39 protein-coding genes and 1 pseudogene (1 of these 40 cut by a window edge) are annotated in these 57,671 nt (G+C 41.3%); 21 read left to right on the top strand and 19 right to left on the bottom strand.

What is annotated here, in order from left to right; all coding sequences use genetic code 11:
• Positions 1 to 159: 159 nt before the first annotated feature.
• Positions 160 to 1,410 (bottom strand): FGGY-family carbohydrate kinase, encoded by a 1,251-nt coding sequence (locus tag WKK05_RS35460; protein ID WP_341527634.1) that lies wholly within the window; start codon positions 1,408 to 1,410, stop codon positions 160 to 162.
• A gap of 156 nt (positions 1,411 to 1,566) precedes the next feature.
• On the opposite strand from WKK05_RS35460, the gene psaM reads away from it, so the two are divergent.
• Both psaM and WKK05_RS35450 read left to right on the top strand, forming a co-directional pair.
• Positions 1,567 to 1,698 carry a photosystem I reaction center subunit XII gene (psaM, locus tag WKK05_RS35455; RefSeq protein WP_341527633.1) on the top strand — a complete coding sequence of 44 codons (132 nt, stop codon included), beginning with the start codon at positions 1,567 to 1,569 and terminating at the stop codon, positions 1,696 to 1,698.
• 255 nt (positions 1,699 to 1,953) lie between these two features.
• The gene (locus WKK05_RS35450; protein WP_341527632.1) at positions 1,954 to 2,364 is read left to right on the top strand and encodes a hypothetical protein; all 411 of its coding nucleotides are present in this window, start codon (positions 1,954 to 1,956) and stop codon (positions 2,362 to 2,364) included.
• Positions 2,365 to 2,585: 221 nt separating this feature from the next.
• On the opposite strand, the gene WKK05_RS35445 is transcribed toward WKK05_RS35450, so the two are convergent.
• The gene (locus WKK05_RS35445; protein WP_341527631.1) at positions 2,586 to 3,311 is read right to left on the bottom strand and encodes a tetratricopeptide repeat protein; all 726 of its coding nucleotides are present in this window, start codon (positions 3,309 to 3,311) and stop codon (positions 2,586 to 2,588) included.
• A 514-nt stretch (positions 3,312 to 3,825) separates the two neighbouring features.
• Here WKK05_RS35445 and WKK05_RS35440 point away from each other — a divergent pair.
• A complete protein-coding gene (locus tag WKK05_RS35440; RefSeq protein ID WP_341527630.1) occupies positions 3,826 to 4,290 on the top strand; it encodes a hypothetical protein in 465 nt (154 codons plus the stop codon).
• A gap of 12 nt (positions 4,291 to 4,302) precedes the next feature.
• Complete coding sequence (locus tag WKK05_RS35435) at positions 4,303 to 4,860, top strand: glutathione S-transferase family protein (protein ID WP_341527629.1); 558 nt, start codon at positions 4,303 to 4,305, stop codon at positions 4,858 to 4,860.
• 219 nt (positions 4,861 to 5,079) lie between these two features.
• On the opposite strand, the gene WKK05_RS35430 is transcribed toward WKK05_RS35435, so the two are convergent.
• The 3 genes from WKK05_RS35430 to WKK05_RS35420 all read right to left on the bottom strand — a co-directional run bounded on the left by WKK05_RS35430 (position 5,080) and on the right by WKK05_RS35420 (position 6,615).
• Complete coding sequence (locus WKK05_RS35430) at positions 5,080 to 5,571, bottom strand: YajQ family cyclic di-GMP-binding protein (RefSeq protein WP_341527628.1); 492 nt, start codon at positions 5,569 to 5,571, stop codon at positions 5,080 to 5,082.
• Positions 5,572 to 5,621: 50 nt separating this feature from the next.
• Complete coding sequence (locus WKK05_RS35425; protein ID WP_341527627.1) at positions 5,622 to 6,017, bottom strand: MAPEG family protein; 396 nt, start codon at positions 6,015 to 6,017, stop codon at positions 5,622 to 5,624.
• Positions 6,018 to 6,111: 94 nt separating this feature from the next.
• Positions 6,112 to 6,615, bottom strand: a complete 504-nt coding sequence (locus WKK05_RS35420) for a DNA recombination-mediator protein A (protein ID WP_341527626.1) — start codon at positions 6,613 to 6,615, stop codon at positions 6,112 to 6,114.
• Between the two features lie 76 nt (positions 6,616 to 6,691).
• Here WKK05_RS35420 and WKK05_RS35415 point away from each other — a divergent pair, with 76 nt between their 5' ends.
• Positions 6,692 to 6,835: a hypothetical protein gene (locus tag WKK05_RS35415; RefSeq protein ID WP_341527625.1), complete on the top strand. Its 144-nt coding sequence runs from the start codon at positions 6,692 to 6,694 to the stop codon at positions 6,833 to 6,835.
• A 217-nt stretch (positions 6,836 to 7,052) separates the two neighbouring features.
• On the opposite strand, the gene WKK05_RS35410 is transcribed toward WKK05_RS35415, so the two are convergent.
• The 3 genes from WKK05_RS35410 to ebsA all read right to left on the bottom strand — a co-directional run bounded on the left by WKK05_RS35410 (position 7,053) and on the right by ebsA (position 8,873).
• Positions 7,053 to 8,147 (bottom strand): phosphotransacetylase family protein, encoded by a 1,095-nt coding sequence (locus tag WKK05_RS35410; protein WP_341527624.1) that lies wholly within the window; start codon positions 8,145 to 8,147, stop codon positions 7,053 to 7,055.
• 23 nt (positions 8,148 to 8,170) lie between these two features.
• The gene (locus WKK05_RS35405; protein WP_341527623.1) at positions 8,171 to 8,389 is read right to left on the bottom strand and encodes a hypothetical protein; all 219 of its coding nucleotides are present in this window, start codon (positions 8,387 to 8,389) and stop codon (positions 8,171 to 8,173) included.
• Between the two features lie 109 nt (positions 8,390 to 8,498).
• Complete coding sequence (gene ebsA / locus WKK05_RS35400) at positions 8,499 to 8,873, bottom strand: type IV pilus biogenesis protein EbsA (protein WP_341527622.1); 375 nt, start codon at positions 8,871 to 8,873, stop codon at positions 8,499 to 8,501.
• 562 nt (positions 8,874 to 9,435) lie between these two features.
• Between ebsA and WKK05_RS35395 the strand changes: the two genes are divergently transcribed.
• The gene (locus WKK05_RS35395) at positions 9,436 to 10,842 is read left to right on the top strand and encodes a glycosyltransferase family 2 protein (RefSeq protein ID WP_341527621.1); all 1,407 of its coding nucleotides are present in this window, start codon (positions 9,436 to 9,438) and stop codon (positions 10,840 to 10,842) included.
• Between the two features lie 83 nt (positions 10,843 to 10,925).
• Here WKK05_RS35395 and WKK05_RS35390 read toward each other — a convergent pair whose 3' ends face one another.
• Entirely contained in the window at positions 10,926 to 12,965 is a 2,040-nt protein-coding gene (locus tag WKK05_RS35390) for a DNA polymerase III subunit gamma/tau (protein WP_341527620.1), read from the bottom strand.
• 382 nt (positions 12,966 to 13,347) lie between these two features.
• Here WKK05_RS35390 and WKK05_RS35385 point away from each other — a divergent pair, with 382 nt between their 5' ends.
• The 3 genes from WKK05_RS35385 (at position 13,348) to WKK05_RS35375 (ending at position 20,500) form a co-directional block, all read left to right on the top strand.
• Positions 13,348 to 14,043 carry a hypothetical protein gene (locus tag WKK05_RS35385; RefSeq protein WP_341527619.1) on the top strand — a complete coding sequence of 232 codons (696 nt, stop codon included), beginning with the start codon at positions 13,348 to 13,350 and terminating at the stop codon, positions 14,041 to 14,043.
• A 311-nt stretch (positions 14,044 to 14,354) separates the two neighbouring features.
• Positions 14,355 to 18,332, top strand: coding sequence for a tetratricopeptide repeat protein (locus tag WKK05_RS35380; RefSeq protein ID WP_341527618.1), 3,978 nt, complete (start codon positions 14,355 to 14,357; stop codon positions 18,330 to 18,332).
• Positions 18,333 to 19,445: 1,113 nt separating this feature from the next.
• A protein-coding gene (locus WKK05_RS35375) for an IS630 family transposase (protein WP_341525019.1) occupies positions 19,446 to 20,500 on the top strand; the annotation gives its coding sequence in 2 pieces (ribosomal slippage) (positions 19,446 to 19,838 and positions 19,841 to 20,500; 1,053 coding nt in all).
• Between the two features lie 31 nt (positions 20,501 to 20,531).
• Here the strand turns inward: WKK05_RS35375 and WKK05_RS35370 are convergent.
• Positions 20,532 to 20,792 (bottom strand): hypothetical protein, encoded by a 261-nt coding sequence (locus WKK05_RS35370; RefSeq protein WP_341531296.1) that lies wholly within the window; start codon positions 20,790 to 20,792, stop codon positions 20,532 to 20,534.
• On the opposite strand from WKK05_RS35370, the gene WKK05_RS35365 reads away from it, so the two are divergent.
• Both WKK05_RS35365 and WKK05_RS35360 read left to right on the top strand, forming a co-directional pair.
• The gene (locus WKK05_RS35365; RefSeq protein ID WP_341531279.1) at positions 20,734 to 22,641 is read left to right on the top strand and encodes an alkaline phosphatase family protein; all 1,908 of its coding nucleotides are present in this window, start codon (positions 20,734 to 20,736) and stop codon (positions 22,639 to 22,641) included. The genes WKK05_RS35370 and WKK05_RS35365 overlap by 59 nt on opposite strands.
• A gap of 125 nt (positions 22,642 to 22,766) precedes the next feature.
• Positions 22,767 to 23,744 (top strand): hypothetical protein, encoded by a 978-nt coding sequence (locus tag WKK05_RS35360; protein WP_341527617.1) that lies wholly within the window; start codon positions 22,767 to 22,769, stop codon positions 23,742 to 23,744.
• A 166-nt stretch (positions 23,745 to 23,910) separates the two neighbouring features.
• On the opposite strand, the gene WKK05_RS35355 is transcribed toward WKK05_RS35360, so the two are convergent.
• Complete coding sequence (locus tag WKK05_RS35355; protein ID WP_341527616.1) at positions 23,911 to 24,087, bottom strand: hypothetical protein; 177 nt, start codon at positions 24,085 to 24,087, stop codon at positions 23,911 to 23,913.
• Between the two features lie 141 nt (positions 24,088 to 24,228).
• Here WKK05_RS35355 and WKK05_RS35350 point away from each other — a divergent pair, with 141 nt between their 5' ends.
• Positions 24,229 to 24,918 carry a hypothetical protein gene (locus tag WKK05_RS35350; RefSeq protein ID WP_341527615.1) on the top strand — a complete coding sequence of 230 codons (690 nt, stop codon included), beginning with the start codon at positions 24,229 to 24,231 and terminating at the stop codon, positions 24,916 to 24,918.
• A 169-nt stretch (positions 24,919 to 25,087) separates the two neighbouring features.
• Entirely contained in the window at positions 25,088 to 26,563 is a 1,476-nt protein-coding gene (gene gatB / locus WKK05_RS35345; protein ID WP_341527614.1) for an Asp-tRNA(Asn)/Glu-tRNA(Gln) amidotransferase subunit GatB, read from the top strand.
• Between the two features lie 775 nt (positions 26,564 to 27,338).
• Here the strand turns inward: gatB and WKK05_RS35340 are convergent.
• Entirely contained in the window at positions 27,339 to 27,938 is a 600-nt protein-coding gene (locus WKK05_RS35340; protein WP_341527613.1) for a chromophore lyase CpcT/CpeT, read from the bottom strand.
• Between the two features lie 271 nt (positions 27,939 to 28,209).
• Between WKK05_RS35340 and WKK05_RS35335 the strand changes: the two genes are divergently transcribed.
• The 3 genes from WKK05_RS35335 (at position 28,210) to WKK05_RS35325 (ending at position 32,791) form a co-directional block, all read left to right on the top strand.
• The gene (locus tag WKK05_RS35335; protein ID WP_341527612.1) at positions 28,210 to 29,445 is read left to right on the top strand and encodes a tetratricopeptide repeat protein; all 1,236 of its coding nucleotides are present in this window, start codon (positions 28,210 to 28,212) and stop codon (positions 29,443 to 29,445) included.
• Between the two features lie 268 nt (positions 29,446 to 29,713).
• Positions 29,714 to 30,706, top strand: a complete 993-nt coding sequence (locus WKK05_RS35330; protein ID WP_341527611.1) for an NAD-dependent epimerase/dehydratase family protein — start codon at positions 29,714 to 29,716, stop codon at positions 30,704 to 30,706.
• Positions 30,707 to 31,891: 1,185 nt separating this feature from the next.
• Positions 31,892 to 32,791, top strand: coding sequence for a pyridoxamine 5'-phosphate oxidase family protein (locus WKK05_RS35325; protein ID WP_341527610.1), 900 nt, complete (start codon positions 31,892 to 31,894; stop codon positions 32,789 to 32,791).
• Between the two features lie 827 nt (positions 32,792 to 33,618).
• Here the strand turns inward: WKK05_RS35325 and WKK05_RS35320 are convergent.
• From WKK05_RS35320 to WKK05_RS35290, 7 genes are all read right to left on the bottom strand, one after another.
• Positions 33,619 to 34,869, bottom strand: a complete 1,251-nt coding sequence (locus tag WKK05_RS35320) for a glycosyltransferase (protein WP_341527609.1) — start codon at positions 34,867 to 34,869, stop codon at positions 33,619 to 33,621.
• Positions 34,870 to 35,357: 488 nt separating this feature from the next.
• Complete coding sequence (locus WKK05_RS35315) at positions 35,358 to 36,617, bottom strand: glycosyltransferase family 2 protein (protein ID WP_341527608.1); 1,260 nt, start codon at positions 36,615 to 36,617, stop codon at positions 35,358 to 35,360.
• A 359-nt stretch (positions 36,618 to 36,976) separates the two neighbouring features.
• Positions 36,977 to 37,444, bottom strand: coding sequence for a DUF2141 domain-containing protein (locus WKK05_RS35310; protein ID WP_341527607.1), 468 nt, complete (start codon positions 37,442 to 37,444; stop codon positions 36,977 to 36,979).
• A 90-nt stretch (positions 37,445 to 37,534) separates the two neighbouring features.
• The gene (locus WKK05_RS35305; protein ID WP_341527606.1) at positions 37,535 to 38,518 is read right to left on the bottom strand and encodes a glycosyltransferase family 2 protein; all 984 of its coding nucleotides are present in this window, start codon (positions 38,516 to 38,518) and stop codon (positions 37,535 to 37,537) included.
• A 491-nt stretch (positions 38,519 to 39,009) separates the two neighbouring features.
• Complete coding sequence (locus WKK05_RS35300) at positions 39,010 to 40,014, bottom strand: NAD-dependent epimerase/dehydratase family protein (RefSeq protein WP_341527605.1); 1,005 nt, start codon at positions 40,012 to 40,014, stop codon at positions 39,010 to 39,012.
• Positions 40,015 to 40,292: 278 nt separating this feature from the next.
• Entirely contained in the window at positions 40,293 to 41,471 is a 1,179-nt protein-coding gene (gene devC / locus WKK05_RS35295) for an ABC transporter permease DevC (RefSeq protein ID WP_341527604.1), read from the bottom strand.
• Positions 41,472 to 41,555: 84 nt separating this feature from the next.
• On the bottom strand, positions 41,556 to 42,761 hold the full coding sequence (locus WKK05_RS35290) for an ABC exporter membrane fusion protein (RefSeq protein ID WP_341527603.1): 1,206 nt from the start codon (positions 42,759 to 42,761) through the stop codon (positions 41,556 to 41,558).
• A 1,447-nt stretch (positions 42,762 to 44,208) separates the two neighbouring features.
• Here WKK05_RS35290 and WKK05_RS35285 point away from each other — a divergent pair.
• The 5 genes and pseudogenes from WKK05_RS35285 to WKK05_RS35265 form a co-directional block, all read left to right on the top strand.
• Positions 44,209 to 44,475 (top strand): annotated as a pseudogene (locus WKK05_RS35285) (hypothetical protein); the annotation flags it as partial.
• 296 nt (positions 44,476 to 44,771) lie between these two features.
• Positions 44,772 to 50,255, top strand: coding sequence for a beta-ketoacyl synthase N-terminal-like domain-containing protein (locus WKK05_RS35280; RefSeq protein WP_341527602.1), 5,484 nt, complete (start codon positions 44,772 to 44,774; stop codon positions 50,253 to 50,255).
• Positions 50,256 to 50,395: 140 nt separating this feature from the next.
• A complete protein-coding gene (locus WKK05_RS35275; protein ID WP_341527601.1) occupies positions 50,396 to 52,126 on the top strand; it encodes an SDR family NAD(P)-dependent oxidoreductase in 1,731 nt (576 codons plus the stop codon).
• A gap of 240 nt (positions 52,127 to 52,366) precedes the next feature.
• Entirely contained in the window at positions 52,367 to 57,121 is a 4,755-nt protein-coding gene (locus WKK05_RS35270) for a PfaB family protein (RefSeq protein WP_341531278.1), read from the top strand.
• A gap of 144 nt (positions 57,122 to 57,265) precedes the next feature.
• On the top strand, positions 57,266 to 57,671 hold the beginning of the coding sequence (locus WKK05_RS35265) for a PfaD family polyunsaturated fatty acid/polyketide biosynthesis protein (protein WP_341527600.1). 1,268 nt of this gene lie beyond the right edge of the window; 406 of the gene's 1,674 nt are visible here — the first part of the coding sequence; the start codon lies at positions 57,266 to 57,268; the stop codon falls past the right edge of the window.

The raw sequence follows: 57,671 nt of genomic DNA, 5'->3' as shown, positions 1-57,671 counted from the left end.
GCTTGTCGCGAAGCACCCACCCCCGAATAGCTGCCCAGATGATGAACCTGGAACCCTATAGTCCGGTATCTAATTTACCTAGTATCGGCCGAGATATTATTGATTGTCACTGGGAGAGATACGGATTTAGAAGATAGAATTTTGAATTGCTTCTCCTTCTTAAATTGCCTGCATTGCTAAAAGTGCTGTACCATAAGCAGCCTCTGTATATACCGATGCGACTACATCAACCTGCAAATGACGCGCCCTAATTGCAGCCCAAGTATGATTTGCCGCGCCACCCCCAGCAGTATAAACACGCGTCAACTTGTCCGCCCCCATTTTTTGTAGTAATTCATACCCTTGTGCTTCTATACGGGCAATACTTTCTAACAACCCATGTAGAAATTCCACAGAATTATCTGGGCGTGGTTCTAGTCTTGGGGGGAGATTTGGATCATTAATCGGAAAGCGATCGCCTGCTTTCAACAAGGGATAATAATCTAACTCACTGGCTTTCGATGGATGAATCTCACGGCTAAGGCTTTCTAACTCATCATTAGTGAAAAATTGCTTTAGCACTGCACCCCCAGTATTAGAAGCACCTCCAGTTAGCCACAAATCACCCAAGCGATGGCTGTAAATTCCATATCGCGCATCCTCTACACGGGTACGACTCAAAAGTTTTAGTACTAGTGTCGAACCCAGAGAAGTCACTGCTTCCCCAGGCGATTTTGCCCCACTCGCCAGAAAAGCCGCAATACTATCAGTTGTCCCAGCACATACCACGCAATCACGCCGTAAATGAAATTTATCAGCAACTTCTGGGCGTAATTCCGCAATTGGAGTCCCAGGAGATAAAACTTTGGGTAGCTGAATTGGTATTTGCATCTTTTCCAGCCATTCTGGGTATTTTAACTGCTCCACGTCATAACCCAGCTTTAAAGCATTGTGATAGTCGCTAATACCTAAATTTCCATGCAGGAGAAATGCCAGCCAGTCGGCTTGATGCAGAAAATATCTGGCTTTGCTAAACGAGGGTAATTGCCTCATCCACAGCAGTTTGGCAAGGCTGGAGGTTGAACTCAAAACTGTGTGATTAGGCGGTGCTACACTCCTCAACTGCTCTAAAACAACTGATCCCCGCGCATCATTGTACAGTAGTGGTGTATCTACAGGTTCGCCAGTGGCATCGACTAGCAGGACGGTGGAAGAAGTACCATTAATTGCGATCGCTTTAATTTCTCGCCGCAATCCTTCAGGTATCTGTTCCACAAGCATAAACAAAGCCTGCTGCCAAATAGACGGCATAACAGCAGCAGATGAATCCTCAAAAGAATATCGTGCCTCAGCCTGGATACAACCATCATCGTCAATCACCATAGCGCGTGCGCCAGACGTGCCGAAGTCGATACCCAGATACAAATCCATAGTTTTATGAATTTTTATAATAAATAATCGCTAACTACACTGACTAATAACTGCTTTTGTTGCATCTTGTAACAAGATATTCCACAATTTTGGCAAAACAAGGAAAAGTAGTAAACGAACTGTTCAAAATCTATTCAGGTTAGGAGGTTTCAACTCATGGCTATATTAGATACTCTGTACCTTGCTCAAGTAACTTCCATCTCGGATACTCAAGTCTATATCGCTCTGGTTGTAGCGTTGATCCCAGGAGTTCTGGCTTGGCGCTTAGCCACCGAACTTTATAAATAACGCTACCATTTGACACTGTTAGCAAACTAGTCATCCTGGCTATACAAAGTGCAGTATTCAGGCTTTTGTGGCATCAAGCCCCAAACTGTAGCTGTAAAATCTGCACTTACGTAAGCCAGGTTCTTTTTAAACTCATACAACACGTGTAGCAATTTGCAAAAAATGAAGTAATATGGCTGCTAACATCAAGCAGTAAATAGTGCTAGCGCACTTTTACGGTGCTTCTCTTCACTCAGCAAGGTTCTTCTTAGCATCATGAACGCGATTCAACCGTCTAGACCACCGCTACAACCTACACAAAAACCGCGGGTTGTTCCTCGACCAAAACGACATCTTCGTCAACGTTCTTACCAGATGATGGCTCTGGAAGGCACAGCAAAGATAGCGGTTAATCTTGTCATTACAGCAGTAGCAGCATCTGCGCTAATCAAACTTCTGCCTGAACAGTCGTTACAGCAAGAAAAGTTACGAGAAATCAGCACTGAAGTCAAGCTGATGGAAGGGCGTGTAAATACTTTGCGGGCAGAATTTAGCCGTAACTTTGATCCGCATCAAGCTAAAAGTATTAGGCAAGAACAAGGATATCGATTTGATCCTAACCAGCGACAGATTGTGCTGATAAATCAAGATGGACAAGAAGTTGAATCCATAGAGTCATCACCATAAGAAAAATCTTCAACCAGAGATTTGATATTATTCAACTTCCTCGTAATTCTGGTTACATATAAACTGGGTGTTAATTTATATAATTGCTAATAAGTAATAGTTAATAGCTAGTTTTTGAATAGCTATATAGTTATCATCTATTAGCCTAACAGGGTCGCTAGACTTAAATTCAAAATCAAGAATCTACTTTTTGAATGTTGAATTTAGTGAAATAAAGGAATCTACCCAATCGGACGCTGAGGAGATAGCAGCTCGTTTAGCCAATTTTCGAGTTGTAAACGCAAGCGATAACCAGGAATATCGTTGCTGCTATCAATGGAAGGCAGTTGAATGAGGGCGCGACGGTAATCAGCGATCGCACAATTCCAGTCACCCCAAAGATGATAAGTTCTGCCGCGTTCAGCCCAAATGTGACCCTCTAGTTGACCAAAAAGCAGTGCTATCTCAAAATTCTCAACTGCCTCCTGATACTGCCCCAAGTCACGCAAAGTAATGCCTCGGTTAATCCAGGCCCGAATATGGCTAGGATGTAAATCAATCGCTTGATCATAGTCGGCGAGTGCTGCTGCTAGTTCTCCACAAGCAGCATAGTAATTTGCCCGATTGTTATAAGCGCTAGCTAACTTCGGGTTAAGTTGGATTGCAGTGTTATAGTCACAAAAAGCTTTTTGGGTTTCACCACTTTGAAAATAAATCAACCCCCGGTTGTTGTAGTCGAGCGCACTGTAGGGATGGCGGTGAATAAGTTGGGTTAAAAGTGCGATCGCTCCAGTATAATTTCCTTCTTGAGCCGATTTCAAAGCACAAGAGCGTAAGTAGCTGTCTCCCAAAGCTCTTTCGCTGCTATGGTTTACCCCTTGTTGTTGTGAATTAATTTTACTATTTATAACAAGTTGACACTGATTACTTTGCTGGTCACCAGAAGCTAAAAATGAATGACTATTCATATTTTCCTGCCTGAACCGCTTCCTCTGTGAAATATATGTGTAGTTTTTATTTGCTAGTGGTTTTTACCACTGCCTCTATTCTTAAGGTATCTAGGATTACTAGAAAGCCATCTGAAGACTGAATTTAACTTGTACAAGTGAAAAACTTCGCCCTAAATAATTAATCCTCAAACCCAGTTATAAATACTTCATCCCCAAGTCGAATTCCAGAAATAGCAGATGTCAATCTCAATAGAGTAATCAAGTAGTGAGAGCTACAAATTGGTAGAATGCCAACAAGCCTTTCGTTCGGGATTGAAAAGAGGACACAGAGAAATAAATTTTCATTGTCTGCGTCATCTTCAAGTTCACCCTTCGGATAGGTGCAGCACCCTCTGCGTCAACCTCTGCTCCTTCCCAACACAGTGGCTCAGAAACGCAAAGCGATGCCTCCCGAACAAGACTAGGTTCACCAGTCATACGCGACTGTTTGCTAGTCTTTAAATTTGATTTTTAAGTTTTGAGAAATTTTCTGATGACAAATGCAATTTCCTATCCCAATGCCCCTGATTTAGCAAGCGATGATTATATTGTCATCGGCTTGGCTACTTGCTTCATCAAAGAAGATGGAGAAGTTTATCAAGTCGAAGTTATAGAACCAATCCCCTCTGCAGCTTTAGAGGCACTTTTGAAGGGTATCCCTACCTCCTATAAGTTAGCTATTGCCACAACTTTAGGATCTGTACTGGATGGGGATACACCACTTCTACCAAATGGTTTCCCAAATTCAGCTCAGTTTGGAGAAGAATTTCTGCCACGTGCATTTGCAGCAGCTCGTACCTACAAGCGTCGTGAAATTGCCAAGTCGCTGATTCCTCTAGGTACAACCTACAATGAATTTAAATATTCTACCGAACGCAAACGAGTGTTAAATGCGGCACGAGTTGTTACTAAAGAAGACAACGTTAAACAGCATTCCCATACTCACAAAGTTCTTTAATCTTCTGTCATTATGTTGAAACTTTATGGTGGCGTTCGTAGTCGAGCGTCAATTGTTCATTGGTATTTAGAGGAACTACAAGTTCCTTACGAATTTATCAAGCTCGATTTGCAGGCTGGTGAACACCGCCAGCCTGAGTTTTTGGCAATTAACCCTTTTGGTAAAGTTCCAGCAATTGTTGATGGAGATTTTCAGCTTTGGGAATCAGGGGCAATTTTGCTGTATCTTGCCGATAAATACAGCAAAAACCCACTTTCACCAGAGCAAAGTGCTGTATATGCTCAATGGGTGTTGTTTGCCAATGCTACCCTCGGCCCAGGTATTTTTCAAGAAGCAAGTAGAGAGGCAGAAACGCCCCGTTTGTTGACTCCCCTAAACGAAATTCTCGATAGGCAACCTTTCTTGCTGGGAAATGAATTCAGTGTTGCTGATGTGGCAGTGGGGTCTATTCTCAATTACATTTCCATGCTGTTGAAGCTAGACCTCAGTCCCTACCCAGCAGTGTTGAACTATATCAAACTGCTGTCTGAGCGTCCAGCTTTTCAAAAAAGCATTGGCGGCCGAGCTTAATTAGTCGCCTCTAGTACTTGACTGCTACAAAGTTACGAGCGGAGGAAGCTTTCTAAGAGACATAACCCTCCGCTCAGACTTCTCTTTGTCCCCGCTCAGACTTCTCTTTGTCCACCAGAATAGCTCTCCCTTGTGAGCGATCGCTAATTTGTCCTAACGGCTTTAGTGACTGCTATAAGATTTAGTTGGGATATGAATCCCCAGTCCTCAGTCCCCAGTTCAACGATAATTTGTAAATTGCAAAGCAACGGGGTAGTCTTCTTGTTTCAGCCGCTGAATGACAACTTGCAAGTCATCTTTAGCTTTGGCAGAAACCCGGACAGCATCACCTTGAATTGAAGCTTGTACCTTCTTGAATTCGTCTCGAATCAATTTAGAAATTTGTTTAGCGATTTCCTGACTAATGCCTTTTTTGAGTTTGATTTCTTGACGTACCCGATTCCCACTGGCTGATTCGACTTTGCCAAAATCAAAGATTTTTTGGGAGAGATTACGCTTAGCGGCTTTTTCTCGCAGGATAGTATGTACAGACTCTAAAGTAAACTCACTGTCAGTGCCAACAGTAATGTTTTCTTCACCTAACTCGACAGTAGTTTGAGTATCTTTGAGGTCGTAACGACTTTTAATATCTCGCACAACTTGATCAACAGCGTTAACCAATTCTTGGCGGTCAAAGTCGCTCACAATGTCAAAGGAATAAGTAGAAGCCATAAGCAATTCAAAATTTAAAATTCAAAATTAAGACATGAGCCAATTCCATATTAACTAGTAGCTTGGATGATGCTCAAAAAGATGAGAGTGCCAGAGCCAAGGGAGCCAATGGCAAACATCAGTGAGCGTAAAAGGGGTATATTCACAATATAAAAAATCGAGTATAGCAAACGGGCTGCTACAAAGGCGATCGCAGCGGAGGCTGCTATGGAAGAATTCACACCAGTTACGTATGCCATCAATGCTGCTGCTGCAAAAACCATAAACGCTTCAAAGGAGTTTTGATGCGCCCAGGTCGCTCGTTGGGCATATGGTGGCAATTTATCAAACATTGCGCGAGGAGCAGAGATATCGTAGCCAACACGCGCCCGCGCATAACCTACCACCAAAAACGGTAGATAAATTAGAACGGCAGCAGCAGCGATCGCGTACAAAAAAATAGTCATTAGTATTTAGTCATTAGTTATTAGTTATCAGTCATTGGTCATTAGTCATTAGTCATTAGTCAAACATAAAGGACAAATGACAAATGACAAATAACTAATCAAAGTAGAACAGTGTTACTACTTTTCTTTGTTCTTCTGCGTCTTGGCAAGTTTGCAACAGAGTGCGACTGTCGTGAAACGCAAAGCAAATAAGTTGCTGGCAACGGGAGACAATCTCCTTATTACACAGGTAACTAGCTTCAGCAAGGGATAGACTATCATTACTGGGATTTTCTACCAAGTGCATTACCTGTTCTAATTGCTGGCGCGACTCAAGGGGCTGGCGTTCCAAGCTTTGGGGTAAAATTACCGTCAACAAATTTGGATCGGCCCGTGTTGCTCCCCGGATGGCAGCAGAATTTGTACCTGTAGCACCAGAAGTGATGATCCGATTACCCGATAAAACTAGGGCATAGGTCATCATTTCAATCAGGTTCTGATGTGTAATCGGGACATGACGCGAACCCAGCAAGGCAATTCGCTTAGAACCCGTTTGCTGGATTGTTGCCAGTTCTTGCGCTAATGTATCGTGGTTAATGAGGTCTATTGACTGGCTCAAAGATTAACGTAATCAGATTAACAACCTAGATATTTTACCAAACAGCGTGTAGTACGAAGCTAACCTGAGTTAGACATTGCTACAATTTCTTGATTTTTCAGCTCGTTATTCGCGATCGCTGGAAGATTTTGAGCATTTTGCCAGAGATCCAGCGAACTCACATCTAGAATTACCGCAGTTAAATCGAACTGTTGGTATTGATGGCAGCCTCGGTTTTTGATACGAAACTTATCTCATTGAATCGGTAAGGTTATAAGGCAGGTTACGGGAATATACTGAGCTTGGGATTACCTAATGAAACCAAGCAAGTCTGTGCTGTGAGGCGCAACAAAACAGCACACCCTCGCTTAGTAGGTGACAACGAGCCAGCTGTGGCCTCACCGCCAACACCTCCTGAGGACTGAGCATTGATGCTCTCAGTGTTTGAGTTGCTCAGGCTAAGGTAATGCTGCCGCGGGAGTCAAACCTAATTTAGATAACAAGCGGTCAATGTCAAAATGCTCAGTCATCAACTGGCGAATGCACTGAACTTTAATCGGTTCATGGAGACGGACTTGCCCAAAAGTACGGTCAACAATTTCTACAGTGGTGAGTGTATCCAAGTCAACCGACAAAATGGGAATTTCTAACTCTTCAGCGCGATTGAGGATAAAGGGCGCGGGTGGTAGTTGTCCTGTAAGGATTAAGCATTGGGTAGAAGTTTCCAAAGCGGCTTGCTGAATTTCCACACGATCGCCTCCTGTGACTACTGCCATATTCCGGCGTTTGCGGAAATACTTCACAGCAGAGCTGACATTCATTGCGCCAATTGCCAGACTTTCCACCAATAAATCTAGGCGATCATTACGACAGAGAACATCAGCATTTAATTGTTTTACCAGTTCGCCAACGCTGACACTACGAAGTAAATTGTTGTTTGGCAGCATTGCCAGCACAGAAATACCTCGCTGTTCTAAAAACGGGCGCAAGAGACTGTCAACTGTTTCTAGTTGTTCAGCAGGGATATCATTGATCACAACACCAATCAGGCGATCGCCCACACGCTGCTTAGCAGACAATAACGCCTCAACGGAAAGTAGCGATTTGTAACGGCATACCAATAGCACAGATGCATCCAATACTTCAGCCACTTGTAGCAAAGACAAGTCAAACAAATTGCCTTCTGACAAATCACCAGGCCCTTCTAGCAGTACCAAATCTCCTCGCGACATTTGTAAATATTGCTGTGTTAGGTACTGTTGATAATCGGTTTTGTCTTCTCCACGTAAGCGTTTTTGGACATTTATTTCGTCTAAAGCCAGCATCATGGGTGTAACGCGGTTTTCTGACAGATTCAGGCTATGAGCTATGAACTGAACATCTTCGTCAATTACACTTCCACCAGACGCATTCAAACAAGTACCTAGCGGTTTGCCGTAGGCGATATCCAGTCCTTTTTGCTGTAGCTGATAAGACAAACCCAGAACAGTTGCAGATTTACCGCTGTAAGTCTCGGTTGATCCAATCAGCAAATATTTAGGGGATTTTGGCACACATGCACTCCTAATTTCAAAAGTCAGAATAACCCAGCTAGGTGTTTTCTAATTTTAGTTTGTTCTGACGAAAGCCTTCTGCTCTCAAATAGTAAGGTTTCCCAGAAACTACCTTCAGCAAGGGTAGCGCAATGGTTAATATCCAGAGCGATCGCGTCGAACTTTATCAGACAGGAGTGAGGATTGAGGATTGGGGAAGGTTGGGCCCCCTCTGGGGATAAGGGGTAATAGGGATTGGGCATTGGTAATTATTGCTATGCACAATACAGGAGATAATCTTTCCTCTAAGCCCTGGCATTTATTGAACTCATATAAAGATAATTTTCCTATGCCCCATGCCCATTGCCTAATTTATTCTTCTATACGTAGCAGCTTGCGGTAAAAAGGTTGTGAAAAATCAGTCACACGATAGCGCTTGTAGTTGTCCATAAGTTCTATCAAAAAATTAATAAACTCAAAACTGGCCATCATCAGTTCGTAACTGAGGTCAGCGTTGCCATCAAACTGTACTCGGCAACGCGTTAAGTCTGACGGTAAGGTAGCCACATTCCAGGTAGCGACAAAGGGAATATGATCGCTGGCTTCTATTTTGCGCTGTCCCTCCAAGACGCCTTTTTGATAGAGACTGATGGCAAAGGGTAGGGAATTGCGCCTTGTGCCTTGAATGTAGGGTAAATAAACACTGGCTTGTTGCTGAGTAGCAGGCTGAAGTTGCTCTATAGACATTTTTAAATATTCCTCAAGTTAGTAAACAACTGGGGATATTGGGAACTGCCACTAGTATTCCCAAAAAATCTGTCTAAAGCACAAGACTGGGGACACTTCTCTACGAGAGGTTGCGCCCTAAGCGCAGCTATGCCGCAGGCTTTACGACAGGCTCAGTGCATCGCTGGGGATTAGGGACTGGGAAGCAGGAAGAGATGTAGAAACCAATGACTAATTACTGAAGTTACTGCTAAGAAATATTAAAATTTCGGTTACAATGATGCTGCATTAACTTTTATCGAAGCTGGGGCAATAACGCTAAAATCTCTACTGTCATGCAGTAGGTGCTGTTATTGCTATTTTTATCGGACACCATCTGCTGCTACCTTGCTATCACTTTGGACTATCTGGAATTCCTATGAATAGGGAACTTACTAGCTCTATGTGAGTTAGAGGGTGTGGGTAACTACCACTAATTTCACGGGTAGCTAAAAGAGCGTAAAGTTTGCGTAGTTGAGTGTCGCCTAATTACCAGTTTCTTCAATGGGTGTAAACAAATACTGCTGTTTGAATGAAGTAACCTATGCCAGCGAATTCCTGGCCCGAAGACAATTCTTATCAAGAGCTTGACCCGCTCAACTCCTTATTGTCTGACCTATCGGCAGATGAGGAGTTAGTGTTAGATACAAATCCTGTATCTGTAGCATCCCGGTTTCAAGGTCGTAGACGTAAAGCAGCTCTAGTTTTGACTATTGTCTGGAGTAGCACGATCGCGCTGCATTTAGTTTCGTGGAGTTTTATATTCATACTGGGACTAACCACTGTCTTAGGTTTTCACGCCTTAGTGGTGATATTTACCAAGCCTCGCCACTATCCAAAAGAAATACAGGGAGATTTGCCTTCTGTATCTGTTTTAGTGGCTGCGAAAAATGAGGAAGCGGTAATTACAAAATTAGTCAATAATCTTTGTCAATTGGAATATCCCAATGGAGAATACGAAGTATGGATAATTGACGACAACAGCACTGATAGCACACCAGAGTTATTAGCAGCACTAGAGCAGAAATACGACAAACTCAAAGTACTCAGACGTTCAGCAGAAGCTACTGGCGGCAAGTCAGGGGCCTTAAATCAGGTACTGCCTTTGACAAAGGGCGAAATTATTGCAGTATTTGATGCTGATGCCCAAGTGACATCAGACTTGTTGTTACAAGTAATACCTATATTTCAAAGAGAAAAGGTAGGGGCGGTACAAGTACGAAAAGCGATCGCCAACGCCAAAGAGAATTTTTGGACTAAGGGTCAAATGGCGGAAATGGCACTTGATACTTGGTTTCAACAACAGCGGACTGCTCTTGGTGGCATTGGCGAATTACGAGGTAACGGTCAATTTGTCCGACGCAAAGCTTTGGAAAGCTTCGGAGGATGGAATGAAGAAACCATTACCGATGATTTGGATTTAACAATCCGTTTACATTTGCAAAAATGGGATATTGAGTGTGTATTTTTCCCAGCGGTGCAGGAAGAAGGAGTGACCAGAGCGATCGCACTCTGGCATCAGCGTAACCGTTGGGCAGAAGGCGGATATCAGCGCTATTTAGATTACTGGAATCTAATTCTCAAAAACCGCATGGGTACGCGGAAAAGCTGGGATTTGCTGATGTTTTTGCTGATTATGTATATCCTGCCTACAGCAGCAGTACCAGATTTATTGATGGCGATCGCTCGGCATCGTCCACCAATATTAAGTCCGATAACTGGCTTGTCAGTTTCCATGTCAATGATTGGAATGTTTACAGGTCTGAGGCGGATTCGTCAAGACCAAAAATTCCAGATTTCTACGTATTTTCTGTTACTCTTGCAGACTTTACGTGGCAATTTATATATGTTGCACTGGTTAGTAGTTATGAGTAGTACTACTGCCCGGATGTCGTTTAGACCAAAGCGTCTGAAATGGGTGAAAACTGTACATACCGGGAATGGGCATTAGAGGCTGGGGACTGGGGACTGAGGACTGGGCAAGATTTTCCCAATACCAATTCCTAATCCCTAATACCCAGTCCCCGATCCTTTTTATTCATCATCTTCAGATTCCTCTACCCAATCAGGTGTAGTCATAGAGTCAGACAATTCTGTTGGATCTTCTGTGAAGCGGATAACTTGTCCGTTGAAAAATTCTGCTAGACGTTGAGCTGCGATCGCCACTTCATCAGGTTCCCAATCAGTCGCGGGTGTTCGAGTTGGCAGTGGAGGCAAAGTTTGTACCCCATTTCCATTTAAGCCATTTCCATTCCTTGCTGCCGACTCTGTTTTTAGTGGTACTGGTGTTGGTACTGCTGGTGTTGCTGGCTGGGGTACTGATGCTGGAGGCGTCGTTTGCCTGTCGTAACTGACAGCAGGTGGCTGTTGAACACGAGTAGAATCTTTTGGTGGAGGATTTTTTCTAGAGTAATTAGAGGTTGAAGCAGTTTCTTTTTCTAGATTTACCTTGATTTCTCGTTGGAAAGTCTGCTGAAATGCCGCCCTAATTATTGGTTGATCAGATTTAACTTTTTCATACCATGCTTGTTTGATAGCAATACAAGCTACAGCACCATCAAATTCGATGAGATGGCACATTTGACGTAGCAGTTCTCGTCTTGAGATTGGCTGGAGGTTAGCAAGCACCTGTTGCCAAATCTGAGTTAAGTCCTGTTGTGCTTCCTCAACAATTTCTGAGGTTACTGGTTCAATTACCGCAGGTGGCGAAGAAACAGATACAGGTTCTGGGGTTACTGGTGGAACTGAGTTAGCAGCAGAATTTTGATTTGTTTGTGGTTCAATTGGGGAAGATGATGTGAGGGGTTGATTTTGAGGAACTGCCTGATGATGGTTTGAAGATGCAGAATTGTGGTTTGTTTGTGAATTCTCTTGAGGTACAGAAGAGATTGCGTGATTTTGGACAACTGCTGGAGGATGCTTTGAAGATATAGCAGGTGTATTAACTCGTGCTGAGATACTTGGGGCTTTTATTTGAATATTTGTCGCACTTGGTAACAATCCGAGTAATGTTACCTCCAACCACAAACGTGGCTGAGTGGTGTTTTTAATTTGCACTTCAGCTTCGCGCAAGTGTTTCTGTCCAGCCAAAATTGTACTCATGTCCAAATTTTGGGCAAACTCAACCAAGGCAATGCAAGTTTGTGGAGTACAAGCAATTAAATCGTGACGTCTAGGTGCAGTTTTAGCAATTAGTAAATCACGGTAAAATGCGGCAAGATTTTGGAGAATAGTTAGCGGTTCCCGTCCACGATCTAAAATTTTACGGGTGCAATCTAGAACGGCTTCTGGGTTATCTTGAGCGATCGCTTCTAAAAGCGCTAATAAATCCTGTTCGCTGACTGTACCAACTAAATCCCAAACTCGGTTTGGTGTGACTTCACCTGATAACAAAGCTAATTGGTCGAGCAAACTTTCCGCATCTCGCAATCCGCCCTGAGCAATTTGGGCTATTAAGGTGACAGCATCAGGAGAAACATCAATGTTTTCTTTAGAGGCGATCGCACTTAAATGCTTTACCATCGCTTCTAACTGAATGCGTCTAAAATCAAACCGCTGACAACGGGAAATAATCGTTGGCAATACTCGCTGCGGATCAGTTGTTGCCAACACGAAAACCACGTGTCTCGGCGGTTCTTCTAGTGTCTTCAGTAGCGCATTGAACGCTGCTGTACTGAGCATATGACACTCGTCAATCACATAAACCTTGTAGCGGCACTGTACAGGAGCAAACTGCGCCTTTTCAATTAGCTCACGGATATTATCGACACCAGTGTTGCTAGCGGCGTCGATTTCAATTACATCTAGAGAGTAGCCTTTGGTTATTCCCTGACAAACATCACACACACCACAGGGTTCAGGTGTTGGTTTACCACTTTTGAGACAATTAAGAGATTTAGCGAGAATACGGGCGCTAGAAGTTTTCCCTGTACCTCTTGGCCCAGTGAACAAATAAGCAGGGGCGATTTTCGCTGTGCGGATCGCGTTCGTGAGGGTGGTGGCGATCGCCTCTTGACCCACTAGTTCAGCAAAACTTTTTGGGCGATACTTGTGATGCAGGGGTTCGTAAGACATGGATTTGAAATGTCAATGCCTTTTCTAAATTGATTTGTAACACAAGCGCCCAATTTGGCATTCAACTATTGTGAACTACCCCTGGGAATATTGTCAAAAACTTTGCTGCCCTTTTCCTTCTTCACTACTACACGGGAAATTAGTCAATGGACACTAGATTTTTATGCCACTTTTATCTTGCACCGTCAGATTAATCAGGGGTAAAGGGGCTTGATGAATTCTTGGCTAGATTCCTTTAAATTATAGTACATTTGAACCATTTAAAATTCAGTAGTCACGAGATATCTATAAATTATGTCTTAATGACGAATTACGAATTAGATTAACTGGATTAACGTTATGTCCAGTGCGATCGCTACAATCTTAGGGTAAGCAATACTCAATGGTGCAGCAAATGCTCAGGCGGCTAGTTCAGTGGATTAAAAAGCTTTTTCAGAACTTGTTTGGTAGAAAACAGACTCGTTCCAAAGCTAGGGTGGATGTGCAAAAAGAACCAGCACCACCGCTTACCGATACGGATCTGGAATTTCTCTTCAACGAACTTTTACAAGGAGTACATCAAGCAAGAGGGCAAGCGTGGGCATTGAAGTGGCTAGATAATATTAAACATCGTATCCCAACTGAACGCTGGGTTGAGTGGTTACGCCGCTTCGGTGACAGATTAGTAGCATCACCTACACCTAATAATGAAATAGCGGCGCGGTTAGTCCAACTAGGTGAATTGGGCGTCGGAGAAGTTGGGGACGTTGCCTACGATATTGGGATGCAAGTGCTGACGCGCAATCAAGGCGAACCGATCTGGGAATATGAAGGGCCGGATGCTTTCAACACGGATTTTCTACCGCAACAGACTTCCTCAACACTAGAGGAATCCGATGTAGCAGAAAACCTGCCGGAGGAACAATATCAAAGCGTCACTCTAGAAGAGTTGTTTGTGATGTTGCAGCAGGATGAGAACTTACGCCAGCAAATAGCCCAACAGCTAGCAATTGAGACAGATGATCCACAAATTCTTGTCCAAGCGTTAGTTAATCAACTCTATGATCCGGAACAAACTACAGAGCAAACAGAAAGTTGATCATTTCTAGGGACAAATTCAAAAATAAATTAGCAGTTTGCAAGTTAATGAGGTATTTTCAACTCATGAGTCAGATATAGAGTAATTTTATATCTGGCTTCTGTACAGACGCGCTATGGCACGTCTCTACTGCTGAATCTGCTGTAAATTTAGCGTGTAGGCAAATCCACAACTTAATAAAGTTATGTATAGCTTTTGTAAAGTTGCGACGGAAGCACTACCCGGATATAGTGGGTTATTACCTAAATCATAATTTTATGATCACAACGCTGGCTAAAATCTAGGAAAAACAAAATCCAAGAGTGGGGCAGATGCTCAGGCGGCTATTGCAGTGGTTTAACAGGTATTTGAAGCGCCCCTTTGGCAGTCAGCAGACTCGTTCTCTAAAGGGTGCAAGGCGATATAAGGCAGTAGGACAAACATCAGATCCATCGAATACGGATCTGGAACAATCATTTATCCAATTGTTGGCAGGTGTGCATCAACAACGTGGACAACAATGGGTACTAAGTTATCTGCGGCGGATGGAGAGCCGCATTCCAGTTGAGCATTGGATAAATTGGTTAGAGACATTTGGCGAAGAGTTGCTAGCTGCATCTGCACCGAATCATCAGTTAGCAAGGCGGATGGTGCAACTAGGTGAACTTGGTGTTGGTAGAATCGGAGACTTAGCCTATGATATTGGCATCAGGCTGTTACAAAACGCACCAACAGTATCCGAGGACAATCAGCCGCAAGATGAAATCGACATTACAACACCTGAAGAACCCTTACCATCTACTCCTGGACAAGAACTGATCCGCAGTTTAGGAGATCAGTTATGGGAATATGATCAGCCGGATATTATTGAAACCACAACGCCTGAAGAACCCTTGCCATCTACTCCTGGACAAGAACTGATCCGCAGTTTAGGGGATCAGTTATGGGAATATGATGAGCCAGATATTATTGAAAGCACAACGCTTGAAGAACCTCTACCGTCTACTCCTGGACAAGAACTGATTCGCACTTTAGGAGATCAGTTATGGGAATATGATGAGCCAGAAGTCGAAAACGTTACGCCAGCAACTCATAACGCTGCGGTTGAGGAAATATTGCCGAATAACTTATGGGAATATGATCAGCCAGAGGTCGAAAACGTTACGCCAGCAACTCATAACGATTCGGTTGAGGAAATATTGCTGGATAACTTAGAAGAACTGGTATGGCAATATGAAGAGGAAGATGCCCAAGTTACGACACCAATAGGTTTCCTGGCGCCGGCAGAAGAAGATTCAATCACTAACTTAGGGGAACTGAGGTGGGGGTATGAAGAAAAAAATTACCAAACTACAACATCAGCAAATTTAGTTAATCCCATTCGTGAAACTACAGACGAAACCTGGGATAAGGCGCTGGTAAATTTAGAACCAAATGTTGCCTATGCTTTAGATGAGTTGTGGGTAAGGTTAGATCAAAGTGCCAATCTAGTACAGCAACTTGCTTCTAATTTGGCAATTAAAACAAGCAATGTCCCAAGTATAATTGAGCGCCAAAGTAATCAATCAAATCCGATTGCCGCAGATCAAGCTTGTTTTTACCAAGGTCTTCAGCAAGCGAAAACGGGTGATTTGTTAGGAGCGATCGCTTCTTACGAGAAAGCCATCGAACTAAAACCCAACTTTTGGGAATATTGGTTTAACCGCGGCTTGACACTGTTTCATTTAGAACGTTTTACCGAAGCCCTCGCATCTTATGAAACAGCTATAGAACTCAAACCAGACTTTTATAAGGCTTGGTGCAACCGAGGTGGAACTCTCGGAGAATTAGGAAACTTTGAAGAAGCAATTGCCTCCTTTGAAAAAGCTATAGAAATCAAGCCAGACTACTACGAAGCTTGGGCTAGCCGAGGTTTCGCACAGTTGAAGTTAGGGTGGCTACGAGAAGCGATTGCCAGTTATGACCAAGCACTACATCTGCAACCAGAAGACCAGGAAAACTGGTACTACCGAGGAATCGCGCTAGCTGTAGGTGAGCAATATGAAGAAGCGATCGCATCTTATGACCAAGCACTAGAAATCCAACCCGATTATTACGAAGTCTGGATAGACAGGGGTGTAGTGCTGTTTAATTTGAAACAGTGGTCAGAAGCGATCGCCTCCTGGGATAAAGCACTCTCAATTCAAGCCGACTTTTACTTGGCTTGGTATAACCGAGGTATAGCCTTAGACAACTTAGGACAACGCGAAGAAGCGATCGCCTCTTATGGCCAAGCTATAGCAATCAAACCTGACTTCCACCTAGCTTGGTACAATCAAGCAGTAGCATTGTTTTATTTAGAACAATTTGCCGAAGCGATCGCCTCTTATGACGGTGCTTTACAAATCAGACAGGACTATTGGGAAGCTTGGATTGGCCGAGGCGCTGCTATTGGTAATTTAGTGAATGCTGACACATTGCCGAGTTTGTCCAACAGCATAACTGTAAAAAATCCTGCTCTTCAACAGGGAGGTTATGAAGGAAAATTAGCCAGCTATGAGGAAGGGTTAAAACATCTTCGCCCAGATACTCACCCAGAAGGTTGGGGTAGATTACATTTAGCGATCGGTAATACTTACTACGAGCTAGGCAAAAAACATTCTAAACCCCGCGACTATTGGCGCAAAGCTGTAGCTGAGTATCATCAAGCGTTGCTAACTCTGACATCAGAAGATTTTGCCCAGTTGCATCTAGAAATTTTACAATCGCTGATCAAAACACTTGTAGGTTTAGGGCAAACAACACAAGTACCAGAATTACAGCAACGCGGTACAGATTTGTTAAGACAATTGCTGAGTGAAGTAACTCGTTCTGATGAAAGTAAAAAACAGCTAGTTTTGAAATTTACAGGCTTTGCTCAACTAGCAGTTGATTTAGCTGTGGAGTCTGGTGATTTGGTCGAAGCCTGGGAATTTGCCGAACATGGCAAAAATGCTTGTTTAAACTGGTTGCTTTTTGGTTGGTGTGATGAAATTTACTCACCCAATTATGGCGCAATTCAACAACTGCTCAATCCTACAACAGCGATCGTCTACTGGCATATCAGCCCAGCCGCCCTACACACCTTCATTCTCAAAGACGGCGCACCATCACCGATTCTACTATTTACACCCATACAAGATTTAGGGGCAATATCTGATGGGGAAGACGCTGTACGTCTAAATGAATTGCCCCTACCCGAAGCAGTACGACGCCTTATCGAATTTGAAGAATGGTTAGAAGATTGGCATAACCAATATCAGGAATATCGTCGCACAGCCCAAGACCAAGAAAGTAAAAGTCAGCATTCTTGGTGCGTGGATATGGAACAAAAGCTGTTACACCTGCATAACATCCTGAATATTTCTACAATTACCCAAGAACTTGAAGGCATCACCCAACTAATTTTAATTCCCCACCGCGATTTGCATAGATTGCCTCTTCATGGGCTTTTTAATTTCTCTTCTCCATCTCAGGCAGATTTTCCTCATGTGGAGTCGAATTTTATTATTACTTATCTACCTAGCGCTCAAATAGGTTTATCAAGAGAAATAGAACAGAATTGGCAGTGGCAAAATCAGTTACTACTTAGTGTTGAATATCCTGAAACTAAAGGTTATCCGGCACTAAAATTTGCTAGTCTTGAATCTGAAATTGTTAGCCAAATGTTCGATAATACCCAGCGGCTTCAGGGGTCAGAAGCTCAGAAAAAAGTTGTAGAAAATGCCTTATTTGATAATTATCATATATTTCACTTCACTGGTTATGTTAACAACAATTTTAATGAGCCTAAAAAGTCAGCATTATTATTAGCAAACGAAGACAAACTTACGCTAGAAGAAATCTGTCAACATCATCTAGCGAGTTACAATCTTGTTACGCTCTCGGCTTGTGAAAATTTAAGTACTACCAACCAAAATATCAGCACTGAATATGTGGGATTAGCCACTGCTTTTTTGAGTTTGGGAGTTCCTCATATAGTTAGTACCATTTGGACTGTAGAATCATCTGCTACCGCTTTGGTAATGATAGAGTTCTATCGACGATTACAGCCAAATAAATCAGCAGTAACTGCTTTAGGTGAAGCAATAGCATGGCTAAAAGAATTAACGGCTGGAGAATTAACAAAATGGTACGAAGAATTACTAAATAATTTACATTCGGAAGATTCAAGCATTAGAGCTTATTTAACAACGCAACGATATAAAATCAGTAAGATGGCATCAAATGAAAAGCTTTACGGTCATCCTTACTATTGGGCAGCATTTACAATTACAGGTAAGCTGAATTAAAGTTTTTGAAATGTAGTTGAAGAAGAATATAGAATTCTTCATTTCGACTTAATCAATACTTTCCAGATGTCAAATGAAGATTGGTACAATATCCAGAGTGATTACTCCGTTAGAGTAACCATAATATTCGTATTACCCCACCCTGCAAAAGCTCCACTTTTGTAGGGTGGGGTGCTTTTACAGCAGATTGCAAGTTAGTGAAGTACAAAAATACCCCTCCCTAACCCTCCCCTTGGAAAGGGGAGGGAACTAGATTGGCAATTTCCCCCCAATACATCGGGGGAATTAAGGGGGGTAAAGGATGTACTCCATTTAGATACAAAACGCTGTATTACGGGCAATTTAACAGACATCATATCTATATTAATAAAGTTAGATTCTAAGATTTCTTATATGATAATTTTCCACAAAATCTAAAATTGAAGAATCTGAAAATGGAACAATTCAAAGTTTAGTTAGATGTTTTTAAATCAAAATAATACAAAATTTAAAATTAAATGATTTACGGGATTATCTATTACTAATTAACTAAAGCAAAACGAGCAAACTCAATTCCTATAAATTTTTGGCTCATTTTAAATTACTGTTTTTTTTAACTTATTCTTAATTAAAATTTAGTATTAAAAATACTGGGTACACATTTTTGTCACATTTCCGTCATCCTTGTTTGCAATATTAAAATTTGTACTTAAACTACTAATTAGCTAAGTTATTGGATTTTCCAAATTTGTCCTTGACATTCTCTTAATAGGCAATTTATTTATTTACCTAAGAAGGGTCGTATTGATTATCAGTTTTACTAACAGCGTATTTCAAGAAAGGTGGAGTACACAAACTAGGTCTCAAAGCCAAGCATAAAGACTGTTTCACTTCTGAATTCTGCTGTAAATAAAGTCTTTTGAGATTTGTTCAGTTCAGATCATTTACTCTTTGGAAATCCCTGATGTTAAGCAAAAAGAATATAACTAGCAAAACCTCTTCTAAATGGTTCGACTGTGTATCGACTGGTGTAATAATCTTGAAACTAGCTAAAGCTAAGTAGGTAGGTGCCAAAAAAGTCAGCTATGTTAAGATATGTAAAGACTGATAATGCATCTACAAGGTAGTTGGTGTATGGGTGCGCGTTTAAGGGTATTTCTGACTCCTGAGCAAGACCAAACTTTACTAAATCTGAGAAAACAGGATGTACCACAGAAAGTCAAAGACAGGGCGGAAATAATCAGGCTAAATGCACATGGTTGGTATGTAGAGAAGATAGCAGATCACTTTGATTGTCACAAAAAAACAGTCACAAAAGTTTTGCATCAATGGCAAAAACTGGGCACAGAAGGGCTTTGGGAATCTCCTGGGCGAGGGGGGAAACCAAAGTGGCTTGAGGATGACATGATATTTTTAGAAGAATGCCTCAGAAACGAGCCACGCACATACAATAGTTCTCAGTTAGCTTTGAAGTTGAAAACAGAACGCAACGTTGAGATGAGTGCCGACAGATTAAGACGGGTACTCAAAAAAAGGGGGTCGATTGGAAACGGACAAGGAAAAGCCATAAAGGAAAACAAGACCCAGTAGCACGAGCAAACAAGCAAGCAGACCTAGACATGTTGGAATTAGCTGCTGCCACTGGTGAAATAGACCTGAAATACCTAGACGAGTCAGGGTTCTGTATGTGGAGCGAACCTAGTTATACATATTACTTTAGAGGTGAGCAAAAACGGTTAGAACAGACTAAACGCCGTGGTCGCAGATTAAGTATTATCGGGCTTCTCCAACCTTTAATCAGTTTTGTTTACGGTTTAGTTATCGGTGGTGTTGACCGTAAATCTTATATAGAAATGATGGAGAAAGAAGCCAAACAAGCCCAAGAAACTGGACGTATCAGCGTGATTGTGCAAGATAACGGGCCAATACATCGCTGCCAAGAAGTTCAACAATTGTGGAAAAAATGGGAAAGTCAGGGTTTGTACATCTTTTTTCTCCCGAAATATTGCTCAGAAATGAATCCAATTGAATTGGAATGGCAACATCTCAAGAAAGATGAGTTATCCGGGCAAGCATTTGATGATGAGCTAGATCTCGCTTACGCCGTCATCAATGGTGTTCAAGCTAGAGGAAAAAAAAACAATCACAACACACATCGTGTAAAATTTAGCTCTAGATTATCAACTTAAGATTTTGTTACATAGTAGAAAATTTCGGTGCCTACCTACTTAATTTGCCAACAAAATGTGCTAAAAAACCATTTAATAAGTCGCGTTTTGCTCTAGCACTGGCAGTTTCGCTGCTACAGTCCTCTATTTTGCCGTTGACGTTTGCTGCCTCGGCAAACGCGAAAGAATCCTTTCGACGCGAAGCGTGGTCTGAAGACTCGACCGTCACCGCCCAGCCGGATGTCAGCCGTGACATCGCTCCATACTTTAATGAACCAGCCAGAGAACCTAAGCTGCCAAAGAGCCTGCTCACCAAGTTACTCCGAGATCGGATTAAGTACGTCTTCGTGATCTTCAACGAGAATCACTCGTTCGATAACGAATACGGAACCTTTCCAGGCGTCAATGGACTCTATTCGGACGGACGTAGGCCTCGTTCTCCAGAGAAAACGCCGGGCTTCACTCAAACCTACACAGACACCAACGGCCTAACTGTCAAAGTTCAGCCATTCCGGATCGGGGCTGAACAGAACGCCAGCGCCATTGATAGCGTTGACCACTCACACACTGGCCTGGCGACTAAGCTTCACATCGTGAACGGTGAACCGCAGATGGATCAGTTTGCCTACGATGAGTACAGGCGCTTTGCATCCAAAGGTGGTACAGCTAACATCGCTGAAGGCAAGCAGTTTGCAAACCTTGTCATGTCACACATCGATTGCGACACGATTCCGTTCTTTTGGAAGTGGGCTAGCCGCTTCACAGTCTTTGATAACATCTTTGCAACCGAAGACACACCTTCTACCCCGAATGCGATCGCGATGCTCGCAGGACAGTCAGGTGAGACACAGTGGATCAAGCATGGCTCAGACGGACAGTCTTACACTGTGGGCAGCCACACTGGTACAACGCAGGGAGTGCCGATAGTCAACGACCCGCAACCCTTCTACGGCTCTCAGTTCGACGAGACGACAGGCAACAAGCAGCCAAGCGGTGCGAAAGAGAGCTACGCCGATAGCAACATTGCCTCAAACCTGACCTTCGCAAGCCTACCCCTCACCTTCCTGGGCCGCAACATTCAGGCAGTGTTATCTGGCAACAAAAATCCTTTGTTCGATTTGCCAGATATCCAGCAGGACATTCCGTTCATCCAGAACCTCAGAACCAAGCCCGTCAATTGGCGCTGGTATCAGGAAGGCTATGATCTTGAGCCGACTGATACGAACGGGGTTGCCTCGCACAATGCATACGTTAGCCATCACAACGGCGCACAGTATTTCGGCTATATCGCCAATACACCGCAGGTGAGCGACAGTCTACGCGGGCTTGGTGACTTCTTCACCGACATTGCCAATAACAAGCTGCCTAGAGGGGGTGTATTTTATATCCGTGGTGGCTACACGAACCAGCAAGGGTTAAAGCCACCAATCACGAACCCCAAAACGCCCGCAGATGAAGTTGCCGCAATTAATGCATCCAAGTCAGGGGATGACGACCATCCAGGTTACACCGACCGACAACTCAGCGAGGCGATGGCAGCCCGCGTGATCAACGCGATCGCCTCACGTCCAAACCTCTGGAGACAGAGTGCCATCATTATCACTTATGACGAGTCAGATGGTTTCTACGACCATGTTCCGCCACGTATTCTGTCCTATGGCCCTGATGGACTGCCCCTTTCCCGGGGTATCCGCGTGCCGCTGATCTTGATCTCACCCTACGCACGGACACACGCTGTCTCACACGTCGAGGGTGATCACAATTCGGTAATTGAGACGATCAACACGATTTTCGGACTGCCTCCGCTCGCTAGCCTCCCCGATGAGGCACAGGCGCTTGCAGCTGGCAACTCCCCGAAGTTCAACCACTATGCCCCGCCAGGATTTGAGCAGAAATACCTTGGCCCACGGGACATCAATTCGCCAATCTCAGACAGCCTGCTATCTGGTTTTGATTCAAAGCGTCTGCTTGGTATTTCACCACCACTGCCGGCCTCGTTTGCAACAATTCCTGATAGTATTGTGACCACGCTACCGCATTACGGTGGGCAAGGTTGTAAGGCGATCGGGATTACGCCAGAGGATGATCGTCAGGGCATTGTTAACAACATTCCCCCAGGTTTCAACCCGCTGCCAAGCACTTACCCAGCCGGCAACCGTTGAAGATGGCTTTTCTAAGGGATTGGGCATGGGGGATAGGGAAGAGACAAAGTATAGATTTCTTCAAGAATTTCCCCAATCCCCATTACCCCTTATCCCCAGTACCCAATCCCTAATTAGGAGAATTCATGCGTTTTGTGTTAGTCTTGCTGACCCTACTCGGTGTTTGCGGCTCGATTTCTGTCGCTCAAGCTGGCTCTGTGGTCGAACGGGTGAAGGCACGTAGTATAGTTCGCTGCGGAAGTGTCAAGCGGCCGGGTCTGGCAGATCCAGTCGGTCAAGGTCGCTGGACAGGTCTCAATGTGGACGTATGCCGTGCGATCGCCGCTGCTGTTCTCGGATCTCCTGACCGCATCGAATACCATGAGTACGAGACAGCGAAAGATTTTGACGCAGTGCGTAAGCAGCAGGATGATGTATACTTCCTCACAGGATCGGAAATCAACGAGCAGAAGTTGGCTGGCAAGCTGGTTCCTGGGCCCACCGTCTTTGTGGAATCCCATGCAGTAATGGTGGCTTCCACCTCGACCGTCCACCACATCGATAACCTCGCTGGGGACAGTATCTGCTTTATGATTGGCAGTTCGGTGGAGCGGAGTCTTCAGGCTTACTTCGATGCACTTCATCGCAATTGGTTTCGTCGGGCGTTCTCTGAGGACGGGGAGATGATCGACACTTACAATGTGCAGAATTGCCATGCGATCGCTGCCGAAATCACGACCTTGGCAATGATCCGCCTCGATTCGGGTGTGAACCGATTGTCAAGCCGCATTCTCCCGGAGTCGCTGACGAGCTTTCCATTGATGGCGACGACGGGAACCAATGACGCGCAGTGGTCTGCGATCGTAGCGTGGACGATACACACACTGATCAGTGCAGACAGCCCAGAAATACGGTGGTATGCAAGCGGTGCTGGGGCAATGCCGATCACCGCACCTGAGCTAGGTCTAGACAAAGAGTGGCAACGTCGCGTTCTTGCATCTGTCGGCAACTACGGCGATATCTTCGAGCGCCATCTCGGTAAAGGCTCTCGACTCAGACTCGCTCGCGGGTTGAATGCAAACCAGTTGCGAGGCGGACTTCTTTTAAGCCCATTTCTTGAGTGATGGGGGTAGGGTTATGAATTTTAGATTTTGGATTGTCAAAGAGCCATTGAATCAAGATTTTTATCAATTTAATTATTAAAAGAATTTATAAATGGTCATCGGTAAGGAGCTATTAAGCAAGAACAATACTTACTTTTTCTATAGATAGACATAATTAAAGATAATATTAATAAATATTTTGTAAAAAACTCCTAATTTCTTGTGGTTTTTTGAGAATAATTATTTGCTGATTTGGTGCAAGTTTACTAAGTTTTTCTAAAATGACAGGGCGACGTGTAATTGGATATGTCCATATAAATTTGAGAAATTCCCAGGTCAGTTTTTCTGGACAATCTGATGCCATATCAGGTCTTGATTTGCCTAGCAAAGTCTATCCACTTAATTTTAGTTAACTATCTTTTACAAAAGAGAATTACTGTTATACCTTGCCGTCTGGCAATAATAGTGGTTATCTTGGTTAAAAATAGTTAAATATTTTGATATTATGACAAAAATCAGGGAAGCAATAGCTATTTTCTCTGCCAATATAATTTTATTTAGTTTAATTATACTAACTGTGCGTGTTCCGGCAAATATTTTATTTGAGTTGATCAATTTTAATTTGCCATCTGCTGCTGATGAATTCGCTCAATACACTAGAGAAATCAGAATTCACAATTTATTAGGTACAATTTTCGATCCAATTTATATTGGTGCAATTATTCATTGTTTATGGCAGCTTAAACAAGGTAGAAGCGTTAAATATTCCCAAGTTATATTGGTTGGTATTCAGAATTGGGGCAAAATATTTACCGCTCGATTTATTACAACCTTTTATATTTTATTAGGATTAATAGCGTTTATCATACCCGGAATTGTCTTAGCGCTTAGATATACGCTAATTGACTCAATTGTTATAATAGAAGGGTATGGAAATTCTTCCTCTTTACTAAAAAGAAGCACTCATTTGACAACAGGCAAAAGATGGGAAATATCTGGAGTTGTTTCTTTGTTCACTGTTGCAACAACAATCATTACCTTGATTGTTTATATACTAGGGTATCTAATTATCAGAGAATATAATATTTTTCTGAACATAATAGTCTCTTCTTTTTTAGATGTGATAGTTGCAACTTACACTGTGATCATGTTCTTGTTTTATTGGCAAGCTAGAAATGAAGAGCAAAATCATTGAAGAAGAATACAGGAGTCAGTACCCAGAATTCAGAATGATGTATTCTTTCTTGTTAAAAAGTAACTATGGCGTCCTTCTTCAAGACCTAGTAACAAGCTGAAGCTGAGAAATGGTCAAGGCGGGGCTAAAATAGTAATTTAATTGTAAATTGGTTGAACTTTTTAATGTTATGACTGCTGCTACTACAGTAAAAACTGAGTACGAAGCGATTATTGGTCTAGAAACCCATTGTCAGCTGAGTACCAACACCAAAATTTTCTCTAATAGTTCTACAGCATTTGGTGCTGAACCCAATACTAATATTGACCCAGTTTGTATGGGTTTACCTGGAGTTTTACCCGTACTTAACGAAAAAGTTCTAGAATACGCTGTCAAGGCTGGTTTGGCGCTGAATTGTCAAATCGCTAAATATAGCAAATTTGACCGTAAACAGTATTTTTATCCAGACCTACCTAAAAATTACCAAATTTCTCAATATGATCTACCCATTGCTGAATATGGGTGGTTAGAAATTGAGCTGCTAGATGCTAATGGTAACCCGATTCGCAAGCGTATCGGCATTACACGTCTGCATATGGAAGAAGATGCGGGAAAATTAGTACACGCAGGTAGTGACCGCCTATCCGGTTCTACCTATTCTTTGGTAGACTACAACCGCGCAGGTATCCCCTTGGTAGAAATTGTTTCAGAACCAGATTTGCGTTCTGGACAAGAAGCCGCCGAATATGCTGAAGAATTACGCCGGATTGTGCGTTATCTCGGTGTGAGTGACGGCAATATGCAAGAAGGATCACTACGCTGCGATGTCAACATTTCCGTGCGTCCAGTGGGACAAAAGGAATTTGGCGTCAAAGTAGAAATTAAAAACATGAACTCGTTCAATGCTATTCAACGGGCGATTGAATATGAAATTGAGCGACAAATTGCAGCTGTAGAATCAGGCGATCGCATCGTACAAGAAACTCGTCTGTGGGAAGAAGGTTCTCAACGCACAATTAGTATGCGGGTTAAGGAAGGTTCTAGCGATTACCGCTATTTCCCTGAGCCAGATTTAGCACCGATTGAGGTGACAAAAGAACAATTAGAGAAGTGGCGCAGCGAATTACCAGAACTCCCAGCACAAAAACGCCATCATTATGAAAATAACTTAGGGCTTTCGCCTTACGATGCGCGAGTGTTGACAGAAGAACGTTTCGTATCAGAGTATTTTGAAGCTGCGATCGCTTCTGGCGCAAATCCTAAAGCCGCAGCTAACTGGATTACTCAAGATATTGCAGCATACCTCAACAAGCAAAAACTCAGTATCACTGAAATTGCTTTGACTCCTACCAATTTAGCTGAGGTGATCACTCGGATTGAACAAGGCAAAATTAGTAACGCCCAAGCTAAAGAAAAATTGCCTGATTTGCTGAGTGGTATTTCTCCTGAGAAAGCTTTTGCCGGTCAAGAGTTAATCAGCGATCCGAATGTACTAGAACCAATCATTGATGAAGTGATAGCCGCCAACCCCAAAGAACTAGAAAAGTATCGCAACGGTAACATTAACCTTAAAGGCTTCTTTGTTGGACAGGTTTTGAAAAAGACTGGCAAACGTGCTGATCCTAAGCTGACTAACGAATTGGTAGAGAAGAAATTGAATGCTTAGCGGCTACTGATCAACTTTGTTTGATTTATACCTCGTCCTCGCTGAATACAGTTTAGTTAAGACGTTAAACATCCCCCTAACATTGTGAAAAGCAGGGTTGGGGGGATTAATTATTAATCGTATATACAAATACGTTGCTAGGAACACCGTAATGCCGTGTCTTTACGATGGATCTACATACATCAATATTTTCGGAAATTGGTATAAGTTTTGGCAAGCATTCACCAATAGCTGTAATTTATGCCAATTTGTAGATGCAATAAGTTTTAATTTCAGTGTTTTTGCAGAATTATTTGCAGAATCTTTACAGAAATAGCAAAAATAGAGGGTGACAACCCTCATACCACAAATGCTATACTGTGATAAATAGTAGATGCACCCTGATGATCTGGAGAGCTGCCTAAGTAGCTCTCTTTTTTATTTTTCTAGAATTTCAAGAGATATTGTAAATAAATTTAAAATTACTATTTAATAAGTATTAGTACTCAAGTAATAAATGATATAGTGTGCTAAACATATGCACCCTAATAATTTGGAGAGTAACCAATAACTCTCCTTTTTTGCTTTTATCGTTGATGAACTTATACCTTTTCACAAAAATCTTGCTACCGCTACATGGGTAGGGAGCTAGATTTGTACTAGCATGACAAGGCTAAAATGATGCAAATAAATTTATTGTGATCCAGCGCTTTTGGACGGGTGAGACGCTCACCGTACAAGAAAATCATCACGCACTATTTTAGGCTTGCCACGCCACTACAAATGTTCAAGTTTCTTATTCGTCGCTGACTTTCACCTCATCGGCAAAGCTACCCCAACGGACAAAATGAAATGGCCCAGCGATTGAACCCCAAAGACGTTCGTCTGTTTCTAAATCTCGTCCCCGGTCGAGGCTAAAAAACTTGTCAGGGTCAATCTCAAATTCATTATCAAGATAAGTATTTTTGCCGTCGCGAACGACAATGCAGCCTTTGCCAGATTCAACCCTGCCTTTGAAGCTCTTACCAGTCCACTCTACAACCATGTTGCAACCTGGCATTTTATTCAGTTGGTCAACAGATAAGAGTTTTAGGCGTTCGGGTTCACGGGATGCGCCGTAAAACTTTTGTTCTTCCTTAAGATTGTAGTGTTCGATAACAATATGGTTGTCTTCCTTAATCAAGTTCATTACCCGCATCCGGTAGGGTCGATCAAGTAGAAAATCATAAGCTTGTTCCAAAAACAAACTTACCCCTGAGAACAATTCCCAAGGGAGGGGACGGATACACACGCGAATGTGAGCATAAAAAGGCGGATTTTCAAAAGCTTGTTCTTGATTACTAAAGTCAGCAGCCATCCAGCGGGCTAAGGTGATGATATCAGTAGAATGAGTCATTACAAATGATCTACCAGTTGCTTAAAAATTATCTAAAAATATTTTGACACTCCGTAGACTGAAAAATCTTAGCTGCACTCGTAATGATAATCGTGTCTTTGTGCCTTGGTGGTTCAAAAGTCAATTTTTTAACCACTAAGACACCAAGCTGGCAAACTTTTTAGGTCAGCTTGCTGTAAAGCTGGAGAAAAGTTAGTAAATAATAGGGCATGGGGATAATTACCAATTACCTATTCCTCATGCAACTAACTCAAGGCAAGGTAAAGTACCCATGTTACAACGCTTAATTGCGATCGCTACTGTCGCTACACTCTTTAGCAGTTCTTTGACCCTCGCGGAAAGTAAAGACCCCAACCAAGCGGATAAATTTCCTCCTAGTCCGCTAGAAATTACCACACCTGACCCTTTAGTACCACGATCGCCTAAAGACAAACAACCATTAACTCTCGAAGAACAGCAAAGGTTAGAAATAGCGTTAGATGAGTTGAATCAACAAGCTGCGGCAAAACTGCAAGCAGGAGATCAGGTAACAGCCTTTGAAATTTGGAATCGGGAACTGCGCTTACGGCATTTTTTAGGTTCTATTGCAGAGGTGCAAGCATTATCACGAGTTGGTGAAATCGCCTGGAATCAAAACAATCCTCAAGAAGTACAATATATTACGCAGCGATTACAAGTAATTCAAAAGCAGGCACTACCCGCAAAAAAATCTGCCCAAAAAGGTGTTGATCTGGAACTATTACGATCGCTTGGTGTAGCTTACCAAAAAGTGCGATCGCCTAAACCAGCCCTAGAAGTTTACAACCAAGTTCTGGCAACAGTACGACAGCAACAAGATGCAGTAGCAGAAGTTGAAACCTTAAATACGATTGGAGGGTTGCATCTAAGTTGGTTTGATTATCCCCAAGCCGCTAGCACCTACGAACAATTACTAGCTTTCGCTACTTCTAGGGGCGATCGCTTGAATGAGGTAGCATATTTGAAACAACTGGCTGACATTTACGACAAAACAGAACAACCACAGCAAGCGATAAATGTACAGAATAAGCTAGCCCAAATTTACCTGAGTGAAAATAATTTTACTGCAATACCAGAATTGAAGTTTGCGATCGCCTCAAATTATGAATCTCTCGCGAAGAAAAATCCTACTTTATTGCAAGATGCTTTTGAAAACTATCAAGAAGCTTATACTACCGCTTGGCAATTACAACAGTACGTCCGTGCTGGTGAAGCTTTACAGAAGTTAATTGCACTGTACCGTTCGCAAGGACAAATAGACGAGGCTTTGCAAGCTAGCCAAATTCTCGTGGAGATAGAGGAACAAGCTGTCAACTATTATGGGTTGATGGAAGCCTACGACAAAATTGGGCAACTCTATTTAGAACGCAAAGAATATCCTCAAGCACTAACAGCATTTCAAAAAGGTTTAGAACTGGCGCAACAACTCAAACATCAAGAAACGTACTTTACTCAACAAATTCAAAAATTGTCCAAAACCAACTTTTAATTCTAATTATTACTTAAAGTCAGAGTTGCATTCTACACCATATTTTCTATCATTACTTTTGATATTAAACAGGAGATAAAAATCAATCGTTTTATTGCTAGCGACGTGCGGCATTTGCGAGAAGAGAAGGAATTTTACAGCACAATTAAAGCGTAAATCATCATGACTGCTGCTTATACTTTATAATAATATTTTCAACAGAGATATAAGGAGTCTTAACAATGCTTTTATATTTATTGAATAACTTGATTAAGTAGAAGTTTTAAATATGTCAGAAAATAAAGAATTTTCAGATCAAAAAAGCTCTTCAGTTAAAAACGTCTTGATTGTGGGTGCAACTGGCTATATTGGTGGTGCGCTGTGCCGTAAGTTTTCCCAAACACAAGATTTTGCCGTATTAGCACTTGTGCGTCCGAGTAGTAATATTGAGGCTATCAAGCCATTCTGCAAGGAAATAATTCGCTCCAAAGAGTCAGAATTTTCTAGCAATGATGTTGAAGAGGCAATTCGTAAACATGATATTAAAACGATAATTAATGTGGCGTGGCATATGCCTCCAGAATCAAGCAAAGAAGCTCAATTTGAGAAAGATCGCAAAGCATTAGAAGCATCTTTGCACGGCGCTAGCGCGGTTTCACTAGATATTCATGTAATTGCAACTAGTGGAAATTTCTCTTTAATAACCGCTGACGGAGGACGAATCACAGAAACCCCTCCGCAAAAAGGTTTTGTACAGCCCGAATATTTAGTATGTATTGAATTACTAGTGGGTGTAAATGTGATGAAGGATGCGCTAGTAAAAGAATATATTAGCAATGGAGGTAATGCTTCCATTGTGTATCCTTCATCAGTGTATGGTTCATCGCCAACCCGTGGCAGTTTCTGGGATTTTGCAATTCAACAGTTTATTACAGGGAAACCACACCAAGGCTATCAGCCATTTCCACCAGATTTTATGACGGCATGGGTTCATGTTGAAGATTTAGCAGACTGCTACATTGCCGTCGCACGGAAAGGTTCCAAAGGAGGGCATTACCTTGCAGCACCTGACAATCTGAGTATTAGCCAGATGTCAACTTTGTTTGCAGAAGCTGCTCAGGTAAAATTCCAAGCGCCACTCTTTGAAAACAAAGACAAAGTAGTATTTGATGATTCTCATACTAGAGAAGTACTTCAACTTGAATGGAAGTACAAAGTAGGTGATGAGGTAAAAGCTTGGGTAGAACGAATAAAGGAGTTGGGAGCTTATTTCTTAGAATAAATTTAGTGGAAAGTTTACTACGCTCCTCATTTTAAACATTGTAGAGAAGGCATACCTTTAGTACAAAATTCTTAGCTTCTTAAAGAAGCTAGGAATCTGTTGCTTTAAAATCTGACAAATTAAATACTTTGTATTTTGAATTATCAAAATACAAAGTATTTCTGACAAATATAACTTGAGATTACATAAATAAAGTCCGCTTGCGCGGACTGTGGACATTGGATAAGGTTAAGTTGTCACCAAGAGCGTCTACAAGATGTTAGACTTAATTTATATTCTTCCTGACTCTATTTAAAAAATCAAGTGATTCGGATAGGTTATTATGACTTAATACCTTGATTTATGTCTAATATAATTGTTATCTAAAAACAACGAATACGGACTGAAAATTTAAGTATGTAGTTGTTTGAAAAGCTTAAATTACCATCTTTTTTATTAAGAAATTGCTTTGGTATACTGTATTTATAGTATTTTATTATACTAATTTTTTAGACATAATTAAGGGATTTATGTCGGATTTGCTAGCTCAAAACAAATATTTTATTCATCCAATTAATATTTTGATTAAAAGCTAAGACAGATCACTTAAAAATTGTGTGTACGGTTTTAAGACGGTTAGAGATATTACATTGCAACGTCTCTACTGTCAGGCAAATTATTTTATCCCAAGAAATAGTAAAATGCACAATTGATATCAGCAAGAATCCAAGAGATATAGCCAAATTGGCTAGTTTTTTAGAGTTAGGGCTAGTAATGTAGAACTATATAGCAGTTCTCAATTGCTTATGATGAACTCTCGCTTTGAGATTCAGGAATCATTAACCAGAAAGGTGAAGGGGAAAGAGTGACTGCAAGTTACCTTTGCTGAGCTACGTTTCAGCCTCCTAGCTTATGCTTCCTGACTTATTGTTGGTGTACTTTATTCATGCGAGAATCATGATATTTGCACGTAGTTTAGATAATTCGCTTGCAATTTATACTATGCTTAATTCTTCATAGTTGCTGTTAAAAAGCTTTGAGAGTGTCTACAATTTTTGCGCGGATGCTGATATTGCCTGTTTTCCCTATAGAAGGCTAGCCCAAGACGATTATTTTAACGTACTGGGCTGGATTGAGCGGATTAAACAGCTATGGCGTTATATCGGGTTACCAGAGTTGTAACCCCAAAAGCAAAAGAGGAAAGCAATGGTATTTCACACTGGAGAAATCGCAGTTCAAACCCAGGTGGGAGTCAAAGAAGAGGCGCAAAGTCTCAGTAGTGTAATTAGTAACATTATTAAACCATCTGCTGAGGAGTTTCTTAGCAATCAACAATTTGCGATCGCTAGTACTATAGATGCTAATGGCAACATTTGGGCATCTTTGTTAACTGGACACCGCGGTTTTATCCGCGTCTTGAATGAGCAGTCAGTACAGATTGAGACTACTCTCATAGCCACCGATCCATTAAATCAAAATTTGCAGCATCACGATTATATTGGTCTACTAATAATTGATTTAGCACAGCGCAAGCGTTTACGTCTCAATGGCAGAGCGCTGAATAAGCCTCCAGAAAAAATAAAAATCCAGATTCAGCAAACATTCTTTAACTGTCCCAAGTACATCCAAGTGCGTCATTTGGAAACGGTAACATCAGAGTTTCCAAGACAAGTACAAATCCAAACTACAAATGCTTTAAATCTGACTCAACAATACTGGATTGCCCAATCTGATACCTTTTTTATTGCTAGTTCCCATCCTGAACGGGGAGCAGATGCCTCTCATCGAGGAGGATTTCCGGGATTTGTGCAGATATTAGACAGCCAAAAGCTGGTGTTTCCCGATTACGCCGGGAACAATATGTTTCAGACCCTCGGTAACTTAGTCGTGAATCCCAATGCTGGTTTATTGTTCATCGATTTTGCCGCTGGGCATACTCTGCAAATAACTGGGAAAGCAAAAGTGATTTGGGAGACAAAGCGATTAGCAGCTTTCCCTGGGGCGCAGCGTTTAGTAGAGTTTGATATCTCTCAAGTTTGGGAAACTAGAAATGCTTCTTCTCTACGTTGGCGGTTTGAGGAGTATTCACCGGCTAATCCAGGTTAATTCTTTGATAAATTATGTTTCTTGAAGTGTCACGCAGAGAGAAGTTGCGTGCGGGGGTTCCCCCCGTTGAGCAAACTTAGGTGGCCGTGGAGAGCGCAGAGATTAAGAAGAAATTCTCTGTCTACTCTGCGCGACGCCAGTTGCTACAACGCGGCGGCACTTCCTTCAAGCCGGCAAAGCCGTCCAACGGAGTGCCTTGGAAACCCGCGCAACACCTGGCTCCTCTGCGTGATTTTTAAATTTCTAATCAGCAACAGCGATGCAATGGCATAACAATGTGATGTATTGGCATAACAAAGCAATGTATTGGCATAACCAAGCGATGTTTTGACATAACCAAGCGATGTTTTGACATAACCAAGCGATGTCTTAGCATAACCAAGCAATGTCTTGGTATAACCAAGCGATGCATTAGCATAAGCGAGCCAAAACACAAATGACAGATATCGCTAAATTAACGTGAGTTTGACGGATTTAAAAAACCCCTCTCCAAACCTCTCCCCCACAGAGCTAAAGTGTACACACAAGTCAAATTACCCCCCTTAATCCCCCCGATGCATTGGGGAGAAACAAGAAATCTAATTCCTTCCCCTTTTCAAGGGCGGTGTACACACAAGTCGAATTACCCCCTTAATCCCCCCGATGCATTGGGGGGAAATAGGAAATCTAGTTCCCTCCCCTTTCCAAGGGGAGGGTTAGGGTGGGGTAAAACAAAAGCTCAAACACAAGCTCATTCGCTATTTCACACTTGTGTGTACACCGTAGCCCACAGGGAGAGAGGCTTTGAAACCCTTCAAATCAAACTTGACAGAATAGTAGTATGCTGACTATACCTTTTTTGATGTTTTTACAAGCTGGTAGAGTTTGTCTTCAAACTTTTGCATACACGCCGACCAATCAAAATCTAGTATTGAGGGGCGAGCTTGCTGAGTCAATTCCGCTTTCAGTTGTGGATTTTCTAAAATGGTAATCACCTTTTGGGCAAAATCTTCTGGGTTGTTAGGTTGAGCAAGAAAGCCGTTATGTCCGGGGAAGACTTGCTCTGAAGTTGAGGGTGCAAAAACAGCAACAACAGGGGTTCCAGATGCTAGCGCCTCATTGTTTGTAGTGCAGAAGTTTTCTGTGATGGAAGGGTTAATAAATACATCTGCTCTTGCAAACCAACCTAAAAGTTGTGTACCGTGCGATTCACCCCAAATGGTAACTCCAGACTTAAACTTTTCGGCACGCTGACGAATCTCTTCATCTTGGGGGCCACTACCAACGATGACTAGATGAACATTAGGAATTTTGGCAGCAATCAGCGGATATATATCTAGAAGTTGGCTAACATTCTTTTCTGGAGTAATGCGTCCAACAAATAACAAAGTCGGTCGATGGTCATCAGGAATTGGATCATAACTGATATTCCGCGGATGAAATTTTTCGCAATCAATACCTTGATAAGGCAGGTATTCAGCGCGTTGACATTTCATCCTTTTGTATTTAATCAACTGCTCTTTAGAGGAAAAGTAGTTGACATCGTAAAAACTACTAAACCGCTTAATCAAGATAGGAATGATTGGATAAATCAGTTTGAAGAACTGATTTCCAAAGTAATATTTGATGTATGCAACAATATCAGTATGAAAAAGTGATATTGTAGGAGTGCCTGTTCGTTTTGCATATTCGCTGCCAATAGCGCGACCATAACCTTGCAAGAGAAGTGAGTATAAACCTCTCATTTGTGCTGCTTCTTCAACGACGATAATGTCTGGTTGAAAGTTTTTTAGTAACTTGGTATCGCTCCAATGCCGATAGTGTAATGGTTGGGGAAGAGATTTATAGAATATCAGCGGTCTTGTTGGAAATGCGTAAGCAGAGAAGTTAGGAAAAGACTCAATTTCGTTCAACCCAGGCATCGGGCGATCGCCAACATTTTTGGGATAGCGATCATTGATTTCTGGATGTACTAAAAAAACTTCATGCCCCTGTTGCAATAACCATTTAACACGTTGGTGTACGGCAACAGAAACTCCAGTCAAAAAAGGAGCGTATAAACCTGTAAATAGCGCAATGCGAAGTGGTTGCTTAGTCATAGAAAAAGGGAATATTTCACGAAAATGCTGGTTTTAGATTTAGGACTTACGCAGCAAATCTTTCATGAACATCCTGATTCTTTGCTCTGTACTACTAGTATCTAGCTAATAGCGCAGCTATTCCCGGTAATATAATCTGATTAAGGATTTACGCATTTACAAATAGCCTAAATTGTAGATGCTGAAGAGAATGTTTCTGACCTTGCTCAAAAATTATCAAAAGATTCAAACTACTAACTCAAAGTTCCCCTTAATATATTTCTATAAATTATTGTCGCTAATCCAAATATATTTTGCTGTTCAACAAACTATATTATAGATATTGACAATAGTTGTAGCTAATTTGGGTTTACTAAATCTAGAATAATACTAGCTAAAAACAAGAACGTGGCAGATAGACCATGTGTAGAGACGTTGCAATGCAACGTCTCTACCAAAGGATTTGTCGCATTAATTAAAATCGTGAGACTGCGAATATCTGCATCAATTTAAAGAGAAACCTTGTTATCAACAGGTTGATCCAACCACTGGTAAGGACGGTATTCAACTAACCGAATATTCCAGGGGCCGCTAACCCGATAGGCAACACCGCGCCAAGTAACTGTTGATATCCACAAGGATGATAGTAGCGCTAACCCATAAATCCACTGGGTTAAAGGAATCCCAATCAACATTTTTATAACTGTCGTAGCAGATAATTTTGTTGTCGGCTGATCGTTTGAGCGAATTACTTCCTGTATTCCAAGCTCTAAAACGAGCATCAGCAAAAGTAATCCTACAGTATAAAGACTATAGCAGCCAAACAAAAAAGCCGCTGTTTGCCATTGTGTTTCTAACAATGACTCCAGAAATAATACTATGACTGTAGTAGGAAAGAGTATGCTAGAAATGGCTTCACTAACTAAAGCTAACCAACGTGGATGATAAAATCGAGAACAGACCATCAGCCGTTTAAGAGAGTCTACTAAGCTCAGTAAATCAGTCTCTTCACGATTGACTATTAGTAGAGAAGGCACAAACTTAACTTGCAGCCCATGCTCTTTTAAAGCCTTGTGTATTATTAGGTCTTCTCCTAAAGCTTTCGCCCACTGATCTAGCAGTTTTGTTTTGCGAAGTACTTCTGTTTTTACTGCCAAAGTTCCTCCCCAAGGAATCTGAAAGAGGAACATTTGCACGACTGTAGATACATTGCCGATGTATCGGACTAAAGACCCCCAATATTGACCTGTTGGAGCGTACCAACGGTTACCTGTTGTCGCCCCTACTTTAGCATCAGCGAGAGGACTGACTAATTCTCGCAACCAATTTGGATGGACTATTGTATCAGCATCTACAAAAGCAACCACCTTGTAAGATTCATCTAATTCCCGGACAGCTTGCAGTACAGAACTGCATTTAAGACTACAATTGTTGCGTACAATTCTTAAAGGGCTGATTTGAACGTTGGTTGTTCCTTGGTCAGTGATTGTATCGTGGGCAATTTTCCAAGCAGGATCTTCGTGACTATCAACGATCAGCTTTAAATCATACTCTGGGTAATTTTGTTGTAACAGCGATCGCAAACATTTAGGCAAAAACGGATCAGCCCCACGTAGGCAAAGAATCACTGCTGTTTTGGGTAATTGGTCGTCTGGTAATAGCTTTTTTTGATGCGATCGCAGATACCATAAAAAGACAAGCGTTAAACATACCTGGATAGCTAGCCAACCGAACAAAGACTTAGACAGAAATATCGTCAAATCTTCCATTACACTTTTAGTCTCCGGCAGAATATCGGCTTGTTTATAGCAGTTCTCAATTGATGCGACTACACTATTCCTTATACCAATTCAATTAATGATTGCAACACATCCTTGGGTGAAGACGCGATGAATCGCGTCTCTACAGATGGTCTATTTGTCACATTCTTTTTTCAAAATGGTATTACTTACTTCCCACACTTTGCCCTAACGTAGTCTATTAGTTGGAAAATTGCTGTAATAGGTAATAGCTTTTGCACAGTTACCTATTACAATGAATACCCCTTTTCTCAAAGAAGCTTAGATTTAATTAGGAAACCCAGATTTAATCTGAATTCCTTAATTAAGAATTGGTATAAACTTCTGTTTTAGGGGTCAAGTGAGTATTTCATCTGAATATTGACTTTGGTATTTTTGTTGACCACAAAACTGGCATCGCGGAACTTTGGTGTACCAGTTACAATAGAAACAGTGGGATTTTTAGAAATTCCAAAACCTTCTTTGGGAATACCGAAAAAGTCACTGTTGAGTTTGCGATCGCCATTTTGATCATCAACTACGGCAACAGCATAAGCTCCAGGCTTCAAGCCAGAAAAAACCTTTTTTACAGAATTTCCAGTAATCTTAGCGCAGCCGCTTTGAACTTCACTGGTATTACCTAGAGGGAATCCTCGTTCATCTCCAAAAACTCTAAAACAAACCTCACCTTTTTGGTGATGTATGCCATTTACAGTAACAGTAAGTGTTGCAGTCGGTTCGGCATTTACAGTTTTAGCGAAGCTGATGCTTACTAAAGTCGCGAAAAATAAATGACGGAATAGAGATAGTTTCAGCATAATCTTGTAGGTAGTGAACAGAAGGTAATTTTTGCTTTTAATTCGATACTTAAAACCAGATCAGGCAGCAAGCTTTTGTTTTCTAGCTGCTTAATTCAAACTAAGTGTGTTTTGCTGTTTTTTAATTAATCCCCGTCGCCAAAATGCTTGAAACACCTTCAACAAATCTTTTAGTAGCAGATATTTTCTACCTTTCATCTGCGTATAGAGACTTATCGAACAACACAGCCGCTCATACAAACTCAGTTTAAACAACCAGATAGAAACCACATATTCCCAACATATTCTCCAATGTGGTAACAAAATCCTTTTATCATTTGCTGAATCAAACCACACTGAGTAAGCATAGAAATCAGGCAACATATTCAACAATTCCTTTGGATTATTGTTAATTACCGATAAGTAATTTGGACAGAACATACTCATCGATTGTTGTGGATGATATCTAGCAAAAAACAGGTATTCAGGGATTTCATAAAACCTACCAAGAATACCAAGTCTTAACAACAAAGTTGCATCTGCTTGAGCGTAGCTACCCATCGGTGGTACCGCCCTGAGCGCACTAGCACGAATTACCCCGTAACACTGGTAATTTACGTGGATACGAAGCAATTCGTGAAAACGTTTGTGTGGCTTTGGTGAATCTGTTTTGAGTTTGATGTTGTAGTTTTGGATAAACTTACCATCTTCATCAATAAAGTATGCATGGGAGTGGCACAAAATTACACTAGGGTCTTTGTCGAGTACCTCAACACATTTCGTTAAAAAATCTGGAGCGTGTAGATCATCATAGGCTGCCCACTTAAAGTACTCACCAGAAGACAATTCAAAGACACGATTGAAGTTAGGAGCGCAACCGATATTCTTTTCATTGCGGTAATAACGTATACGTTTGTCTTGCTCAGCGTATGTTCGACAAATTTCCTCTGTTTTATCTGTAGATGCATTATCTGAAATAATTAGCTCAAAATTTTCAAAGCTCTGAGCCAAAAGTGAATCTATGGCTTCTTTGACAAATTTTTCACCATTGTATACAGGTAGTCCAATGCTCACTCGTGGCAGATTTTTATTCATATAAAAGTAGATATCATAAAAACTGTAGACTATTTTATCAACTCCTAAATATCCAGCTATTGCAATTAGTCTTATATACGTTGTGCCATCACTTTTAAATTAATTATTGCTTCATATTTTGAGAGAATAATGTGCTTCTGTAATACAATTAATTGATATATATGTTAGGAAATCTATCATCAGAAAGATGGCATTCTTCAAAAGATTCATTTGGGACTAGTAAAATAAGTTTTAGTAAATTTTCTTGTAATACTAGACCAGAATCAACAGGTATTTTGTTGAAAGTAAAATGCACCTAAGCAGAAGTAAAAAGGCTTTCATTGCCTGTTGTATTCCCGCAGCGTTACTCCGTTTAGGTGCATTTATGATTACCAGCGCATTTCAAGAAAGGTGAAGTACAGCAATTAGCTCTCAAAGCTAGTCAGAAAACCTGTCTTACTTCAGGTTCTTGAATTAAAATTACTGAATCCTGCTGTAAAAAATGCATTTGATTATTGAAGCAACTTTTGGATATCTGTCTTTTGCAGCCATTCATGTGTTCGCTGCATTCCCTCTTCTAAGTCAATTGTTGGTTTATAATTTAATAGATTCTGTGCTTTGGCAATAGAGCAAGCATAAGGGCGAGTCATAAAATCTATCGACTCTGGTAAAATATCGGCTTTCTTCCGAAAAAGTTTTTGTCCTTGGACACGCAACCGCAGAAACAGCTTGATTTCATCTTTTGGTAATGAAAGGGGTGCGGGTAATCCTTCCATTGCTGCTAGGCGCATAAAATACTCTTTCCAAGAAGTCTCTTGCCCATCGGTGATGTTAAGTACTTCTCCGTAAATCTCTTTTTCTATTGCTAGAAAGATGGCATCAATCAAGTTATCTACATAGACATGATTAATCACACCTTTTCCATCATTGGCATAAGCAAATAACTTTTGACGCATCATGTGAATTGGTCTGGCTATCCAGGGGATACTTCCTGGGCCATAAACGTCTCCAGCTCGAATGATAATTATGCCAAAATCGGGTGAATTGCTTAGCTCTAATAGTGCTAATTCGGCTTCTATTTTTGTTTGACAGTAAGAATTATTTTCACCAGAGAGTGGCCCGGATTCTGTAACACCATCAGCATAGTTAAAACCGTAAACCATCACACTAGATAGATGCACAAAAGTTTTAATACCAGCTTGTTTAGCAGCTTTAGCCATGTTGACAGTACCGCCAACATTTACTTCACGAAAATCTTTGATTGGCCCAGCTTCTTGAGCAATTTGAGCTGTGTGTAATACGATATCTACTCCCTGACAAGCTTTTTGAGCAGTAGTAAAGTCGGTAATACTGCCAACAATTACCTCAACGCCCAAATCTTGTAATTTTTTGTCTTGTTCTGTAGAGCTTTGCAATCCACGAACTTTCATTCCCTGCGCTATAGCTAACTCCGCTGTACGCAAACCGATAAATTCGTTAATGCCAGTAATTAGAAGAGTTTTGTTTTTGAGGTTCATAGATCAGGAGTTATACCAATTTTAGATTTGAAATTAATAGTCTTTACCAAAAGGCTATTTTGTAGAATATTAAAAACTACTAAATTCGCCAATTTAGTATGATGATTAAATTCAGTTGAAAAACTTCAGAATAGGTGATTATTTGTTAAGGCAAGGCTGTACTAACTACCTTGAAAGTGCTAATTTTGTTAGCGGTAGCGGGGCGTTTAGCAGCGTGATGAGTAGAGACGCCATTAACCGCGTCTGTACAAAAGTTATTCTCCCTCATATTTCTATACCTAGAAAATATCTGCGGGATCTGCGGAGCGGAGTTTGTTGATGGCGAGCGCTCCGGAGGTTATACAAATTAAAATTGTTGATGTTAAGACAAGAAAAGCATTATTACCAGTCATAACTATCGGTAATTTAGTGGCTTTCATTGCAAAATCATATAACCCTATTGAAGCAATAAATCCTGGTATGTAACCTAATATTGCTAATATTAAAGCTTGCTGAAAAACCACATTTAATAAATAGATATTTGCATAACCTATAGCTTTTAAAGTGGCGTAAGCAATAAATTGTGTAGCAATATTGCTGTAAAGTATTTGATAGACGATAACCACCCCAACAACAGAAGCCATTGTCAGCATTAGGTTAAGTATAAAACCAATAGGTGTTCTGACAGACCAATATTTTTTCTCAAACTCAATGAAACCTTGGCGAGTAAAAACTTGAACATCATCAGGTAAAGTTTCTTGCAAGTTTTTTAGTATTCTTTCTTCATCAGCATTAGGTTTGAGAGAGATGACGCCGACATCTATCATGTCTGCCGGACGAGTGTTTGGATTTATTCTCAGGAAAGTTGAATCGCTAACTAGTAAGTTACCATCTACTCCAAAGGATGGCCCCAAGCTAAATAAGCCACCAACTCTTACTTTATAGCCAATTAATGAGTTATAGGGAAATATTTCAATTGTCTGATTAATATCTCCCACCTTAAATTCTTCAGCAATTGGGCCAAACTCGGTGCGAGAATCTCGGTCAAAAAGCATGACATCAGGCATTTTGAGCTTATCTAAATTTATCTCCACTTCTGGGATATTCATTACAGATATTGCTGGATCGAAACCAATAACATATATTGAATATTTCTCTCCAGTTACAGGATTTTTTAGCTTTGCAAATTGTAAATATATAGAGTTAACTGACTCTACACCATCAAATCCTAAAGCTTGATATAAGCGAGTCCGCGAAAAGCTTTGATTTGACGTCAAAGATTTATATTGCGAACTTACTAAAAATAAATCTCCTCGTAGTTTCTGATGAACTGCTGTAGCACTAGAATAGAGAGCATCTTGGAAACCAAGTTGCACAAACATTAGTAGTACAATAAAAGCAATCCCTGCTATAGCTATCAGAAAACGAAATTTTTGCTGAGCTAGCTGTAGCCATGCCAAAGGAATCTTAAAATTCATGGATTCACTTTTTAATTGTTATTTGTCATTTGTCATTAGTTGTTTTTAACCACTAATTAATGACTTTTGACTTTTGACTCTTGACTATAGCTGGATAGCAACATCTACTTGTAAGTTGGTTAGACCAGCTACGCGGTTGCTATCTGCCGGTTTATCGATCGCGACTTTTACCTCAACTATTCTGCGGTCTGTATCTGCGCCAGGGTTGATACTGAAGATGCTTTGTTTATCAACTTGCCAAGCAATTTCCTTGACAGTTCCTTGTATTGTTCCAGGAAATGCTGTGCTAGTAATTTTAGCTTTTTGTCCAATGCGCACTTTTTGAATATCTGTTTGGTACACCTCTGCGATCGCATACATTTTAGAGGTCTTACCAATCTCAGCAAATCCAGTAGTGCTGATGACTTCTCCAGTTTTGGCATGAATTTTCAAAATCTTGCCATTGATGGGAGATTTGATATAAGTTAACTCTTGGTCTGCTTTTGCTTGTTTGATAGCAGTTACAGCACTGGTAACATCAGCTTGTGCGGCTTCAACATCGACACCACGCACCTCACTAATACTGTTGAGTTTGGCCTGTGCTTCTTTTTGCTGTTGTTGATAAGTGTTTTGAGTACGCTTGAGAGATGCTTGGGCTTCTGTTAGCTGCTGTTGTGCAGTCTTGAGTTGCAAAGCTTTAGTATCTGCTGTGGAAGCTGCGATCGCACCTTGTTTATATAATTGTTGATAGCGATCGTTCTCGGCTTGAGCGTTGTCTACCTCAGCTTGGATACGCGCAACTGTCGCCTCTTGCGTTGCAACGTCTCCCTTGAATTGAGACTCTAAACTCGCAACTGCTGCTTTTTGAGCATTGATATCTCCGCTTTTCGCCCCAGATTTGACCTGCGCTAGTTTAGCTTTGGCAATTTGCAACTTGTCAATAGACTGTTGTAAAGCTGCTGTAGCACGGCTGTAATCTTCCAAATACGCCAATACTTGCCCTGCTTTAACTTCGTCTCCTTCCTTTACCAACAGCTTGTCTACCCGCACACCATTATTGGAACTAGGTGCAGACAAAGAACGAATTTCACCTTCTGGCTGCAAACGTCCCAAAGCAGTCACAGCAACTTTTACAGGAGTCACAGCTTTTGGAGAATTTGCTGGAGGAGTCTGAACTTTAGGTCGAGACCCAAACTGTGACAAGCTATAGAAAGATACTAGTCCGGTTGCTAAAAGGATAGAAGTTGCAAATATTATTCGCCACCGACCTGCGGGTTTTGTGAATAATCGACTTTCTTTATTTACTGCCATATTTTCGTTCCAATTCTGCTTTACCAAGGGATAGCTTCAACGGCTATATCAGTCGATTAGAAGAGACGCATCCAAAAATTATCTCAGAAGACTTTTCCTCTCTGGTTTTACCTTCAGAAAGTAAATAAGCCTAGTTAGTTTTATATCAATTGTTCTACGCCTTTATAGCCCCCATACATCACTAGGTTGGCATCAAAATTAGTAGTGGCGTTACTTCAAAGCTCTTTAAGTTTTATCCTAATTTGACATCGAATCAAGTAGCGTAAAATACAATATCGCTAGCTAAAAAACAAGAATCTCAGGAAGAACGAAGCGTTAATAAAATAACCTGGAAAAATTTGGATAAACCTGTGTTCAAGTATGGCAATATTTTTTGGATTTGTCAATCAGTGACTTTACACATTTTTATTTTAAATCACCGCCATATCTTTCATATTAAAAAATAGAGACTGACACAATTTAGATATCTCTAACAACTACAATTCTAATTAATTGTTAGCATCTTGATTTAATATTATTAGCAGAGTAGGTTTAGTCTAGTTGTGTGCAATAAGACATTCTGACGATAATTGTCAACAAAAGTCTAATTTTGATAATACCAATTAAAGAGAGAGCATAATTCACAAGTCAGGATTCAAAGTTAAGCTATTTTCTGCTACTAAATACTCAGCACTCTCGTTTATGTTTATTATGCACCATACTAAAATTAACCTTTGCTTTATAGATAACCATTTAAGTTCTTAACTCTATTTATATTAAAAGTCCATCAAAAACTTTAACTTAAATATTATGCATTTATAAAAAAAATATACCTATAGTTATTCGATATGTATGTGTATTAATTAATTTTTTATATTAACCAGTACTAGCTAATTATTAATAGCAAATAATACAGTTTAACAGCATAGTATCAGTGTATATTCTGAGATTATGAGCAACGCAACCAATATACAGACTTACCCTTGTGGAAGCTTTTGCTGTGCTTCTGGTTTTTGCAATTAGTCTATTAAATTGTGTCTTAGATAGATATATTTGTAATGTAATTTTAATCAATAAAAATTTATGTATAATCACTAAAAACCAAAGATTTTAACTTATTTTGAAGTCACAAAAGATACTTAATTAATTAAAAAAAATCGAAAATTACATCAGTGGTTATTTGAATCATTTCTAAAATTCCTCTAAAGAAATGATTTAGTTTATGTAAAGTATGTTAGTCTTTTTATTAATTCAATGCTTCAAAGCGGTAAGGCAAATTAGTTATTTAAGCGAGAGTTTAAAAAGAAAAAAACTAAACCTAGCCGCTTTTTCATCACGCTCCGACTGTTTAAGTATTTTTTCATGTGGCATTAATTCGGATTTAAAGTAGTGTTTTTCTGTAACGAACTTGGCAACTTTCCTTAGTCAAATTCCATAAGATATATTATCCTGGGCGCTGAAACAGGCTATGGCATTTATCAAGATACAGAACGTTGTTATTAACATACGCTACGTTACTGGAATTAACCTAAGTAAGCAAACTGTTTCAGGAGAAAAAAGGCTTTCTGTATTGATAGCTAATACTCAGTTTACATTACACCAGTGGGATACAATTGCTCAAAATCTTTACTACTGCGAAGGGATTGAATTCACTGGTCAACCAGCTAACGCTTTCCAAGACTTTTTTACTAGTTTCAACAACGTCATTAATCTATTGCCACAATATCAAGTATCGTTCGCGTTGGCGCAGCCTCTCGTAGAGAAGAGCCTCCGGCAAGAGAAGACAGCGCTACATAACATTTTCCACGATCGCTCACTGTGTACCAATGCCTATAAATCTAGGGCTGAATAAGGGCAGTATGTGTCGTGTGTATTGAGTGATAAAAAAGCATTTAGCCTTGCCTGCGGCACATTGCGATTGCAGATAAGTTAGCTGACTGCTGGCAATAACAGAGGGAGTTTTATTGTTCGGAAGTAATAGAAATTACTGGAGCTGAACAATCCACAGTACTCAAGATTACTCTATGTCCTATGTCTGCTTATTCAATTGATACTGCCTTGGCAGAGTTGGAAGCCCAAATCAAGAATTGTGAAAAAGATTTGATTAAGTTTATAGAGGAAAAAAAGATGAAGTCAGACAAAGTAGTGTCAACTAACAAAATTAACAGACAATTACAACACAATCCTATAGCCATTGTGGGCATGGCATCTCTATTACCTCAAGCCAGAAATTTGCGGGAATATTGGCAAAATATAGTAAATAAAATTGACTGTATTACTGATGTTCCCTCCACACATTGGAACGTCGAAGATTACTACGATCCAAATCCCAGAACCCCTGAAGATAAAACCTACTGTAAAAGAGGTGGATTTATCCCAGAGGTGGACTTTAACCCAATGGAATTTGGCATTCCACCAAGCATCTTAGAAGTAACAGATGTATCGCAACTGTTGAGTTTAGTAGTTGCGAAAGAGGCAATGGAAGATGCAGGTTATGGCGAACAACGCGAATTTAATCGTGAAACTATTGGGGTAATCTTAGGCGTAGCAATGGCTAAGCAGCTAGGAATGCCGCTATCCGCCAGGTTAGAGTACCCCATTTGGGAAAAAGTTCTCAAAAGCAGTGGTTTATCTGATGAAGATACACAAAAAATCGTCGATAAAATCAAAAGTGCCTATGTGAAGTGGGATGAGAACGCTTTCCCTGGGATGTTAGCTAACGTCATCGCGGGTAGAATTGCCAATCGTCTCAACTTTGGCGGCATGAACTGCGTAGTTGACGCTGCTTGTGCCAGTTCCTTCGGTGCTTTAAAGATGGCAATTAGTGAACTGGTTGAGCATCGTTCTGACATGATGCTGACTGGTGGTGTTGACACTGATAACACCATCATGGCTTATATCTCGTTTAGCAAAACACCTGCTGTTTCCCCCAGTGAGAATGTCAAACCTTTCGATGCTAAGTCGGATGGGATGATGCTGGGTGAAGGTATCGCCATGCTGGTACTCAAGCGCTTAGAAGATGCTGAACGGGACAATGACAAAGTTTATGCAGTAATCAAAGGTATTGGTACATCTAGCGATGGACGCTACAAGAGCATTTATGCTCCTCGCAAAGAAGGCCAAGTCAAAGCTTTAGAACGTGCTTATGAGGATGCAGGCTTTTCTGCCACCACAGTTGGTTTAATAGAAGCCCACGGCACAGGCACAATGGCTGGAGACCCCACAGAGTTCAGTTCTTTAAGAGATTTTCTCGCTGAACAAGATACCAAAAAGCAGCACATTGCTATAGGTAGTGTGAAATCGCAAATCGGACACACAAAAGCAGCGGCGGGTGCAGCCAGTTTGGTGAAAACTGCTTTGGCACTCCATCACAAAGTCTTACCAGCCACAATTAACATTACTGAGCCGAACCCGAAACTCAACATTAAAAATTCATCCTTTTATTTGAATACAGAAACCAGACCTTGGATTCGTGCAGAAGGCGAAACACCAAGACGCGCTGGTGTGAGTTCCTTCGGTTTTGGTGGTACTAACTATCACGTTGTCTTGGAAGAATACGAAGCCGACCAGAACCGTCCTTACCGCTTACACAATGCACCTGACGAAGTGCTGTTGTTTGCTCCAACCCCAGCCCAATTACTAGCTAAATCTGAAGAGACTTTAGGCAAGTTGCAGTCAGATGGGGGAGACAGACATTATGCACAATTAGTCCAGGAGTGCAAATCACAAGAAATTCCTCTGGCGGCTGCGAGAGTTGGCTTTGTCGCCGAGAATCTGCAAGAAGCTTGCAAGTTACTGAAAATTAGCATTGACTTGTTGAAGCACAAAACTGCCGTCGCATCTTGGGAGCATCCCCAAGGAATTTACTACCGTTCCTCTGGTATGGAACTGGGCGGAAAAGTCGTGGCGCTGTTTTCTGGGCAAGGTTCGCAATACCTAGAGATGGGTCGGGAAGCAGTGATGAATTTTCCTACCCTGCGCCGTCTCTATGGTTATATGGATAGCTTGTTACTCAAAGATAATTTGCAGCCAATCTCTGAGATTGTTTTTCCCCATCCTGTGTTTGATGAGGCAGAAAAAAATGCTCAAATTGCAGCTTTGCAACGCACAGAATATGCTCAACCTGCTATCGGCGTGTTTAGCGCAGGGCTTTATTCCATACTGCAACAAGCTGGCTTCAAGTCTGATTTTGTCGCGGGACACAGCTTTGGTGAACTAACAGCTTTGTGGGCAGCAGGTGTTTTGACTACAGAAGATTACCTGTTCCTCGTGAAAGCTAGAGGTCAGGCAATGGCTGCACCAGAAGACCCTGATCACGATGCTGGAAGTATGCTGGCTGTCAAAGAAGACATCAGCAAAGTGCAAGCTGTACTCAAGAACTTTCCGCAAGTTGCGATCGCTAATCAAAATTCTCCTACGCAATTTGTTCTAGCTGGCCCAACCGCAGAAATCGCCAAAGTTCAGCAAGCACTACAACAGCAAGGATATGCGGCTGTATTACTACCAGTCTCCGCAGCCTTCCACACACCGTTGATTGCCTTCGCTCAAAAATCCTTTGCGATCGCTACTAAGTCTGTCAACTTCCACAATCCCCAAATTCCCGTTTTCAGCAACGTCACCAGTAAGCAGTATCCCAAAGAACCCCAAGCGATTCAAAAAATCTTGGAAACCCACCTATCTAACTCGGTGCTGTTTAAGCAAGAGATTGAGAATATCTATGCTGCCGGTGGTTATTGCTTCGTGGAATTTGGGCCGAAACGAATTCTCACCAACTTGGTGAAAGACATTCTCGGCGATCGCCCACACCTAACTGTATCTTTGAACCCCAGCACTCAAAAGAATAGTGATCGTTCTTTGAGAGAAGCGGTGGTGCAGTTGCGCGTGATTGGTTTGGCTTTGAAAAATCTCGATCCTTACCAACTTCCCCAAGTACCAGCACCTGAGAAAAAGAAGGTGTTGAATGTACGTTTAAACGGCATCAACTATAGATCCGAAAAAACGAAAAATGCTTTTGCTCTAGCTTTGCAGGATGGACACAAAGTAACATTACCTGCTGTTGCAGCTGAGACTGTTATCAGTGCTGATTTACATGAAAAAACAGACGCGACGAGTAGCGTCTCTACACAAACTAATGGACATAAAAAAGATCATGCGATCGCAACTCCATTAGTAAACAGTGTGAGTAACTCACCTATATCTCCTATTACCACCGAACCAAAGCCTCAGATGAATCCTGCGACCATTGCACAACAACCAGCCCAGGAATCTAAGATGCAAATCTCATCAGAAAAACTTGTAAATTATCAACGACTTTTAGAAAGTTTAGAACACCTCCTGACGCAGTTCCAGCAAAGCCAGGCTGAGAATCTACAAGTTCACGGAACTTATCTCAACCATCAGATGGAATACGCCAAAACGTTTTTCCAACTGATGCAGCAGCAAAATTCCTTGTTGAGTAACAGTAAATCATCAACAGAAGCTGGCAAGACGAAGCTAGTTGTCATCGAAAGCTTAGAGCGTAGCATGATGCAGTTTCATTCCCAACAAGGTGAAACCTTACGCATTCATGAGCAATATACCCGCGAACAGCTAGAATACACCAAAAACTTTTTCCAACTCATCCAACAAGAGTATTCACAGATAGTTTCTGGTGAAGCGGTAACTCAATCTGTGGTATCCATCCCACAGCCAGAAAAACTCAGCAACGGCGTAGGCAACAATCATCACTTCGTTCCTTTCACCAGCGAAACAACTGTCACCGATGCACCAGTTCCCCCCACAACCAAAATAGTAGAAGCCCAGCCTCTACCTGCAATTGAGCCAGTAGCTAAGAATGGCTCAACTATTACCCAAGTACCCCTCCCCTCTGTTGCGCCAATCGTAGAGCCTGTTGCTCCTCCTGCACCAATCGCAGAACCTGTAATTGAAGCACCTGTTGCTCCTCCTGCGCCAATCGTAGAACCTCATACAGAGCTAGTAGTCAAAATTAGCTCCAACGAAGTTACTGCATTCAGTTCAGAACCAGCACCTGTAACAGAAGCAACTGTTGATGTGTTTGACTTGGATAAAAACCTGTTAGCGATTACCAGCGAGAAAACAGGTTACCCAGTCGAGATGCTGGAAATGGACATGGACATGGAGGCAGACTTAGGTATTGACTCCATCAAACGGGTAGAAATCTTGGGAGCTTTACAAGAAATGTATCCCAACCTACCCAAGCCAAATTTAGAAGAACTAGCAGAAAAACGCACCATCGGACAAGTTGTCGAATATCTGCAATCCCACGCTTCCAAAAGTATTACCGTAGAAGTTGCGGTTCACGAAGTCCAAAACGCTACTGATACTTCAGTTGTAGCTATGCCCACAGCTACGGTAATTATTCCACCTGAAGCTGGCGTCATAGTTGCATTCAATACAGAACCAGCACCAGCAGTCGAACCAGTAACTGAACTGGTAATTGAACCAGTCACCGAACTAGTAACCGAACCAGTAAGCGCAAATGACTTTGCTGACTTGGGTCAAACTCTGTTAAACATCACCAGTGAGAAAACAGGTTACCCAGTCGAGATGCTGGAACTAGAGATGGACATGGAAGCCGACTTGGGGATTGACTCCATCAAACGGGTGGAAATCTTGGGGGCGATGCAAGAAATGTACCCCAACTTACCCAAGCCAAATTTAGAAGAACTCGCCGACTTACGCACCATCGGTCAAATAGTTGATTATCTTCAGCAGCTAGCTGGAGGTGAAAAAAAAAAGTCTCAGTCTGAGTTTGACCAGCCACCCTTAATAGAGACGAATATCCCACGTCGTACCGTCAAACTCAAAACCCTGCCACAACCAGATTATTTGGATTTCACTTTACCAGAGGGACACGTTGGTTTAATCACCGATGATGGTTCCCTCACCACTTCTCAATTAGCTGAATCCTTAATCGAGCAGGGTTGGAAGGTAGTAGTTGTAAGTTTTCCCCAATCGTTGATTCCCCAACAATCGCCCTTACCTCCAGGCGTAACTCGCGTGACACTAGCAAACTTGAGTGAAGAACATCTCCAACAACAACTGCAAGCGATCGCAACTCATTGTGGCACGATTGGGGCTTTCATCCATCTACATCCTGTATTTGCGACAAAAGATAACGCCCCGGTTTCTTATCTGGAACAAGAAAAGGCGATTGTGAAGCAAGTATTTTTGATGGCAAAACATCTCAAACCATCCTTGAATGAAGCAGCCCGTCATGGACGTAGTTGTTTCTGCACAGTCGCCCATCTTGATGGAGCCTTCGGGTTAGATTATAAAGTCAATTTTAGTGCGATCGCTGCCGGTCTATTTGGTTTGACTAAGACTCTGAGATGGGAATGGCCAAAGGTATTCTTCCGGGCGATTGATCTAAATCCAGCTATTGATGCCAAACAGTCAGTAGAGCATATCGTTGCTGAACTTCACGACCCCAATCTTTACATTGGCGAAGTTGCTTACGGTTCTCAAGGAAGAGTCACCCTCATCGCTGATTAATTTCTTCTCTCTGCCTCTCTGCGTCTCTGCGGTTATTAAAAAAAACAAACCGCAGAGGCACAGAGGAAACAGAGAAAGAGATTAAGAGATTAAGAGAGGAAATAAGTAATTATTATTCTGCAAGTATTTTCCGAGGATTTATGACAGCAATAGCCCCAATTCGTCCATCATCAGTATTTGTTGTAAGTGGCGGTGCTAAAGGAATTACGGCTGATTGCACTATTAAATTAGCACAGCAACAACCTTGCAAATTCATTCTCCTTGGTCGTTCTGAACTTTTAGAAACTGAACCAGATTTTGCTCATGATTGTTTTGAAGAATCAGCATTAAAAAAACGTATCATGGAGAATCTTCTTGCCCAAGGTGAGAAGCCCACACCCATGAATGTGCAGAAGATATATAACAAAATTAACTCTAGTCGCGAAATTAAAAAAACTCTCTCTTCGATACAACAAACAGGAGCGACAGCAGAATATATTAGTGTCGATGTCACAGATACACAGGCACTACAAGAAAAACTTGCTGCTGCTGTCAACCGTCTAGGCACAATTACCGGAATCATCCACGGTGCTGGAAATTTAGCCGATAAATTAATTGAAAAGAAAACTGAGCAAGATTTTGAAAAAGTCTACACAGCAAAAGTTCAGGGTTTAGAAAACCTACTTAATTGTGTTAATCCTAATCAACTTGAGCATTTAGTTTTGTTCTCTTCAGTCACAGGATTTTACGGAAATATTGGACAGACTGATTATGCAGTAGCTAACGAAATTCTCAACAAGTCAGCGCATTTAATTAAACAAAACTATCCTGCTTGTCATGTAGTGGCGATTAATTGGGGCGCTTGGGATAGTGGAATGGTTTCATCAGAACTTAAAAAAGCTTTTGCTGAACGAGGAATTGAAGTTATTCCTGTAGAAGCTGGGACACAAATGTTAGTTAATGAACTGCATCCTACGCATCATGAAACTACACAAGTTGTTATTGGTAGTCCACTAGTCAATGTGGCTACGGAGTTAGATTCTGAACTCCGCACTTATCGTATGCGTCGCCGCATGACAGTAGAAGAAAATCCCTTCTTAATAGATCATACGATCGCAGGTTCTCCAGTGCTACCAGCTACCTGCGCTCTATCATGGATGATTGATTCCTGTGAACAACTTTATCCAGGTTATAAGTTTTTTGCAGCTCAAGATTTCCGAATTTTGAAGGGAATTACTTTTAATGAACAGCTTGCAAGTGAATACGTTCTAGATGTGGAAGAAATTTCTAAGATTAACTCTCAAGAAATTATCTTACGCACAAAAATATCGAGTAAAAATCCTGCTGGAAAAACATTTTATCATTTTAGCGCTCAAATTCAACTGCTGCTACAAATTCCCACTGCACCAATTTATGATGCTGTCAATTTAGAACCGGATAACATCATCACTAGCACTGGTAAAGCTTTTTATCAAAATGGAGGAACTACATTATTTCATGGCCCAGCTTTCCAAGAAATCAAAAGAGTATTAAATATCAACACAGAAAAACTCACCACAGAATGCCTCTGGCAGAATATTTCAGATAAACAACAAGGACAATTTCCCGTCAAATGGGTTAATCCGTATACAACTGACTTGAGTATGCACGCGCTTTGGATTTGGACACAGCATTTTCATCAAGAAGGTTGTTTACCTGGACAAGTAGAAAAATACGAACAGTTTGCAGCGACACCAATCAATGAAACTTTTTATGTTTCTTGTGAAGTCAAAGCCAAAACAGCCAGTAGCGCAACTGCCAATTTTATTATCCATAGCCGTGAAGGAAAAGTATATTCACGTTTACTTGGAGCCAAAGCAATTATTTGGTCAATGAAATTATTAAGGAGTTAAGAGTAGAGACGCGATTATACTCTTACGAGAAGCCGCTCTTCGAGCGTCTACGCGTCTGTACAAGAGTTACGAGTAAGCCCTAGCTTTAAACTCTTTCTCTGTGTCTCTGCGCCTCTGCGTGAAGCATCTAACTTGCATTTAGTTTGGGGAACAGCGTAAATCCTACGGTCTATTAGTTCACGCTTGCCTAATACCCAAACAGGTAAGTTCAATGCCTAGCAGCTGATGAGGAATTTAGCAGTGGAAAAAATTGCGATCGTCGGATTATCTTGTTTATTCCCCGATGCTCAAAACCCTGAAGAATTTTGGCAAAATTTAATTGCTCAAAAAGATTCGACATCATCCGCAACTTCTGCGGAAATGGGTGTAGATCCGACAATTTTTTACAATCCAGTTAAAGGTACACTAGACAAAACATATTCTCTGCAAGGTGGATACGTCCGCAACTTTCAATTTGATCCATCAGAATATAACCTACCAACAGAACTTGTTGCGAGTTTAGATAATACCTTTAAATGGTCATTGTATGCCGCTAAACAAGCAATTTTGCAGAGTGGTTATTGGGGTAATCACAGTGTTCTTTCAAAGTGTGGCGTAATTTTGGGGAATCTCTCTTTCCCAACAAAATTATCTAATCAATTATTTTCTCCGATTTACCAGCAGACTATTACTCCTGCTCTCAGAGAACTTTTGCAGTATGAAGATTTTGATTTAGCTTCTTTATCTAACCCAGCCAAAGCGTCTTTATACAATGCGATGATCTCTGGCTTACCAGCAGCCGTAATTGCTCAAGCTTTTTCTCTATCCCAGATTCATTTATGTCTGGATGCTGCTTGTTCATCGTCGTTCTATGCTATTAAACTGGCATCTCATTATTTATGGTCGGGTAAAGCCGATGTGATGTTAGCTGGGGCAATTAGTTGTGCAGATTCTCTGTTTGTGCGGATGTTATTTTCTGGTGTTCAAGGATATCCAGAAAACGGTGTTAGTCGTCCCCTTGATAAGTCATCTAGAGGGCTAACTCCCGCTGATGGTATTGGGATGGTAATGCTCAAGAGATATTCTGATGCTGTGAGAGATGGTGATAATATTCTTGCTACCATCTGCGGCAATGGATTATCGAATGATGGCAAAGGCAAACATCTACTTAGCCCAAATTCTAAAGGACAGGTTCTAGCTTTTGAAAGAGCCTATGCTGAAGCACAAATCAGTCCCAAAACCATTGATTATTTAGAGTGCCATGCTACCGGGACATTGTTAGGAGATACTACCGAATTCAGCTCAGTAGACACCTTTTTTGGTCAACATCATGCTACGCCTCAGCTAGGTTCTGTGAAAGCTAATGTTGGTCACTTACTAACTGCTGCTGGTATGGTTGGTTTGACTAAGGCAATTTTGAGTATGTCTCATGGTGTGATTCCACCAAGCATTAATATTGCTGAACCTTTAACATCAGAAAATGGTGTAATCTCCGCTGAAAGTATTGTGAGAAAGGCTACGGCGTGGCCAAACAATAACACATCAATTAAACGGGCAGCTATAAGTGCTTTTGGTTTTGGTGGCACTAACTCTCACTTAATTATTGAACAAGGAACTACAGCACAACCAGTTGAACCAACTGCACCGATTCCATCAGCTAAAATTGCTATTGTCGGCATGGATGCCTTTTTTGGCGAATGCAATGGATTAGATGCTTTTGAGCGGAGTATTTATGATGGTAAACAGCATTTTATTTCCTTGCCGCCGCAACGATGGCACGGTATAGAAGAGCAAGAAAGTTTACTCAAAGAGTACGGTTTGCCAGATGGCAAAGCACCAGCCGGGGCATATATCACTGATTTTGAAATCGATACTTTAGCTTACAAAATTCCGCCGAATGAAGTTGAAAAGCTAAATCCGCAACAACTGTTACTGCTGAAGGTTTGCGATCGCGCCCTCAAAGATGCAAAAATCCAAGAAGGTAGCAATGTCGCAGTTATCATCGCCGCCGAATCAGAATTTTCTGTCCACCAGCTACAGCAGCGATGGAATTTACCCTGGCAGATTAAAGATGGCTTGAATGCAGCAGAAATCGCCTTACCAGAGGAAAAACTTGCTCAACTGGAAACCATTGTGCAAGACAGTATTCACAATCCCGTAGAACTGGGTGAATATCTGAGTTACATTGCCAACATCATGGCCAGCCGGATTTCTGCTATGTGGAATTTCACTGGCCCAGCATTTACCATGACTGCTAGCGAAAATTCTGCTCTGAAAGCTTTGGAAGTCGCTCAAATGCTACTTTCTACTGGGGAAGTTGATGCTGTAGTGGTTGGTGCTGTAGATTTAGCAGGTGGCGTGGAAAACGTCTTGTTGCGAAATCAAACTGCAAAAGTTAATACTGGCGTCAATACCTTAAGTTATGACCAACAAGCTAATGGCTGGATGGTTGGCGAAGGTGCGGGTGCAGTTGTCCTCAAGTGTCACGAAGCTACCAAAGAAAATGCTGAGCGCATCTATGCAGTAATTGATGCCATTAGTTTCGGACAAGCCAATTCAACTTCTGTAGATGCGGAAACTGTAAACCAAGTTTGTAACCAAGCTTTCCAGATAGCAGGTATTTCACCCAAAGATGTGAACTACGTGGAAGTTTGCGGTAGTGGTATTCCTCAAGAAGATGAAGCGGAAATCACAGGTTTACTCCAAGCTTATCCCCCGGTGGGAGATGGTTTGCACTGTGCGTTAGGTAGTGTTAAAGCCAATATCGGTCATACCTATGTAGCTTCGGGAATTGCCAGCTTAATCAAAACTGCTTTGTGTCTCTATTACAGATACATTCCTGCTACTCCTAACTGGTCTGGTGTGAAAACACCGCAAGCATGGGAAGGTAGCCCTTTCTACGTCGCTACAGAATCAAGACCTTGGTTTCTCCGCCAAGATGGTTCACACAGAGTTGCAGCAATTAATGGTATGGGATGCGATGGGACTTACGCCCATTTAATCTTGTCAGAATCACCCAGCCAACAAGAGCGAAATAACAGGTATTTGCAACAAATGCCGTTCTCTCTGTTCCCCATTGCTGCTGATAATCGCACCGATTTATCTGAGTTGCTTAACAGTCTCCAAAAAAGCATTGAGGATAGTTCTTCTTTATCAGCTACTGCTAGCGAGACACTTGCTACTTTTGAAAAGAATCCTGAAGCCAAGTACGTCTTATCAATCACAGGACGCAACAAAAAAGAGTTACTCAAAGAAATTGAATCTGCCCGCAAAGGTGTAAATAATGCCTTTGAACGTGGAACTGATTGGCAAACACCTTTAGGTAGTTATTTCACACCTAAACCATTAGGTAAAACTGGAGAAGTTGCTTACGTTTATCCAGCGGCGGTCAATTCTTATATTGGCATTGGTCAGCATCTTTTCCGGTTATTTCCAAAAGTTTATGATGACACAATCTTCAATAGTCTTGCTAGCCGTGCTATCGAAATTCATCAGCGACTTTATCCCCGGAGTTTGCAGAAGTTGACCACTAGGCAACTAGAAAATCTGGAAAAGCAATTGCTAGATGATTCTCTAGCCATGTTTGAAACAGAAATTGCTTATTCTCGATTGATTACAACAATTATTCGAGATGATTTTCAAGTCAAACCAAAATGCGTTTTTGGTTATAGCCTTGGTGAAACTAGTATGATGGTTGCCCAAGGAGTTTGGAGCAATTTTGAAGGCGGAAGTAGCACCTTAAACTCGTCACCGCTATTTGGCGATAAGTTATCTGGCCCAAAAAATGCTGTGCGTGAGTATTGGGGATTAACAAATACGCCAGATTCGCCAGATAACAAGTTTTGGTGTACCTATGTTCTCATGGCTACCCCATCACAAGTTAGGGAATGTATTAAAAACGAGAACCGTGTTTATTTAACTCAAATCAATACACCAGAAGAAGTTTTAATTGCGGGTGAGGAAGCAGCTTGTAAGAGAGTAATTCAAACTTTAGGCTGTAATGCTTTTCCGGCTCCCTTTGACCATGCAATTCATTGTGAAGCAATGCGATCGCAATTCCCAGAAATCAAGAAGGTCAACACTTTACCAGCACAGAATATTCCGGGTATTGTGTTTTATTCTGCCGCTGATTATCAACCTTTCACACTTGATAGTGAAGCGATCGCTCACAACATTGCCAAAGGATTGTGTCAAGAATTAGACTTTCCGCGATTAGTTAACCGTGTCTACGAAGATGGTGTTCGCATATTCATTGAAGCGGGTGCTGGTAGTGTTTGTTCCCGATGGATTGGTAAAGCCCTCAGCAATAAAGAACACATCACAGTTTCCCTGAATCGTAGAGGTATGGATGACCATACATCTATTGTCAAAGCCTTAGCAAAACTACTCAGCCATCAGGTGAATGTAGATTTATCGCTACTGTACAGCCAAACAGAAACTACCAAGCAAAATAAGTTAACCCTCAGAAAAATTACTTTGGGAGGAAACTCAATTACTGCCACAATCTTAAGCGACGAAAACCGGAAACTTTTTCAAGATGTAGCTGGTAATTGTAGAAGCGATCGCTCTGAAAAACAGCATCCAAACATACCTAATCTCAAAGGATTTGAAAATATAAATTCTTTGAATGCTTTCAACCATAATCCTCAAAGCATAAGTAATTATTCTCACAATTCGCCAGCCAATACGCAACCAGAAAAAGTCGAAATGAAAAATATCATTGATAACGGTTTTGAAATTAGAGAACAATTACAATCTTCTGAGTCAAGCGCAATTGCCCAACAACTTCCTCAACCCGTTTTTACCCAACCAGTTATAACTCCGGAAATTAGTAATACCGTCAATATGCTCGACTCCCATAAAACTCAGTATCAAAAGCTAAACGCTAACAATTCCAAGTTAACTAAAGCACATACTACTTTTTTACAAGCTAGACAAGAATTTAGCCAGCAACTGAGCGAAATCATTCAATTGCAATTAGCTTGCGCCCAAAACTTACTTGACGAAGAACCTTAATAATTAAGGATGTAGACTCAAGTAAAAGTCTACATCCTCATACCAATTCTTCAAAATAAGACTACAGATGCAAATCGGTAAACCAGATAAAAGCTGACGAGTCTTAATTACAAACTACGAATTACTAATTGAGGGATAACTGCCGTGACAACCGTAGAAACGGTACTTAATAAATACGATAATGGTCTTGGTTTTTATGCTTGGTCTCATAGCCAAAACCAAATTTGGAAAGGTGCTTTAGAATCTATATCTTTTGAACAGAAAGCCATCAAAGATAAACTGATGGTAATTGATAAACCTTGCTACATTGTTAAAGTCGCTGGCAGAATTGGCGTCACGAATGAAGGGTATTTATCCTCAATTGATAACAGCACAGCAGCAGAAGTAGAACTGCTGACATTTGTGCCACCAATTAGCATCCAACAACTAGGAGACCCCAGTTTTCTCTACTCTCATGGAGTGAAGTATACCTATGTTACCGGTGCAATGGCTGGTGGAATTGCTTCTGAAGAAATGGTAATTGCACTCGGTAAAGCCCAAATTTTGAGTT

Origin of the sequence: Nostoc sp. UHCC 0302, from assembly GCF_038096175.1 — a bacterium.
Taxonomy (GTDB): Bacteria; Cyanobacteriota; Cyanobacteriia; order Cyanobacteriales; family Nostocaceae; genus UHCC-0302.
The sequence above is the reverse complement of the archived record's forward strand: the minus strand, read 5'-3'. Positions and strand labels throughout refer to the sequence as shown.

Coding starts and splice junctions, on each gene's coding strand:
- WKK05_RS35275 (WP_341527601.1), top strand. CDS start 50,396: ATGACAGCAATAGCCCCAATTCGTCCATCATCAGTATTTGTTGTAAGT.
- WKK05_RS35325 (WP_341527610.1), top strand. CDS start 31,892: ATGGTATTTCACACTGGAGAAATCGCAGTTCAAACCCAGGTGGGAGTC.
- WKK05_RS35460 (WP_341527634.1), bottom strand. CDS start 1,410: ATGGATTTGTATCTGGGTATCGACTTCGGCACGTCTGGCGCACGCGCT.
- WKK05_RS35315 (WP_341527608.1), bottom strand. CDS start 36,617: ATGGAAGATTTGACGATATTTCTGTCTAAGTCTTTGTTCGGTTGGCTA.
- WKK05_RS35380 (WP_341527618.1), top strand. CDS start 14,355: ATGCTCAGGCGGCTATTGCAGTGGTTTAACAGGTATTTGAAGCGCCCC.
- gatB (WP_341527614.1), top strand. CDS start 25,088: ATGACTGCTGCTACTACAGTAAAAACTGAGTACGAAGCGATTATTGGT.
- WKK05_RS35385 (WP_341527619.1), top strand. CDS start 13,348: ATGGTGCAGCAAATGCTCAGGCGGCTAGTTCAGTGGATTAAAAAGCTT.
- WKK05_RS35340 (WP_341527613.1), bottom strand. CDS start 27,938: ATGACTCATTCTACTGATATCATCACCTTAGCCCGCTGGATGGCTGCT.
- WKK05_RS35335 (WP_341527612.1), top strand. CDS start 28,210: ATGTTACAACGCTTAATTGCGATCGCTACTGTCGCTACACTCTTTAGC.
- WKK05_RS35290 (WP_341527603.1), bottom strand. CDS start 42,761: ATGGCAGTAAATAAAGAAAGTCGATTATTCACAAAACCCGCAGGTCGG.
- WKK05_RS35350 (WP_341527615.1), top strand. CDS start 24,229: ATGACAAAAATCAGGGAAGCAATAGCTATTTTCTCTGCCAATATAATT.
- WKK05_RS35435 (WP_341527629.1), top strand. CDS start 4,303: ATGTTGAAACTTTATGGTGGCGTTCGTAGTCGAGCGTCAATTGTTCAT.
- WKK05_RS35280 (WP_341527602.1), top strand. CDS start 44,772: ATGTCTGCTTATTCAATTGATACTGCCTTGGCAGAGTTGGAAGCCCAA.
- WKK05_RS35310 (WP_341527607.1), bottom strand. CDS start 37,444: ATGCTGAAACTATCTCTATTCCGTCATTTATTTTTCGCGACTTTAGTA.
- WKK05_RS35450 (WP_341527632.1), top strand. CDS start 1,954: ATGAACGCGATTCAACCGTCTAGACCACCGCTACAACCTACACAAAAA.
- WKK05_RS35300 (WP_341527605.1), bottom strand. CDS start 40,014: ATGAACCTCAAAAACAAAACTCTTCTAATTACTGGCATTAACGAATTT.
- WKK05_RS35305 (WP_341527606.1), bottom strand. CDS start 38,518: ATGAATAAAAATCTGCCACGAGTGAGCATTGGACTACCTGTATACAAT.
- WKK05_RS35390 (WP_341527620.1), bottom strand. CDS start 12,965: ATGTCTTACGAACCCCTGCATCACAAGTATCGCCCAAAAAGTTTTGCT.
- ebsA (WP_341527622.1), bottom strand. CDS start 8,873: ATGTCTATAGAGCAACTTCAGCCTGCTACTCAGCAACAAGCCAGTGTT.
- WKK05_RS35440 (WP_341527630.1), top strand. CDS start 3,826: ATGACAAATGCAATTTCCTATCCCAATGCCCCTGATTTAGCAAGCGAT.
- WKK05_RS35445 (WP_341527631.1), bottom strand. CDS start 3,311: ATGAATAGTCATTCATTTTTAGCTTCTGGTGACCAGCAAAGTAATCAG.
- WKK05_RS35330 (WP_341527611.1), top strand. CDS start 29,714: ATGTCAGAAAATAAAGAATTTTCAGATCAAAAAAGCTCTTCAGTTAAA.
- WKK05_RS35430 (WP_341527628.1), bottom strand. CDS start 5,571: ATGGCTTCTACTTATTCCTTTGACATTGTGAGCGACTTTGACCGCCAA.
- WKK05_RS35360 (WP_341527617.1), top strand. CDS start 22,767: ATGCGTTTTGTGTTAGTCTTGCTGACCCTACTCGGTGTTTGCGGCTCG.
- WKK05_RS35355 (WP_341527616.1), bottom strand. CDS start 24,087: ATGGCATCAGATTGTCCAGAAAAACTGACCTGGGAATTTCTCAAATTT.
- WKK05_RS35320 (WP_341527609.1), bottom strand. CDS start 34,869: ATGACTAAGCAACCACTTCGCATTGCGCTATTTACAGGTTTATACGCT.
- WKK05_RS35425 (WP_341527627.1), bottom strand. CDS start 6,017: ATGACTATTTTTTTGTACGCGATCGCTGCTGCTGCCGTTCTAATTTAT.
- WKK05_RS35395 (WP_341527621.1), top strand. CDS start 9,436: ATGCCAGCGAATTCCTGGCCCGAAGACAATTCTTATCAAGAGCTTGAC.
- WKK05_RS35405 (WP_341527623.1), bottom strand. CDS start 8,389: ATGCCCAATCCCTATTACCCCTTATCCCCAGAGGGGGCCCAACCTTCC.
- devC (WP_341527604.1), bottom strand. CDS start 41,471: ATGAATTTTAAGATTCCTTTGGCATGGCTACAGCTAGCTCAGCAAAAA.
- psaM (WP_341527633.1), top strand. CDS start 1,567: ATGGCTATATTAGATACTCTGTACCTTGCTCAAGTAACTTCCATCTCG.